We start from the raw sequence: 57,671 nt of genomic DNA on the forward strand, positions 1-57,671 counted from the left end.
TCGAAAGAAACCGGGGTGTTGCTTTTGCACGGAAATAAAAAAATTCTAGGAAACTCAGCTCCTAAAAATCAGATCAGATTTGCACAGTTGTTCTGTTTCAGAGATATAGTGTCTTAATTCAATTAAATTGCCTTGTAATAAAAAAACATTTCATAATATTCCAATATTTGCTTAATCTATAAATAGTTAAACTTGAGTTTTCATCTATGCAGTTCAAAATTATCGCAGCCCAAGATCTAGATCAAAATCAACGTCATCAGATTGCTGAGTTATGTTTTTCTGCTTTTGATGAAGACCCATGGAGCCAATATGTTTTCATGCAAAAAGCGATTCATGTCGTTGGTATATTGGACAATCAAATTGTCTCACATGCCTTATGGACGGACAGAGCTTTTACTATAAATGGTAGTTCCGATGTAAAAACAGCTTATGTAGAGTATGTGACCACTGATTACACGATGAGAGGTCAGGGGCTTGCATCACAATTATTAAAATATTTAGTTGAAGCATTAACGGACTTGGAATATGGACTTACTGCATTACAACCAGAAGATGAAGCGTTTTATAAAAAATTAGGTTGGACTACTTGGTGGGGTGATTTGTACATCAAACAAGATACATCTACTTATCTAACCGATGACTATGAAATTATGCTATATCCTTTGAGTATCCATATGAAAGATCTACTCTCACACAGTTCAGAGGACGATAGTATTTGCGCAGAATGGCGAGAGGGTGAAGTTTGGTAGTTCTAATGATCTAATAAATTCATTTTTTTATTCTGTCTAAAATAGATGTAGCTGTCATTTTTTCATATTACTTAACTTTTTCTACTTTCCTGTTTATTAGACAAGCCTATAATGATTCAGAATCATTCCAAATCTAATAAGGATATAACATGTCTACCGATCAGCAATTTCCAATTCCCAACAATTTAGGTATCGCGGTATATTCAAATAATGCCGAAGCCATTGGTAATACACCTTTAGTACGTATTAACCGATTGATTAAAACAGGTGCAACCGTATTAGCAAAAGTGGAAAGCCGTAACCCTGCATTTTCTGTGAAATGCCGCATCGGAGCGGCACTTATTGCAGATGCGGAAAAGCGTGGTGTATTAAAAGAAGGTATGCATATTGTTGAGCCAACTAGTGGTAATACTGGTATTGCATTGGCATTTGTAGCTGCGGCAAAAGGTTATTCAATTACTCTAACTATGCCTGCCAGTATGAGCCTTGAGCGTAGAAAAGTATTAAAAGCTTTAGGTGCTAATTTGGTATTAACTGAACCCGCAAAAGGAATGAAAGGTGCAGTTGATGAGGCTGTACGATTAGCAACTGAACAGCCAGATCTTTATTTCTTGCCACAACAATTTGAAAACCCAGCAAATCCACAAATTCATGTAGACACAACTGGTCCTGAAATTTGGCAAGCTACAGGTGGGCAAGTCGATATTTTAGTTGCGGGCGTCGGTACTGGCGGCACGATTACAGGTATTTCTCGTTATTTTGAACAGGTTCAAAATAAACCTTTGTATTCAGTAGCAGTTGAACCTGCTGAGTCTCCAATTATTACTCAAACCAAAAATGGTGAAAACATTACACCTGCACCGCATAAAATCCAGGGAATTGGTGCGAACTTTATTCCAAAGAATCTTGATTTGAACCTTGTAGATGAAGTCTTACCCGTGACTAGCGAAGAAGCAATTCAATGGGCGAGAAACTGTGCAACTCAAGAAGGTATTTTAGTGGGTATTTCAAGTGGAGCTGCATTAGCAGCCGCTGCAAAAATTGCAGAGCGTCCTGAAAATGCTGGTAAAACCATCGTTGTTATTCTGCCAGATAGTGGGGAACGTTATCTGTCTTCTGTGTTATTTGAAGGTTTATTTGACGAATAAAATTAACCGCATAAAAAAGCCCATCGATTGATGGGCTTTTGTTTAAGCTTATTTATAAAGCACTTTTTAAATTTTTTTGATGGTGCTTAATAGATCGAGCATATTTTTTCGCTTTGTGACGGGTCCAGAAGCTTCGCTCATATCCTGTAGGCCCAACATTATAATAGGCCGTGGCTTTAAACCAGCTATCTGCGGTTTGATAGTAATGATTTAAAATATAAGCACCACATTGGATATTTGTAGATTCATCATACAAATTACCAGCACAAGTTTGTTGCCAATAGCTTGGAATAATTTGAGTTAAACCAACAGCCCCAGTCGGAGAGCGGGCATTACTATTATAGTTCGACTCTTGTCTGATAACTGCCGCGAGTAAAAGGGGAGGAACATTATATTTGTCAGCACTTTGAATAATCAAAGGAGACAATCGATTCGCTGTACTCGGTGGAACGGAATAAGCTTTTTGTAAACCAGATGATAGCTTATTTGAACGCCAAGTAAATGAGCCACTATTAGGGCCTAAGCTTGTACATCCTGTCATTATGATCATCAAGAAAATTATGAAAAATTTGAGACTAAGGATGTGTAATTGTGATGGTTCAAAACGATTTTGGGTTAAAGATGAGGTAAGCAAAATACAAAACCAATAATGAAGTTTCAAATGAAATAATCGTATTTAGCCGTACTTATCGGATCAATGTTAGTTCTGTTGCTCAACACATCTAAAAAGTAAGAATTTTGTATAATTGAAATGAAAAAACCCCGACATCCTGTCGAGGCTCCTTCGTATTCAGCTTTATGTAGCTAACTCCTGTCAACTACCGCTTCCTGCGTTCTTATTCTTCTTCAATGAGACATCCTGTCTCTCTATGATTCATATATTATGAAATAATACTAAAGCTGAATATCCGCAAATCACCGCAATTTTTGTACGTTTTAACTTACAGATCAACTTACTTAAATACGATGTCGACTAGTTTCTGGGCGATATGAGCACAAATCAATACACTTGGAAAAGCTAATATCCATGCAATAATCCAAGCCGATACCACAATGAAAGGAAATGATGATTTAGTCCCACTAATTTAAAAGTTGAAATACCTGAAACTATAAAAGACATCATTCCAGATAAAATGAAGAGGAATAAAAGCTTCTGTGCTTTCATGGTCTTATCTTCCTTGATAAGCATTTAAGGTCAATGCAAAATTTTCTCCAAATTGTTGAGCAGTTTTAATATCTCCTTCATCAAACCTATCGGCATTACTGCCATGTTCAGCCTGAGCCATTAAGCCTGACCATGAGTCTAGACGATTGGTTGCTTGAGTATACGGAACACCTTGGTGTTGCTCAGGCATAATCGGGTTGCCAACCCATAACATGCCGTGTTGCATACAAAAGGTAAAAAGTGAAATTAGTGTCGATTGTTTATCACCAGCGGGAAGAGAGGAAACGGTAAATCCAGCTGCTAGCTTTCCCTTAAAGTTCTGCTTTTTCCATAATGGACCCGTTGCATCCATGAGTTGTTTTAACTTGGAAGATACACCCCCTAAATACGTAGGAGAGCCCCAAATTAAACCATCATATTGGATAAGAGTCTCTGGGTTCTCGATAAGATCTTCGGCATTGAGTAAATCTACTTCAATATCTTGATGGCTCAAAATACCAGTTTGAATTTGCTGAGCGATAAATTGGGTATGCCCTTGGCGACTATAGTAAATAATGGCAACAGTTTTCATGGATAGTTTCCTTTTTATCTAAATTTGAAATAGTTTTGCAGTGAGATATAAACCACAGCCAAAAACGCTATGGTTCAGCAAACTTTTTAGACAGTTCAGAAAAGGATGCGGGGTTTCTGACGAAGCAAAGCCACTACCCATCGCAGGTTGCATAATAAAAAAAGGAATGAGAACGGTGACTACACCAAACAGAAGTGCTGAGAAAAACTGAGGATGGCTAAGCCAAGTTGAGCCAACAATGAAAAGAAAGCTAAATGCAAAGATCAGCCCAACACTATAATGAGCAATCCAGCCCAATAAATATTCACCCTTAATTTGAGGGCTTTGAGCTATAGATCGATGGATGAGTTTTCCGTGCAATATCCAACCGACCCAGCGACCGAGAAAGGCGAAGTTTAAGGTCGGAATTTTGAATATCTTTAATGTTAACAGCCAGATATCCATAATAATTGTTGCGCCAATGCCGAGACATAAAGCCTGAAAGAACGTTGTGGAGAGATTCATTTTTACACCTTGCTTTTATACGTATGAAACGTGATAAATTTATTGTGCAAGTTCAAGTTCACTTGAAGTCAAGAGGTGATTATGGATATTGGTGAAGTTGCTAAAAAGGCAAAAGTCACAACCGCTACACTACGTTTTTATGAAGAGAAGGGGCTAATTAAGTCGATTGGGCGGCAAGGTTTACGTCGGCAATATGGTAGGCAGGTGCTTGATCAACTGGCACTCATTGCTTTAGGCCGTGCTGCAGGTTTCTCTTTAAATGAGATCGCTACCATGTTTGGGCAAGATGGTAAGCCTGATCTTGATCGGCAAAAACTAAAAGATAAAGCTGAACAACTAGAGCAAATGGCAAAGCGATTACATTTTATTAGTCAAGGATTACAACATGCTGCTGTATGTCCTGCTGAAAATCATATGGAATGCCCAACTTTTCAGAACTTTTTAAAAGCAGCAATTGCTGGAGAATATCAGCCAACGAAACTTTAATTCTTTTGATGAAGTCATTTAGTTTGTGTTTGTATTGAACAGTTGAGTTTGTCATATTTTCGCCATAAAGATTTCATCTTTTTGAAGCAAAAACTTCATATAAGCTTGATTAAATTTGCTTAATTTTTTACCAAATGTATAAAATCATGAGCAAAAAAACTTTAGTCGCATTATTATGCTGCGCCAGTTTAGGATTGTCGGCATGTAACGATGACAACGACCAAGAACAAACCTCACCTACAGAAAACGTTACCGAACCAACTTTAATTTCTTTTGCCAAATTGCCTGTAGAAACCTATGCTGCTGGCCCAGACTCTGGTGCATATGTAAAAGGTGCAAATGGAATTTATCCTCCATTTAAAGGCCAGCCTGTACAAGGTTTTTCGGCTGCATTAAAAAATGAAGATGGTAGCTATATGGCAATGGCCGATAATGGCTTTGGTACACAAGATAATTCAGCAGACTTCTTACTTCGTATTTATAAATTAAAACCTGATTTCAAAACTAAAGCCAAAGGTACAGGGCAAGTTACTGTACAAAGCTTTATCCAACTGCGTGATCCGAATAAATTAATTCCATTTAATATCGTCAATGGTGATACAGCTGAGCGTTTATTAACGGGCGCTGATTTTGATCCAGAGTCAATGCAACGCACTAATGACGGGACTTACTGGATTGGTGATGAGTTTGGGCCTTATTTACTTCATTTTTCAGCAGATGGAGTACTATTGGATGCACCGATTGCTCTGCCAAATCCGTTAAACCCGACTCAAGAGTTACGTTCACCACAAAATCAGTTTAATAAAGCACAAATTAATTTTGTAGAGCCTCTAGTTCAGCAAAGTGGTGGTTTTGAAGGAATGGCGATTTCGCCAGATGGGCAGTATCTTTACCCGCTTATAGAAAAGCCAATTAAATCAATTCGGGAAACGGAAAGACAGTTGCTGATTTCTCAATTCGACATTAAGAAAAAAGCGTATACAGGTAAATATTATTGGTTTCAATTAGACAGCAAGGCAACCAATATTGGTGACTTCCAACTCTTTAATGATAAAGAGGGTATTATTATTGAGCGTGATGCGACTCAGAATAATTTAGGTGGGTATAAAAAATTAATCCGTATTAAATTGAATGAGTCAGGTCAGCTAGTAAGTCGTGAAGATTTAGTCGATTTAATTAAAATTGCTAACCCGAATATGTTGTATGGAACAGCTAGAGCAGGGGATATTGGTACGGGACAAGTTTTTGCCTTCCCGTTTGAAACCATTGAAGATGTGATTATTGAAAATGGCATAACGCTCACGGTACTAAATGACAATAACTTCCCCGGTTCAACAGGACGCAACGCAAAACTGGCTGATGATAACGAGATTATTCAAATTCGTTTGCCAAAAGCTTTGTTCTAATATCTATAAATAAATTATGTTAAGACTACGGCGGATTTTATTCCGTCGTATTTATTCTGAGAATAAAAATTTTGGATAAAGTTTAATCAAATTAATTTCTATATTATTGTTTTCGTATGTTTTATAAACAAGGAAAATGAATGAAATTCATGTTAAAATGATCGGCTTTCATCTTTAGATGTCTCTCCTTCATCTGCTAGCCGAGATTCGCAAGCCATGTCTACCGCTTATACCATGCAAACTGCGCCAAAAGCGCTGTTTGATTACGACAAATATTGGGCGTCGTGTTTTGAACCAGCGCCATTTTTGCCGATGTCACGAGAAGAAATGGACCAACTCGGCTGGGATGCTTGTGACTTTATTTTAGTCTGTGGTGATGCTTATATTGACCACCCATCATTTGTATCGGGTGTGATTGGGCGTGTACTTGAAGCACAAGGTTTCCGTGTCGGAATTATTGCGCAGCCAGATTGGACCAATGTTGAAAGTTTCCGCGTTTTAGGTAAGCCAACGATTGCTTGGGGTGTAACCGCAGGTAATATGGATTCGATGATTAACCGTTATACGGCAGATCGTAAAATCCGTTCTGATGATGCATATTCTCCAAATAATGAGCCAAATAAACGTCCTGACCGTGCTGCAACAGTATATTGCCAGCGCTGTCGTGAAGCTTTCCCAGATGTACCAGTGTTATTAGGTGGTATTGAAGGTAGTTTACGCCGTATTGCACACTACGATTATTGGTCAGATAAAGTCCGTCGATCGATTTTGATGGACTCAAAAGCTGATTTACTCATGTATGGTAATGGTGAGCGTGCCATTATTGATGTGATGCATCGTTTGGCGAAAGGTGAAAAAATCCACGAGATTACAGATGTTCGTGGTACGGCATTTATTATTAATAAACATAACAAAGCATCAAAAGCAAAGTTTGTCGAAGTTGCGAGTAATGATGTAGATACGGTGGGGCGTGTTGACCCAATTATTAATCCATATGTCATGACAGAAGATATTGATGGCTGTGAGGTTGAAAAAGAAAAGGGTAACTCTTTAGCTCAGTACCAAAATTTCCAAAAAGAGATTGTTGCAAATCCGATTGTACGTGAAGGCGACAAACTCGATGACGATACTCAAATCGTTCAATTAAAGCCAGCACCGTCAAAAGCAATTAAACACAAATTACCACCACGAGAGTTAGCAGTAATCCGTTTGCCTTCTTTTGAAGAAGTGGCAAATGATCAAGTGCTTTATGCACATGCAAACCGTATTTTGCACCTTGAAACTAATCCGGGTAATGCTCGTGCGTTGGTTCAACGCCATGGTGAGCGTGATGTGTGGATTAACCCACCTCCAATTCCTCTAACTACTGAGGAAATGGATTATGTGTTTGATTTACCATATGCACGTTTGCCACATCCTACTTATGGTGATGCGCGTTTCCCTGCATTTGATATGATCAAATTCTCAGTCAACATTATGCGTGGCTGTTTTGGTGGTTGTACATTCTGTTCGATTACAGAACATGAAGGTCGTATTATTCAAAACCGTTCGGAAGATTCGATCTTACGTGAGATTGAAAAAATTCGTGATACTGCACCAAACTTCACCGGCATTATTTCAGACTTAGGTGGCCCAACAGCAAACATGTACCGTTTGCACTGTAAAGACCCAGAAATTGAGAAGAACTGTCGTAAACCTTCTTGTGTTTATCCGGGCGTTTGTCAAAACTTACATACCGATCACGCGCCTTTAGTGCAGCTTTACCGTAAAGCACGTGCAATTAAAGGTGTGAAGAAGATTCTGATTGGTTCAGGTTTACGTTATGACCTTGCAGTATTGAACCCTGAATATGTCAAAGAGCTGGTGCAACACCACGTGGGTGGTTATTTAAAAATTGCTCCTGAACATACTGAGCAAGGCCCGTTATCTAAGATGATGAAACCGGGTATTGGTACGTATGATCGCTTCAAACAAATGTTTGATCGTTTCAGTAAAGAAGCAGGAAAAGAGCAGTATCTAATTCCTTACTTTATTGCTGCGCATCCGGGTACTTCAGATTATGACATGATGCACCTTGCTATTTGGTTGAAAAAGAATGGTTTCCGTGCCGATCAGGTACAGACGTTCTATCCATCACCAATGGCAACTGCAACCACCATGTATTATTCAGGCAAAAACCCGCTTGCTAAAGTCGCTCGTTATACTGAAAAAGTTGATATTGTAAAAGGTGAGAAACGCCGTCGTCTGCATAAAGCATTCTTGCGTTACCATGATCCAAACAACTGGCCATTACTTCGTGAAGCCTTAAAAGAAATGGGCCGTGCCGATTTGATTGGTAATTCAAAGCAGCATTTAATTCCGACTTATCAGCCAAAAGGGACTGAAGGGGAATATAAATCTGCCCGTAAGAAAAACTCGTCTACGGCAGGGGATTCGGTTAAACGAAATAACCAGCAAACGAGTAGTCATTCAAATCAGAAGCGTCCACAAAAAGGTCAGGTACTAACGCAACATACAGGTTTGCCTCCTCGTGAAACAGGTGAGAAGAGACCGTTTGGTGGGAAAAGTAAAGCAAAGTCAAAAGCTCACAAATAATGATAAAAAAGGCTCTTAAACAGAGCCTTTTTTGTTTTTCATGAGGTTATTTAAATCGTATAGTGAGATTTTTGCAGATTTAAAGTACAAAAAACGTAACGAATAATGATAAATATCCAAAATCTGACGAGCTGCACTTGATTGTTGTTGACTCTATGATTATAAATAATGTTGAGGGTGGCTAAATTTAAGCCAAGCTTGATAACTACAAGTGAAATTACTAAGTGAACCTTTTAAAAAACGGCTGTGTCGTTATCAATTAAAACAAAGCGTGATCTAGCAAAATCATTATAAAAAACTTAAAGGATTAGACCCATGTACTATTTAATTACGATCTTACTACTCTTTTTGACTGTCATTATGGCGGCGAAGAGCCTCTCAAGAAAACACCAACAAGACAGTGCTTTAAAGCGCCGTGCTGTATTAAGTAGTCATGAGCAAATGACTCTTACTCGTTTACAAACAGTATTTCCTAAATTTACTGTATTAGCTCATGTCTCATTTGATGCTTTATTAACAACTAAATATGCTCACACCCGTCGAAAATATCAAAATATGACGGCTGACTTTGTGGTACTTGATCAAAATTACCAAGTTTTTGTGGTGGTTATGCTTGAAGAAAATGGTTTACGTCGTGCACATCAGCAGTATGAACGCCGTTTATTACAACTTGCTGGTTACCGTGTACTACGCTACAGCAGTGTGCCTGATTATAATGATTTAAGAAGAGATTTATTGACCCCTGAATCAGAGATGGCAACTTTACATGCCACGCCGCAGTTAGAGCGAATCTCAAATGCTTTTGTGAAGTCTTAACAAGTAGACATTATAAAATTTTGATTTTAGGGTTTATTAAAGACGATATGAATAAAATACTGATATTAGAATTTTTTGAACTATAAAAAATGAGCAATATTACTGTAAATATTGCTCATTTTTTTATTGATTAAAACCAATAAGAACTATGGAAGTACCGCAACGACAGTCATTTCTACTAGTACGTCAGGTGCGTAAAGTTTAGACTCCACACAAGTACGAGCAGGTGGATTTTCTTTGCTAATCCATGCATCCCATACAGCATTCATGGCTGCATAGTCTGTTTCAATATCTTTTAGAAAAATCATGACTGAAAGAATATGGCTTTTGTCTGTACCAGCTTCAGCAAGTAAGCGATCAATATTGTCTAAAGTTTGTTGAGTCTGTGCCGTAATGTCTACACTGGTGTCATCAGCGAGTTGGCCTGCTAAATGGACTAAATTACCTGAAATCGCAACTTCGCAGTACCGTGAAGTCACGTGTAAACGCTTTACCGTCATAAAAATGCTCTAAAGTGTATTTATTGAATAGCTTTGATTTTATGAATAGATGCAGGGTTGGTGCAAGCAAGTACAAAGGAATTTAAGTAGATTATTGTGATGAAAAAATCTAAGCCATGTATCAGAAGAGCCCTGTAATATTCGGATTTGGTCGTCACGCCAATCACAGGACGATATGCCTAAAGTAAAGGTTGCTTTGGCATGTTGCAAATACATGGGTAATGAATATGCGCTAATTAGATTACTGTAATTTTTGATCAAAAGGTAACTGTTTTTGTCTAAAACTTGTTCTTTTGAATAAAAAAACATCAATTATAATAATGAAAGTTGGAAGTCGTCAGCTTTGGTCTGTAACTGATAAACACCAATCCCAATAAGACGAAATTGGAAGTTTTCGGGAATATGCATTTCATTTAAAAGTAAGAATAAAACTTGAATCAAATCTTGTTGAGAATGGATTGGAGTTTTAAAACTTTTACTGTGTTGTAAAGTCTGAAAATTTTTAAGTTTGAGTTTAATATTTACACCACGAGCATGGAGTTGTTTTTTCTCTAAACTTTGCCAAACTTTTTCAGCTAAGCCATGCCAATAAGGTTGGCATTGAGTTAGGGTTAAATCACTATCAAATGTGGTTTCTTTCGAAATTTGCTGACGAGCACGTTCAGCTTGAACAGGGCGGTTATCAATACCTTGGGCGTATAAATAAAGCTGTTGCCCATATTTCCCAAAGTGATGAACTAAAACCGCTTCTTCAATTTTTTGCAAGTCACCTAGCGTGTGCAATTCAAGCTGTTGGAGTTTTTCTTGGGTAACTTTGCCCACGCCAGGAATCTTTTTTAGCGGAAGGTCTTGAATAAAAGTAGCGACTTGAGATGGTTTTATTACACATAAACCATTCGGTTTATTCCAGTCAGACGCGACTTTTGCCAAAAATTTATTAGGTGCTACACCAGCCGAGGCGGTCAGTCCTGTTAGTCTAAAAATATCTTCCCGAATATGCATAGCCACTTCGGTTGCACTCGCGATTTGCTTTAAATTCTCAGTGACATCTAAATATGCTTCATCAAGCGATAAAGGTTCAATGAGAAGAGTATATTGCTGAAAGATTGAATGGATTTGAGCCGAGACTGTACGATATTTTTCAAAATTAGGTTCGATAATAACAACTTGAGGGCATAGTTTTCTTGCTTGGCTCATAGACATGGCAGAGCGTAAACCGAACTCACGGGCAGGATAAGAAGCTGCCGCAATTACAGCGCGCGGATGATGAGAAGAGATAACGACAGGAAGATGCTTTAGATCAGGACGCTCTCGCAATTCGACCGATGCATAAAAGGCATCCATATCGATATGAATGATTTTGCGCATATTATTGTGCTTTCACGACGCCTTGTTGCTGTAAAAATTGATGCCACTCTTTGACTGAACCCTCATAAACATTTAAGTCTACTGGCTTTGTCATGCCTTCAATTTTACCTTGATTACTATGCTGCCAAAAGAGCCATTTTCTTTTGTCTTTCAGTTCAGGTTTTCCTTCATAATCTCTAACCCAAAGCGGGGTATTAGGGAAATTTCCTATTAACACAATATGGTAAAAAGTTTTGGAGATATAAAAGATAGGTTGTTTGCCATAATGTTGTTTTAAGCGGTCATGCATAATGCCTATTTCTTTAAGTAATTGTTCTTTGGTGTGTGCATTAATACAGTTGCTGTCATATTCGAGATCGATAACAGGTGGAAGCGCATCGATTTTTTTTGGAACAGTTGCAATAAAATTTTCAGCTTGTGTTTTACCATCACGACATAGACGATAAAAATGATAAGCCCCTACATGAAATCCATGTTCGCGTGCTTTTAACCAGTTTTCTTGAAATTTTGGATCTTTATAATCACCACCTTCAGTCGCTTTTAAATAGACGAACTGGAATTTTTGGGGTGATATTTTTTTCCAGTTAATCTCTTCTTGATGATGAGAAACATCAAAGCCTTGAACTGGATAATCTTGAGCAATTGCTTTTTGTTGATAGAACAGACCGAAGTAAGTGAGAACCCCCATGACACAAGCTAAAACAATACCGATTACGGTGTTGTAGCGTGGTGCAGAAAAGGTTTTTGCCAGCTTGGTCATGCAAAACTCAGTATCAAGATGAAGCTCACATCATAGCGTGATTTACGAAAGAGAAACCATGCTAAAAATGCAACTGCTTACACAGGTGTATTTTTTGGAATTTGCCAAAAGATAAGCGCAGTAATGACGTTAATACAGCCTAAACAGACCAGAGTGACATGAAATGCTGTTGTTACATGGGCTGTACCATAGTAATTGGTAAATACATTAATGAGTGTACCTGCCAATGCAACACCGATACTCATAGACAGCATCATAATCATTGATAGGAAACTATTTCCACTACTTGCATCTTGTTGAGGCAAGTCTTTTAAAGTCAGCGTATTCATTCCAACAAACTGTAATGAGTTTAATGTACCAAACAAGAAAAAGTGTAGGGTCCTAAACCAAGTAGGCGTGTCGACCGTCATAATCGCAAAAGACGCAATACATAGACCGACTAATGTGGTGTTAATTAACAAAAAACGGCGATATCCCATTTTTTGAATAATAGGTCTAACAATTGGTTTAGAAAAAAGTGAACCTAGCACTAGTGGAATCATCATTAAACCCGCAATAAATGGTTCAAATCCAAAAGCCACTTGCAACATGAGTGGTATAACGAAAGGTAAAGCGTTACCACCAAAGCGAGCGAAGAAATTACCTAAAATTCCGATTGCGAAAATTTTATTTTTAAATAATCGACTACGGAATAATGCATTTTGATGAGTATGGGAATGATAGGCATACCAAAGCGTTGCAATTACTCCAACTATTAATAAAGAAATACTGAACCATTTGGAATATTCAGGCGAGGCAAGATGTTCAATACCTAAAGACCAGCCAATCATTGCAACCACCAAGAGCACAAACCCCATAAGATCAAAGGTTTTAACTGTAGGTTCTTTTACATTTGGCATGACCTTTAATGTCATTAATATACCGAGTACACCCATTGGAATATTAATAAGAAAAATCCAGTGCCATGTTGCCACTTCAACTAACCAGCCCCCTAATGTTGGACCTGCGAGAGGGCCAAGTAAACCTGCCAGACTCATGAGGCTCATAGCAGCTAGGAATTGAGTTCGGGGAATAATTTTTAAAAGTGATAAACGACCAACGGGGAGTAATAGTGCTCCTCCCACACCCTGAATGACACGGAAAAATAAAAGTTCATTCAGATTTTGAGACAGCCCACACCCCAAAGACGCTAAAGTAAAAATAATAATTGCTGATAAAAATGTATTTCTAACGCCAAACCGATCGGCTAACCATCCACTTAAAGGAATGCAGGCAGCAACCGACAAAACATAAGCCACCACCACGCTATGCATACGTAATGGGTCTTCATTTAAATGGTGTGCCATTGCAGGAATAGCAGTATTTACAATTGTGGTATCTAATGCCTGCATAAAAAAGCCAATAGACACCAAAAGTACGAGTAAGCGATATTCAGGTTGCAAGGCTTGGTGAGTCGGCGTGGCATTCATAACATTTGAAAGTTAACGTTTTGGTCTAGTTTAAAACAAATTGAAAGTAAAAAAAGTAAGACAATGTTGAGTACCCCTTTACTAAATCTAATTGCTCTTGAAGGCAACGGTGAAAATAGTGAAAACAAAAAAAGCGGAAGAACCGCTTTTTTATTGAGATAGGAGAGTTTACACAACAAATCTCTTTGGCATTTTTAAGTTTCGGATGACGTTGTAAATTTGATCGATTTCTTCACATACAATTAATTTTGCTCGGTGTTGAAGGGGAAGGAAACCTTCTTGCACCGCATGATCTAGCTGGGCAATTAATGGATTATAAAAACCATTTACGTTATATAAAATCATGGGTTTTTGGTGCTGATTGAGTTGGCCCCAAGTCGCAATTTCCAAAATTTCTTCGAATGTTCCTAAACCGCCAGGTAATGCAATAAATGCACTTGCACGCTCTGCCATCATGGCCTTACGCTCATGCATGGTTTCGACCACATGCAATTCGGTTAGTCCTGCATGTGCGACTTCATAATCAAGCATAAATTCAGGAATGACTCCTACAGCTTCTCCACCATGTGCAAGCACACTTTCTGCAACTTGGCCCATTAAACCAATGCTGGCACCGCCGTAGACTAAACCAAAACCTTGTTCAGCTATTCCGCTGGCTAATTCAATTGCCTTTTCTCGATAAATCGGCTTATTTCCTGCTCGTGAGCCACAATATAATGCAATAAGAGGTTGTGTTGTTTTTACAGATGTTATTGGTGAATCGTTTACTGCCATTGTTAATACGCTATTCATTGCTTTATTTTCACCTTATCACGTTCATATTTCTTGTCTACACTAAGCAAAAAATATGACAACTTTATAAGCAGTTTTATAGGAAAGACCCATGTTTTGTATGGGTTTGGTGAATACATATAATGATCAAATAAAAATGATGAATTTATGTTAAATCTTGCCTATACTGAAAATTCGTTTAACAACATATGAACAAATATGGGTAGTGGTTGTAGTCGCTCCGTTTTAATTTCTTGTCCTAAAAAAACATTATTCCCCCTTTGTCTAGGTACGCCTGTTGCGTTGCCCAATAAAGATAAAATCCACCCAGCACAGGAGCAGGATCAATGATCTTTGAATGGATGTCTGATCCGTCTGCTTGGGTAGGCTTAGCTACATTAATTGTTCTTGAAATCGTACTAGGGATCGATAACCTCGTCTTTATTGCTATTTTGGCTGAAAAATTACCGCCAGAACAACGTACTAAGGCACGTATAGTGGGTTTAATACTCGCTTTGGGAATGCGTCTTGTCCTCTTGGCTTCAATTGCTTGGGTTGTGACACTCACCCAACCGCTTTTCCATATTTTTGATCATCCATTCTCTGGTCGTGATTTGATTTTATTATTCGGTGGTGTGTTCTTGTTATTTAAAGGCACCATGGAATTGCATGAGCGAATGGAAGGTAAACAGCTTCATAAAGAAGATAATCCAGTCCATGCCGCGTTCTGGATGGTTATTGTCCAGATTGTTGTGCTTGATGCCGTATTCTCATTAGACAGCGTAATTACTGCGGTGGGTATGGTGAAAGAGCTGTCAATCATGATGGTTGCTGTTGTGATTGCTGTGGGTATCATGTTGTGGGCTTCGAGACCACTCATGGACTTTGTAAATAAGCACCCAACAGTCGTTATTCTGTGTCTTGGCTTCTTAATGATGATTGGTTTCTCTTTGGTGGTGGAAGGTTTTGGTTTCCATATTCCGAAGGGTTACTTATATGCTGCGATTGGTTTCTCGATTTTAGTCGAAATGATCAACCAAACCATGCGCCGTAATCAAGAAAAGCTAGTCACTACTACAGATTTACGTTATCGCACAGCATCTGCAGTTTTACGCATGTTAGGCAGTAAAAATAGCAGTTCTACTTCCGATGCCCAAACGGTTGATAACGAAGATGTATTGGCTACACAAGCTTTTGCCGATGAAGTTTTTGACGAAGAAAATGGTGTTTACCACAGTGTACTTGTACAAGGTGTACTTGGATTATCTGAACGTCCAGTAAAGTCGGTGATGACTCCACGACCTGAACTTGAATGGATTGATTTAGACGACGAACCAGAAGTTTTGAAAGAACGTTTAATGTCGATGACACATTCACGTTTAATTGTTGCTCGTGGTGAACTTGATAATATTGAAGGTATCGCGCTTACGCATAAAGTTCTAAATAACTTTATTGAAACGGGTGTTGTCGATTTCCAAAAGCACTTACGTGAACCAGTTATTGTGCATGAAAATGCTCAAGTGCTTATGGTGATGGAGCAATTACGTCAGGCTCCTTTACAAATGGCCATTGTTCTAAATGAATATGGTTCAATCGAAGGTATTGCGACACCAATTGATATTTTAGAAGCTATTGCAGGTGAGTTCCCTGATGAAGACGAACTAGATGCAGCAGCTGAAAGCTTAGAAGATGGTTCTTTAATACTTGAAGGTTCAACCGATATTCGCCACGTATCTCTTTTACTTGGTCGTGACTTGGTAGATGAAAGTGAACAATATTCTACTTTATCGGGTTATTTGTTATTCCATTTAGGTCGTTTACCTGAAAATGGTGAAACTGTGGAAGCGGATGGTTATCGCTTTGAAGTTGTAACTATGGAAGGCCACAAGATCGAGAAAGTTCATATTGTTTCTATCGAACAAGATGAATCAAAAGATTAATTTTTAATACAATTAAAGAGTTATTTTGCCATACAGCCTCATAAGGTGATTTAGACTCGATTAAGTTTGATTAGGCAAACCTCCTTACTTTTCAAAGATGAAAAGTAACAAAAATCTTTGTTGGTCAGAGGGTACATCCGTGTAACCCCTGACCAACAGGCGACATCCATGTCGCCGTCCATCTAGCCAAAATTTGGTAAATCTTTTTTCTGAGAAACTTAATGACAGAACAAATTTGTCCATGTGGAAAGGGCAGTTATGCAGAATGTTGTGAGCCTTTACATTTAGGCACAGCAAAAGCCCTGACTGCGGAGCAGCTTATGCGTTCCCGTTATAGTGCTTTTGCATTACAACAAATTGATTATATTGTTCAAACCACAGCACTAGGACAGCAATCTGCTCTTGATAAAGAAGCTATTGCAGATTGGAGTAAACAAAATCAATGGTTGAGTTTGGAAGTCATCCAAGCCAAAGAAAAATTGGATAAGACTCATGCACAGGTGGAGTTCAAAGCTCATTATCATGATGGAAAAAGTGCTCAAATCCACCATGAAGTTTCACATTTTGTGTATCACCAGCAGCAATGGTTTTTCCTTGATCCAACGGTCGATATGCAAGTCACTATGAAACAGCCTTGTATCTGCGGTTCAGGAAAAAAATTTAAACAATGCTGTGCACAATTCCTATAAGTTTATCTTAAAATACGCCCACCGTTTGGCCTGAAGGAAAGGGCAATGTTACTCACCGTTATTTATATTATTGCGATTACTGCCGAAGCCATGACTGGAGCATTGTCTGCTGGGCGACGGAGTATGGACTGGTTCGGTGTCGTACTGATTGCCTGTGTAACGGCCTTGGGTGGTGGTTCTGTACGTGATGTATTACTTGGGCACTATCCTTTAACGTGGGTGAAGCATCCTGAATATTTAGTTTTAACGTGTTGTGCTGCCTTTGTTACCATCATTATTGCTAAATGGATGCGCCATTTACATAACATTTTCTTGGTACTTGATGCTTTAGGTTTGATTGGCTTTACCATTATTGGTTGTCAGATTGCCTTACAAATGGGGCATGGCTTTGTCGTTTCAGCCGTAGCAGGTGTTTTGACTGGGGTTTCGGGTGGTATTTTACGTGATATTTTGTGTAACGATGTGCCATTTGTTTTCCGCCGTGAACTCTACGCGAGTATTTCTTTTGTGGCAGTGATCTGTTATTGGGTCTGTCAGGATATAGGATTAAGTCTAGAGTTAACTGTTATTTCGACCCTAATTTTCGGCTTTACTTTACGTTTGATTGCCATTTATTTTGGTTTGGAAATGCCAAAATTTATTTATAAAGATGATGATGCAGAGTCGGCCTCTTCTACCGACGAACATTAATCATTCAGAACTTGATGTGGGCATGATATAACAATTCTATATATGGTCTTGCTCACTTAATCTTTCCAGTAGAGTTAATCCTATGGATCTGGTTTCACGTATACAAAATCTCCCAATCGGCAAATTTCACTACACGCTTTTATGGGTAGTAGGGTTGGGATGGATGTTTGATGCGATGGATACCGGCATTATTGCTTTTATTATGACAACCCTTGTTAAAGACTGGTCATTAACACCAGCTGAAAGCGGTTGGATTGTGAGTATCGGCTTTGTGGGCATGGCTATCGGTGCAGTTTGTTCTGGTGCCTTAGCAGATCGTTTTGGCCGTAAAACGGTATTTGCGATTACGATGGCCATTTATAGTATTGCTACAGCTTTATGTGCTTTTGCTCCTGATCTAAAGTGGCTATTAATTTTTCGGTTTATTGTTGGTCTTGGACTAGGTGGTCAGTTACCTGTAGCAGTCACACTGGTCAGTGAATATGTTCCTGCTCATGTTCGTGGCCGATTTATTGTTCTGCTTGAAAGTTTTTGGGGGCTAGGGTGGCTGGTTGCAGCGCTCATTTCTTATTTTATTATTCCTAAATTTGGCTGGCATATTGCCTTTCTTATGGGCGGCCTACCACTTCTTTATATTTTAGTGATTTGGAAAAAAATCCCTGAGTCGATACCTTACCTGATTAACCGTGGTCGTATTGAGGAAGCGCATGCACTGGTACAAAAACTAGAAGCCGAAGCATGCGTGCAAATAGTTCACCATATTGAAGTCGTACCTGTGGCGATGCGACAAAAAGTTTCATTTAAACAGCTCTGGAGTGGTCAATTTGCTCGTAGAAGTTTAATGCTCTGGCTGATCTGGTTTGGAATTGTGTATTCCTATTATGGGATCTTTACCTGGTTACCAAGTCTATTGGTGAAACAAGGCTACGATGTTGTTAAATCATTTGAATATGTATTGCTTATGATTTTGGCGCAGCTACCGGGCTACTTAGCGGCTGCTTGGTTTGTTGAACGCTTAGGTCGAAAAATTACACTCGCGGCATTTATCGGTTTTTGTGCCTTATCTGCATATTTCTTTGGACAAGCCGACAGCGTAAATAGCATTATGTTTTGGGGTTGTCTGATGTCATTCTTTAATTTGGGTGCATGGGGAGTGTTATATACCTATACACCAGAACAATATCCGGCCAACATTCGTGCCTTTGGTTCGGGTTGGGCATCGGCAATGGGGCGTATTGGTGGCATTGTAGCGCCAATCGTCGTGACTCATATGATGGTCGCTAAAAACGGGTTTAATCACGTTTTTATGATGTTTACTGTTGTTTTACTTGCTGTAGCCTTGGTTATTTTGATATTAGGTGAAGAGACTCAAGGGAAAAGACTAGAGTCGATCGGGCTATAGTTTTGCCTAACTTTATAGCAAGTAACTAAAAATATAGAGAGATAAGACATAATTTGACGCTCAGGTGACAGAGTCCCTCTTGTGTCTGTAACATAGCCCACTTAGCATAATACACACTTAAAATAACGACTGATTTGGAAGATAAGCTGACTATGACCAGCCTTGCGCATCATGCGACAGAAAACCGCTCTGTAGCCGAATTTACTGAACAGGCTTACTTGAATTATGCCATGTACGTCATTATGGACCGTGCATTGCCGCATATCAGTGATGGCTTAAAGCCTGTACAGCGCCGTATTGTCTATGCCATGAGCGAACTAGGCTTAAAAAATAGTGGTAAGCCTAAAAAATCAGCGCGTACAGTGGGTGATGTACTTGGTAAGTATCATCCACATGGTGACTCAGCTTGTTATGAAGCCATGGTATTAATGGCTCAGCCTTTCAGTTATCGTTATCCCTTAATCGAAGGTCAAGGTAACTGGGGAGCACCAGATGATCCTAAGTCATTTGCTGCAATGCGTTATACAGAAGCCAAACTTTCGGCTTATAGTGAGTTGTTGTTAAATGAGTTAGGTCAGGGCACAACTGAATGGCAAGATAACTTTGATGGTTCATTAAAAGAACCGATTACATTGCCAGCGCGTATTCCTAATATTCTACTCAATGGTACAACTGGTATTGCTGTAGGTATGGCAACCGATATTCCACCGCATAATTTACGTGAAGTGATTAAAGGAACGATTGCCTTAATTCGTAACCCACAAACTTCAGATGAAAAATTAGCTGAATATATTCCAGCTCCAGACTTACCAACCAAAGCTGAAATTATTACTCCGCCAGAAGAGTTGCTTAAAATCCAGACAACTGGTCGTGGTAGTTATCGCATGCGTGCGGTTTATACCGTTGAAAAGCATGAAATAGTGATTACAGAGTTACCATATCAAGTATCTGGCTCTAAAGTGATTACTCAAATTGCCGATCAGATGCAGGCTAAAAAGCTACCATTGGTGGTAGATATACGTGATGAGTCTGATCATGAAAACCCAACACGACTGGTGATTGTGCTGCGTTCTAACCGTATTGATGCGGAAGCAGTGATGAGCCATTTATTTGCGACCACCGATTTAGAGTCAAGCTATCGTGTCAATTTGAACATGATTGGTGAAGATGGTCGTCCTCAAGTTAAATCGATTCGCCGTATCTTGCTTGAATGGATCGAAATCCGTAAAAAAACGGTAACTCGCCGTTTGCAATATCATTTAAATCGTATTGAAAAGCGCCTGCATATTTTGGCGGGTTTGTTAATTGCTTATCTTGATATTGATACTGTTATTCGTATTATTCGTGAAGAAGATCAGCCTAAGCCAGTATTGATGGAACATTTCAATATTGATGAAATACAAGCAGAAGCGATTTTAGAGCTGAAATTACGCCATTTGGCAAAGCTTGAAGAGATGGAAATCCGTCACGAACAAGATGAGCTCGCTGCAAAAGCTGCAATTATTCGTGAACAATTGGAAAATCCTGAGTCTTTGAAAAATCTGATTATTGGCGAACTAAAAGAAGACGCGAAAAAGTTTGGTGACGAACGTCGTTCTCCAATTGTTGCACGTGCCGAAGCTGTTCAAATTAAAGAACAAGATTTAATGCCAGCTGAAGCGGTAACAGTCGTTTTATCAGAAGCGGGTTGGGTTCGTGCAGCAAAAGGAGCAGATGTTGATGCTGAAAACCTAAACTATCGTGCAGGGGATCAATATTTAAGCCATGCAGTAGGTAAAACCAATCAACGAGTTTACTTCCTTGATGAAACAGGGCGTAGTTATGCCTTACCAATTAGTAGTTTACCTTCAGCCAGAGGCTTAGGTGATCCATTAAGTTCGAAACTCTCTCCAGCAAGTGGGGTAGCGTTTATTCAGGCTTATTTAGATGATGATGAATCTGAACTAATTGCTGCAAGTTCAGCGGGTTATGGTTTTAAAACTCAAGTTAAACAGTTAGATACAAATGCCAAAGCTGGTAAGACATTCTTAACAGTGCCTGATAAGGCAAAAGCTTTACCGCTTATCTCTGCACAAAACATGACACATTTGGCTGTGCTCAGCTCAGCAGGGCGTTTGTTAATTTTAGATTTGGCAGAATTACCAAATTTAAATAAAGGTAAAGGTAATAAGTTGATACAACTTGAAGCGAAAGAGCAGATTTTATCCATGACAACCTTGAACCTAGATGAAATAATTCAGGTGGTTGCAGGTCAACAACATCTGAAATTAAAAGGTGATGATCTACAAAAATACATGGGTAAACGTGCTTCGAAAGGTCAGCTCTTACCACGTGGATATCAAAAAGCAAATAAACTGTTGATTCAGAGATAAAGCTAGCGTCTGGCAACATAAATACGCTATATATGGCAACAAGTTCAAGCAGTGAACTGAACTTGTTGGTATTGAATAATGATTAAAAGGGCAGCAATTTGGAGTACGTAATTTGTACTCCATGCAAAAAATTTGACAGGGACAAATTGTCAAAACTTCTGTCTCATAATCTTGTTCGAAAGTGTCATGAATGTGCCAATAAGTTTTAAATATGTTCTGGCACCAAGAAGCTAAAGAATAGCTGGGGCATTGAATAACAGTTATTACTAAGGATTACGAATCGGAGATAATGGCATTATGGAAAAGATTTGGTTTGCAGAATACCAAAAGACAGGGATACCAGAAACAGTAGCATTGCCTGCAGAAAATACCTCAATTGTTGATATTTTTGAGCGTAATTTCCAGAAATTTGGTTCTCGTGATGCCTTTATCTTTATGGATAAAGCCATGTCATTTAACGAATTGGAGCTTGCAAGCCGTAAATTCGCGACCTATTTGCAAAATTTGGGGTTAGCAAAAGGAACTCGCGTGGCAGTGATGATGCCAAACGTATTGCAGTATCCTGTAGTGGCTTTGGCGGTTTTCCGTGCTGGTTTAATTTTAGTGAATGTTAACCCACTATATACTGCACGTGAGCTTGAGCATCAGTTAAATGACTCAGGTGCTGAAGTTCTTGTCATTATCGAGAACTTTGCAAGCGTTTACCAAAGTATTTTAGGTAAAACTCCAGTCAAGCATGTTGTGGTTGCTTCTGTTGGAGACATGTTAGGTACACTTAAGGGTACTTTAGTCAATTTTGTTTTGCGTAAAGTGCGTAAACAAATTCCAGCTTGGAACATTCCGGGCCATGTTAAATTTAATAGCGCATTAAATAAAGAAAATCCAAGCAATTACAAACGTCCGAATTTAACTTTAAGCGATACAGCCGTGCTTCAATATACGGGTGGTACAACGGGCGTTTCAAAGGGTGCTGAGCTGACTCACCGTAATTTGGTTGCTAACCTTTTACAGTGTGATGGTATTTTCCAAAGTAAATTTGGTGCAAATGATGGGGCGAAAGGTGACCGTATTGTTTGTGCATTACCGCTTTACCATATTTTTGCATTCATGGTTTGTGCGATGTACGGTATGTACAAAGGACAGGCAAATATCTTAATTCCAAACCCTCGTGATTTACCTGCTGTAATTAATGAATTGCGCAAATATCAACCATCATTTTTCCCAGCAGTAAATACATTATTTAATGCTTTAGTAAATAATGAAGAGTTTAAGCAACTTGACCATAGCAATTTAAAAATGGCGATGGGCGGTGGTATGGCAGTTTTACCTTCTACAGCAGAAGCTTGGAAGAAAATTACGGGTACAACCATTATCGAAGGTTATGGTTTATCAGAAACTTCGCCAGTTGCAACTGCGAATCCACCGACATCGACTGAATTTAGCGGTACGATTGGTATTCCATTACCATTAACCGATGTTGCAATTTTGGATGATGATGGAAAAGAAGTACCTTTAGGTGAACAAGGTGAAATCTCAATCCGTGGTCCTCAGGTCATGAAAGGATATTGGAACCGTCCGGATGAGACCGCTAAAGTGATGACAGCTGATGGTTTCTTCCGTACTGGTGATATCGGTATTATGGACAGCCGCGGATATACAAAAATTGTAGACCGTAAAAAAGATATGATTTTGGTTTCTGGCTTTAACGTTTATCCGAGTGAAATTGAAGAAGTTATTGCCAAACATCCAAAAGTATTGGAAGTTGCCGCAATTGGTGTTCCAGATGAAAAATCAGGTGAAGTGCCAAAACTCTTTATTGTGAAAAAAGATCCAAGTTTAACAACTGAAGAAATTTTGAACTTTGCTAAAGAAAACTTAACAGGCTACAAACGCCCTCGTTATGTTGAGTTTATGGATGAATTACCAAAATCAAATGTAGGTAAAATTTTACGTAAAGATTTACGTAAGCCTGCATAATTCTTGAATAATAAAAAAGCGCCATAGGGCGCTTTTTTATGATTAACGGTTTTTCATAAACCATCGGTCTACATAAGGGCGGCCGATTCCAACCATACCTACAAAAACAAGCATAGTGCCAAGTTGTAAACGTAGGTGAGTTAAATCAAGCTGACCATAACTCAGGTAATTATCTGCGAGGCAATATAAGCTAATTACAATCAGCCAATGCCATAAGGGAAGCCTTTTAATACCTACAGCAATAAAGGCAATCGTTAAAATCACAAAGGTACCCAGTGTCGATTGCCAATTTAAATTTGCACAAATTACACTCAGTAAAAAAGCGACGATAGGTAATACAATTTTAAATATGAGGTCTACCTGAAGCTGATTCTTCTTTTGCTTTTCTAAGACATCAAACAATTCTTTTTGATCAGGTTGTTGCATACATAGCCCTATAAATTAGTGATGACATGCGATTGCATAAAATTTCAGGTAAAAACGATCAGTTATGATAGCATGATCAACAGTATTTTCAGTGATGGATGGCACTATGCACGGCATCAGCAGCATTATCTATATTATTTTAGTGGCATGTTTGCTGCCATACGCATTTACCGTAATTGCAAAATTTAAAGGCGGTTTTCAACCCGTTGATAATCAAAACCCAAGAGATTTTCTTGCTAACACAAAGGGTATCGCTGCTCGGGCAAATGCAGTACAACAAAATAGTTTTGAAAGTTTACCTTTATTTTTAACAGCTATTTTGATGGCTGAATATATGGTCGTTCCTGAATACTTTATTTTGAGATTGGGTTGGGCATATATTATTTTACGTGTCATTTATGGCATCTGTTATTTATGTAATTGGGCAACTTTACGTTCGATTGTCTGGTTTTTATCATTGTTATGTCCAATATTTTTGTTGATCGTGACAATTAAGCTGACTTGAGTGTCATTCTGTCACCATTCATATCAACTTTCGCGTGTGCGCATTGTATAATCGGCATCATTTTGATGATATCCACGTTATAATCGAGTGGATTTTACATCTGACTTCATAACGAAAGAGTATTGATATGAGTTACAGCAATATCCCAGCAGGTAAAGATGCACCAAATGACATCTATGTCATCATTGAAATTCCTGCAAATGCAGCGCCAATTAAATATGAAATTGACAAAGATTCTGATGCATTGTTTGTAGACCGTTTCATGGGCACAGCAATGTTCTATCCAGCAAACTATGGTTATGTACCAAATACTTTGTCTGAAGATGGCGACCCATTAGACGTACTTGTTGTAACTCCACATCCTGTTGCTGCTGGTTCTGTAATTCGTTGCCGTCCAGTTGGTAAATTAAACATGGAAGATGACGGTGGTATCGACGCGAAATTAATCGCAGTTCCACACGAGAAATTATCTCCACTTTATAAAGACGTGAAGGAATATACAGACCTTCCTCCATTGTTGATTAGCCAAGTTGAGCATTTCTTCAGCCACTATAAAGATTTAGAACCAGGAAAATGGGTAAAAATCAGCGGTTGGGAAGGTGCTGACGTTGCTAAAGCTGAAGTATTGAAAGCAATCGAAGCTGCTAAATAAGCTCTGATTTTATGAGCCTAGAGTACCTCAATTGATATTCTAGGCTCAATAAAAAACCTACCTGTGTTACCAGAGGTAGGTTTTTTTATGCTTGATAAATTTGTGAATTAGAATAATTTCACAGGAATATCAAGGAAGATACGCCATTCGTTTGTATCACCGATATAGTTACCATTTTGATAGGCATCACTAGCGCGGTAGTACGAGTTACGAATACGAAGACTTGCATCTTTAGCAAAACCACTTTGAACGGTGTATTTTACTTGGTTAAAGAATTCGCGTTCTTGAGCACTGTCAGTTACATTTTTAACTTTGATGTCCCAACCGTATACAAATGCAGTTGTCCAATTTAAACCAGGTAATACACCTAATTTACCAAAGTCTAGGTTATATTGGATCTGTGCAGATTTTTCATCGTTACCGATGAAGTCAGACAGGTAAGAGTTTGGCAAATAAATACTTTGGCCGCCGTCAGCATTTTCCCCATAGTCATAACCAACGTTACCACTGTTTTGTTGGTAAGCAACCATTACATTATGTGGGCCAGTGTTGTACGCTGTAGAGATTGCCCAAATATTATTCTTACGATTAGATAGGTCATCAGTAGTTTGTGAGTAAGTAAAAGCACCTTCATCAAACTTAGTATGATAACCACTGAAATCATAAGTTAATGAACTATCATTTGCCAATGGTTGTTTATAGTTTACATTTACATAATGACGTTCAAGCTTATCTTTACTATCTAAGCCATAATAAGATGCATTTAAATTGTCATCAAATTTGTACTTAGCTCCCCAAACAATTGCACGATCAAGATGACGTCCATCTGTGTTCACCTGATCAGAATACTGATCTTTAGTGAATTTACCCGCAATCACTTCTAAATTTTTAATTTCATGGCTAGTTAACAAAGTACCAGTAAAATATTCAGGTACTAAACGGGCTGTGTTACTTGCCAAAACAGGTAAGTCGAGTACTTGAGTACCATAGCGTACTGTTGTATTCGAGAAACGTGCTTTAACATTAGCGCCACCACGAGCCCAGTGATCATATGAATCACCAGCACCTTTTGTTGGTACGCCATCATCATTGAGGCCAGTTTCACGTGGAATCATGTTATTGCCAGCGTTTTTGTTTGCGCCGATTTTAAATGAACCATCACCAACAACGCCAACACCGAAACCAACAATACCTTGGGTAAAGCCTGAGTCGATATTTACAATTGCGGTTTGAGCAAATGAACTAGTGTCTTTAACTTGTACAGGTTTGCCTGTCAGGTTTTCAACATAGTTGGTTTTATCACGGCTGATATAACCGGTACGGAAGAGAATAGAACCGTTCGCATCTTCAACAAATCCTTTTGCCTCGCTTTGCTCGCTTGCCTGAGCTGAGGAAATTATTGCCGCAGAAATGAGAACTGCTAATGTAAGTTTTTGTGCATTTAGCATATTTAAAGAACCTCATAAAAACGATAAATCCTGTGCCTTGTTATAATTCAGGGCCTAGGATTTCCATCAATTGTATAAGTAATCTATAAAAAAGATATATTTTTGTTGATTTTATTTTATATATGCTATGCAGAAATTGATTAATGTGGTACTGGATGTTTAGTAAATTTACTCATAATGTTTTATACTTAATGTATTGTTTAAAATAAAAAAAGTAATTTATTTTTTAGTTGATTTTTACCATTTATTTTATATTCAAACTTTAAAAAATAGTTGATTCTTGTGTTCGTTTTTTGCTCTTTTTTGCTGGATATGTTTACTTTTTAACCTTGCTTTAAGTTGATTTTTTCGACGATTCATTTTAAACACTATTTGAAGTGTTACAATGTAACGTTATTTTAAAAGTGCAATATATTAAGAATAGGTGTTATAAAAAGCCAATAATGATTTAGTTGAGCTGATCAAAATTAGTGCAATATTTTGCGTAAATTTTGTGCAGCATCCTTTTTGTTTATATTGTCGCTTAAAAAAGACCCAAAATAGTTCATTGACTTTAACTCACAAATAAATAAAGAAATGAATTAACCAAATATGCTCACTCACAGAACATTACTAGGATCGCCTTCAATAATTTACATACTTTTTATATCTGGTCTTTAAATCTAAATAGAAAATTTACGCACATCAAATGAATACTTCCAACCTCGGTAATAATTTCCGATAAGGGGTTTTTCTATGTTGAACATTTTTAGCTTTGTAATAATTTTATTTTATTGCTTTGTTTTTTATAAATATATTTTTATGAGCGTTAGGCGGTATTTTTATTTTAAAAAGAATTTGATTTCAAAACTGATGCAGCGCAGCGATATCAAATATGGACTTGGCACAGCAATTGCTAAAGCTTAAGTAACAAAATTTGTTTAATTCAATTAAATCGTGCGTTCATTGTGGGGGAGATCAAAATGATGAAATTTGCACTTAAAGCAGTAGCATTCGGCGTACTCACGGCAGGTTCAACCATGGTTATGGCTGAAAATGCTCCATCATCTTTTTACGGCATCACGACAACGGGCAGTGTAGCAGCGACCACAGACTATCGCTTCCGTGGTGTTACCCAATCTTCAAATAACCCTGCCATTCAAGGCGGTTTCACTTTTTCTCATAAATCAGGGGCTTATTTATCGCTTTGGGGCTCAAGTGTTGATTTTGGCGTAACAGGTAACTCAACTGAAACAGATGTGGCTTTGGGTTATACCAATACTTTAAAGTTATCCGATAAGCTTGCACCTACTTATGATGTTGGTGTAATTCATTATGGTTACATTGGTTCGGGTCATAGTTTTGACCGTAATGGTGTCGGTTACGATGGCAAAAATGGATTAGATTTTAATGAAGTTTACGGTAAATTAACGTTTGCTGATTCTTTACTTAAAGGTGATGCACTCAGTGTGGGCGTCAACTATTCAAATGACTATTGGGCGAACTCTAAACAGTTCTGGTATTTTAACGTTGGTTATTCTGCACCAATTGCAAACACTGGATTTACTGGACTTGCATCAGTTGGCTATAACAAATTTAAAAATAAAGAAGCTTTAGCTGTAGTGGCTGGTGGTCCTGGAACAGACGACAGCTATATCGATTACAAAGTTGGTATCAACCGTAATATTTTAGGTGTTTTGGCTGAGTTAGACGTAGTGGGTACAGATGTCAGTACTTCTGGTATGACTGATGCTCAGAAAAAACTTTACGACGCTGGCTTAGTATTTAGTTTAACTAAAACTTTCTAAGTTTATGCTGTAAAAAAGCGGGTTATTTACCCGCTTTTTTTATTAGTTTTCTATTTCAGAAAGTAGTTGTTTTAAATGGTTAAGCTCAGTATTTGTGGCCTTCGATAAAGGTTTACGTGGTGAGCCTGCAGAGACACCTTTTAGTTTTAAGCCTGCTTTAATCGTTTTGGGTAAACCACCATTTACAATAAAACGTAGTAAAGGAAGTTGTTGGTAAAATAACTTTTGTGCCTGACTTAAATCACTATTTTTTACATATTCAATGAGCTGTTGAGGTCGTTGGCCTAATAAGTTCGGTGCTGCTGTACACCAACCGCTTGCTCCTGCACATAAAGCTTCTAAAGCTAGAGGGTTACAGCCGTTATAAAATGGAAGTTCACCTTTTGAGAGTTCCTGAATTTTATGCATGCGCTGAATATCACCGCTACTTTCTTTCACCATCGTAATATTTGCAATGTTATTAAACATACGCACAATTAACTCTGGAGACATATCAACACCACTGGTTGCTGGGTTGTTATAAATCATAATTGGTAGTGTGGTCGCTTGAGCAATTGCTTGATAATATTCAAAAATCTCTTGATCAGTTAGCTTCCAATAAGATATAGGAATGACCATAAGTGCATCTGCACCATAGCTTTGTGCGACTTGTGCTTTTTTGATGGCTTGATCAGTGGTGAGTTCTGAAATTCCAATAATGACAGGTAAGCGTTTATTAATGCTTTCAATAGAAGTTTTCGCGACTAAACACCACTCATCCCATTCAAGATAAGCGCTTTCACCTGTACTACCTAAAGGTGCAATCGCATCGCAGCCATTTTCAATAAGCAAGTCGAGCATTTGTTTTAAAACAGGAATGTTAATGGTGTTGTCATCAGAAAATGGCGTAACAGGGTAGCCAATAATGCCGTGTAGTTTCATGGTCGAAATCTCTTTTTAAATACAATCAGAATGTTTTTTCAAAGCTTTACGTGCGTAGTAAGCAAAGTTCACTTTGTTACGTTTATCGGTCGATACCCAGTTATGTGCTTCTGTGGCTAAATCGTGTGGGATCGGCTGAATTTGCCCAGCAGACATGGCTAGTAGTTGCAGTTGAGCTGCGCGTTCAATTAAAAGAGCCAAGTTGCAGGCTTCTTCAATGGTTTTTCCTGTAATCAGTTGACCGTGGTGAGACAACAAAACAGCGCGGTTTTTACCAAGAGCAGAGGAAATCAAAATACCTTCTTCATTGCCCACAGGAACACCCGGCCAATGGCCTACAAATGAGCAATCTTCGTAAAGTGCACAGACATCCATTTGAGAAATCATGAGCGGAATTTGAAGCATGGAAAGAGCCGCGACATGCGTAGGATGTGTATGGATAATGCAGTTCACCTCTGGGTGTTCTTTATAAATCCATGTGTGAAAACGGTTGGCTGGGTTTGCCATTCCTTCTTGATTGATTGGCTCTAAATCTTGGTTCACTTCAAGTAAGTTTGAAGCAGTAATTTCATCAAAACCTAAACCGAAACGTTGGGTAATAAAGGTTTCTTTATTTTCACTACGGCATGTAATTTGACCTGCCAAACCAGCATCATGGCCATGGTCAAATAAAATACGACAAGTGAGTGCAAGCTTTTGGCGGTCAGTTAAATCTAAATCGCTAATCCACTTTTGCATGTCTTGCTGTGCATGTTGCATCAGGTCTTGTTTATTTACAGAAGCAGTCTTCATCTCTTCTCCAGTCCAAGTTGACCAAATTAAGTAGGTGAAGGCAGAATAGAAAACAACTGGATGAATCAATACATCCAGTTTTCATAAGTTATATGGTCCAGATGGGGCGAATATGCTAAGACCTTGGCAAGTACATTTTCGTATCGATGAAAGAGAAGAAAAAACGGTTTTCCTAAAACTGACTAACTTGATTAGTCAGGAAATTTTAAGTGGCCGTTTAGGGCAGGGGACTATGTTGCCGGGGTCTCGTAGCTTGTCAAAAGAACTAGGAATTAATCGGAAAACCGTGCAGGCAGTTTATGAAGAACTAGAGGCACAAGGATGGTTGGTGACTCGTCCCCGAAAAGGCACATTTGTGGCAGATATTTTGCCTGAAAGTTCAATTGAGATAGAGCTAGCCTTTGAGCAAATAGAACAAGAGAAATCTCTAATTCAAAGCACTGCTGTCTATCCACATAACGATGGTGTGCCAGATCCACGACTTATTCCCTACGAACTATTTTCACGCGCCTATCGCCATGCACTGATTAAAATTACGCAAAACCAGTATATGGGCTATGGTGACCCGCGAGGAATGATTGAGTTAAGACAAGCCTTACGACAAATGCTATCGATGGAACGTTTTATGAATGTTGCCGAAGATGAGATTTGTATTGTACGTGGTAGCCAAATGGGAATTTTTCTTGCATCTCGTGCATTACCTAATCGGCAGGGTGTTATTATCGTTGAAGAGCTTTACTACCCATCTGCTGTTAAAGCATTTCAGTCAAATGGTTTTCAGGTCGTTTCTGTCAAACTAGATGAACAAGGTATTGTTATTGAAGATCTAGAACGAATTTTAAAAGAACACTCGGTTGCTGCCATTTATACAACTCCGCATCATCAATATCCCACCACTGTCACGATGCCAATGAATCGCCGTCTTCAACTCTTAGAGCTTTCAAAAAAATGGGGCTTTTATATTATTGAAGATGACTATGACCATGAATTCCATTATGACAGCCGACCTATGCCGCCCTTAGCAAGTTTGCCTCATTCTGAATTGGTTATTCATGTGGGTTCATTGTCTAAAGTTTTTGCACCCGGTATTCGTTTGGGTTACATCGTGGCATCTTCACCAATCATTCAATCCATTACTGAAGATATTTTATTGATTGATCGGCAAGGCAATAACATTACGGAACTTGCTTTAGCAGATTTAATGCAGCGAGGTGAAATAAAACGGCACATTCGCAAAATGAAAAAAATATATCAGCTACGTCGAGACCATGCCTTAGCTGAGTTTCAGCGAATTTTTGCAGAGAGTGTTCATATACAACGACCCGCGGGGGGAATGGCATTATGGGCGAAATTCCAGAAACCATTTACTCAAGATCAGCTTATAAAGATAAAAGAACTTAACATTGATTCAGAGCATAAGTTTAAACAAATAGGGTCTTCTAATTGTTGTATTCGCTTGGGTTTTGCCGCTTTATCAGAGAAAGAAATCACTGCTTTAATCGAGAAGCTAAATGAGATTCTTAATAAAAGAACAGTGAACTCATAATCTGTTATTTCATTTTAAGAAAGCTCACTCTAATTGGTCTTTATACTTTTGAATTTCTGAGACAAAGCTAAGCAGGAACGGTGTGATTTGTGACTTATATTCTTCAGTATGTAGCATTTCAAAAATTTGTTCGGGAGATTTACTGAGAAGAGAGAAGCGTAAAAATAAATCTTCAAAAAAGTTGCTGCTCACTGTCGAGAGTACTCTTCTTAAAGAAACTAGCATGTCGTCACCGCGACTAGATGCATGAACTAGAACAATGGGCTTGTCTATAATTTCGGTACGGGAAACCATCCAATCAATTGCATTTTTAAGACCGCCCGGAATACAACGAATATATTCAGGACTTGAAATGATAATGCCATCTGCGTCAGAAACAGACCTGATGAATTCTTCCACTATGACAGGTGTTTTTTCTCCCTCATCATCTGGAGAAAAGATAGGCAGATTATTAATTTGATCGAAAACTGAAAACTCAATACTGGACGGTGCGATATCTTTCATTGCTTTTAATAGCGCGGTATTTGTAGATGCTTTTCTTGTACTACCTGAGATAGCCAAAATTTTCATAGAGTCCTCTTTGCCTTCTTATATAGGCAGTAATAACTTCTTTAATTAAGACATTGTATAGACAGCGGACTCATCATCCGCTGTTTTATTTTTAAGAGTGATTCCCTCGATAGGAGAGTGCTTCTGTGAGATGAGGACTTTGGATCATCTCACTTTGAGCCAAATCGGCAATGGTCCGCGCTACTCGTAAAACACGATGATAAGCACGAGCCGATAAATTTAAACGTTGCTGAGCCATTTCAATCATTCGCTGTGATGTTTCATCTAAGACAGCGAATTGTTCTAATTGTTTCGGTGAAAGCGCTTGATTTAAACAATTTTGTCTTTGTATTTGTTGTTCATAAGCAGAAATCACACGTTGTCGCACAGTTGTAGAATCTTCTGCAGGTGTTAGGTCTTGCAGTTCCTGAGCTTTTAAAGGTGGCACATCAATATGTAAATCGATGCGGTCTAATAATGGCCCCGATATACGGTTCTGATAACGTTTAATACTCTCGGGTGAGCATTGACAACGGCTGTCTTGATTAAATGCATAACCACATGGGCAGGGGTTCATGGCTGCAATCAGTTGGAAGTTGGCAGGATAGGTAATTTGCCGCGCTGCTCGTGAAATAATAATTTCTTTTGACTCAAGTGGCTGGCGTAAAACTTCTAATACTTTACGATCAAACTCGGGCAATTCATCTAAGAATAGAACACCTAAATGCGATAAGGTAATTTCACCCGGTTTAGGATGTGAGCCGCCCCCAACTAGTGCAATTGCGGATGCAGTATGATGTGGTGCACGAAAAGGACGCTGTCCAAAAGTATGTGGCGTATTTGAAATAGAATAAATACTTGCAACTTCAAGTGTTTCTTGAGTAGATAGTGGCGGTAAAATTGAAGGAAGGCGTGAGGCGAGTAAAGTCTTACCTGTACCAGGTGGTCCTTTAAAGAGCAAGGAGTGCCCTCCCGCAGCAGCAATTTCTAGTGCACGGCGCGGGCGTAGCTGACCTTTTACATCTGCAAGATCAAATTTATACGGCAAGTTATTTGAACGGGATGATGATTGCACCTGAGATAGCTTGGTATTACCTAAAAAGTGTTCACAAACTTCTTTTAAATGACTAATGGGATAACACTCAAGATTTGGTAAATGACTAATATCCTGACTATTATCTTGGGGTAAAACAATTTTATGCTGGGCTTGCTGGCATGCCATTGCCAAAGTTAAAGCGCCTGAAACTGGTCTTACATGACCATCTAGGGCTAACTCTCCAATAAATTCAAAGTCTTCAGTGCAGTTCTCTGGAAGCTGACCTGAGGCAATTAATATCCCTAATGCAATCGGTAAATCTAAACGTGAACCATCTTTGGGCAAATCTGCGGGAGCAAGATTAATAGTCAGCCGTTTAGTCGGAAACTGAAATCCACTATTAATAATGGCTGAGCGGACCCTGTCCTTACTCTCCCTGACTGCTGCTTCAGCAAGCCCTACAATCGTTAGAGAAGGTAAGCCTTGACTCACGTGCACCTCTACTTCAATGAGAGGCGCATGCAAGCCTAAAAGTCCCCGAGTATAAATTTTAGAAAAAGACATCTTATTGTTCCATTATGGTGCTTCATTTTTAATCGTTGTAAAGTATAAGTGCGCTACGTTGGTGCTTATTTTTTATTCTTTAAAGTTTCTTCTAACAGACTTACTTGTTTTTGTAGCTCTTCTAAACGTTGGTTGGCTAAATGAAGGGCGGTTTTCTGTCTTTCGATTTCTTGTTTCGATACGAGGTCTAATTTCTCGACAGTTTCATTTAATAATGCACGTAAATTTTTTTCTAAATCTTTTTTAGGCTCGTCAATTTGTTCCAAAATGGCCTGTAATAGAGTTTCTAACATGGGATATCCAAACTGTTGTATTCACTTTACTTGTCAGTTTAACACTGCTTGAAGCTCGGATATAGGCTTCTTGGCTTTCCGATATTGCATAACAATAAATTGAAATAAAAACAGGACTGCAAATTCATTTTATTTTTAGTAGCTCATCTACATCTTGATAACTAAATAGGTTATAAAGAAAGCTCATGCAAAAGATTCATCTCCTCCAACCTTTGAAATATTGGCATGAAAATTGAACATAAAACCTTACTGGTGAAAAGAAGCCGAAGGAAACAAACATGAAGCTTGTAACTGCAATTGTAAAACCGTTTAAATTGGATGATGTGCGAGAAGCACTCTCTGACATTGGTGTACAAGGGATTACCGTAACTGAAGTTAAAGGTTTTGGTCGTCAAAAAGGGCATACAGAACTTTACCGCGGCGCGGAGTATGTGGTTGATTTCTTACCTAAAGTAAAAATCGAAATTGCGATTAGCGATGAAATGGTCGACGCAGTAATTGAGTCAATTACTCGTGTGGCAAGTACTGGGAAAATCGGCGACGGTAAGATTTTTGTGACTAATCTGGAACAAGTCATCCGTATCCGTACGGGTGAAACAGGACCAGATGCTGTCTAAATTGGCACAAAGCTTGCTGAGCAATAAATAGCTCGCAAATGAGGTTGGGGGACACGAATGAAAAAAATGCTTATGGCGCTGAGTCTAACAGGCGCACTTTTGGGTGGTACTGCCGCTTGGGCAGAAGAGACTGTAACAACACCGACATCTGAGGTTACAGCAACATCAACATCTGCAGCTCCTGCAACAACTGCAGCAGCACCAGCCGCCGCAGCAACTCCGGCAGCTCCAGCACCTACACCAAAACTCGATACAGGCGATACATCTTGGATTTTAGTTTCAACAGCTTTGGTTCTGTTGATGACGATTCCTGGCTTGGCATTGTTCTACGGCGGTATGGTCCGTAAGAAAAACGTCTTAAGTACCATGATGTTCAGCCTTTCTGCTGCAATTTTGGTAAGTTTAATTTGGGTGATTGCTGGTTATTCACTCGCGTTCTCTGGCACAGGTGCATACTTTGGTGACTTGTCTAAAGCGATGCTCAACGGCGTAGGCTTTAATGCACTAAGTGGAACAATTCCTGAAAGCTTGTTTGTTATTTTCCAAATGACTTTTGCCATCATTACTGTCGCAATTTTGAGTGGTTCGATTGCTGACCGTATGAAATATTCAGCTTTCATGGCCTTTATTACTATTTGGGTACTTGTAGTTTATGCGCCAATTACTCACTGGGTGTGGGCAACAGATGGTTGGTTATTTAAAGCAGGCGCCTTAGATTTTGCTGGTGGTACAGTTGTACATATCAACTCTGGTGTTGCAGGTTTAGTCGCAGCTTACATGCTTGGTAAACGTATTGGCCTTGGCCGTGAATCTATGGCACCGCATAACCTAACTTTAACTGTAATCGGTGCAAGCTTACTTTGGGTGGGTTGGTTCGGTTTCAACGGTGGTAGTGCTTTAGGCGCTGGTGCTCGTGCAAGTATGGCAATTTTAGTGACTCAAGTTGCTGCCGCTGCTGCTGCGTTCTCTTGGTTAGTTGTAGAACGTATGATTCGTGGTAAAGCTTCTGTATTAGGTGGTGCATCTGGTGCTGTGGCTGGTTTGGTTGTGATTACACCAGCAGCAGGTTTCGTCGGTGTAGGCGGAGCTCTAGTGATGGGCTTAATCGGTGGTGTTGTTTGCTTCTGGGGTATTACAGCACTTAAACGCTTACTTAAAGCAGATGATGCATTGGATGCCTTTGGTTTACATGCAGTAGGTGGTATTGTCGGCGCGATTTTAACTGGCGTGTTCTACAGTGATGAAATCATCAAAGCAGCTAGTGTAACTTTAGCTCCAACATTTGCTGGTCAATTGTGGGTACAAGTTGAAGGTGTACTTGCAACTATGGTTTATAGCGGTATTGTTACCTTCATTATTCTTAAAGTGATTGACGTGGTGATTGGTCTGCGTGTTAATGCCGATGATGAACGTATGGGTCTGGATTTAAGCCAACATGGCGAACGCATTGAATAATACATAATATATATGCTGTATTAAAAACAGTCTTGAGCTGTGATCAAAGCGATGCTTTGATCTGGCTCAAGGCTGTTTTTTTGTCTCATAGAATGCTGGTTCAGTAAGCGTAGAAATTTTGCTACACTAGGTCAAAGTAATTGACCCTATTAAGTCCGCTATGCATTGTCCATTTTGCAACGCCGCAGATAGTAAAGTCATCGATTCTCGGCTAGCCGCAGAAGGCTGTCAGATTCGTCGACGTCGTGAGTGTGTAGTTTGCGGTGAACGGTTTACCACTTTTGAAAGCTATGAAGTGGTGATGCCCCGTGTGATCAAATCGAATGGAAAAAATGAACCGTTCGATGAAGCGAAGCTACGTCGTTCGCTTATGCATGCTTTACAAAAGCGTCCAGTGACACAAGAGCAGATCGAAACGGTTCTAAGCGATATTCAATTGCAGATTCGCCGTTTAGGTGAGCGTGATGTTAAGTCTAGAACAATTGGTGAAATTGTCATGCAATCTTTATTTGCACTTGACCACGTTGCCTATGTTCGTTTTGCTTCGGTTTATCAGGACTTTCAGGATGTTGAAGCATTTCGTCGTCAAATTGAGCAAATGCAACAACGTGAGCAATAATCATTTGAGATGTATATGTCTGAGTTGAAACAAGATCAGTACTGGATGCAGCAAGCGATTGAACTTGCTAAACGAGGACTTTATTCGACAAAACCAAATCCAAATGTTGGGTGCGTGATTGTCAAAGATAATCAGGTCATTGGTGAAGGCTTTCATCCAAAAGCTGGTCAACCCCATGCTGAAGTTTTTGCATTACGTGAAGCTGGTGAGCAAGCACAAGGTGCAACCGCTTATGTAACACTTGAACCATGTGCTCATTATGGACGAACACCTCCGTGTGCTGAGGCACTCGTGAAGGCGCAGGTTAAAAAAGTGGTTGTGGCATGTCCCGATCCAAACCCGCTTGTTGCGGGTAAAGGGGTTCAGATTTTAAAAAATGCTGGTATTGAAGTAGAAATCGGTATTTGTGAAGATTCAGCAGCCAAACTTAATCAAGGCTTTTTAAAAGCGATGTCTACGGGCATGCCATATGTACGTTTAAAAGTTGCCTCTAGCTTAGATGGGCGTACTGCAATGGCATCTGGTGAGTCAAAGTGGATTACGGGTTCTGCTGCTCGGCAAGATGTGCAGCATTGGCGCGCGATTTCAGGTGCCGTGATTACAGGTATTGATACTGTGATTGCTGATGACTGTCAGCTTAATGTACGCTCGCTCAATAATATTGATATCGAGACAGTTGCTCAACCAAAACGGGTAATTCTAGATCGGAGAGGGCGCTTACCGCTCACCGCTAAAATTTTAGAAAATCCTGAAACTGTCATGGTGATGGGGCCATATCGTCAGGAACTCGCTGACTTAGGCGTGATACAATTAGAAATTCAGCCTTTAAAAACACTACTACAGACCTTATCTAAGCAATACCAAATTTATGATGTGTTGGTTGAAGCTGGCGCAACTTTATCTACCGCCTTTTTACAAGAAGGTTTGGTGGATGAAATGATCAGTTATGTTGCCCCGACTTTATTGGGGCAAAGTGCCAGAGCCATGTTCAATGCAGAATTTGAATATATGGTGCAGCAACTTCGTTTTAAACTTCTTGATGTAGTACAACTTGATCAAGATATACGCTTAAGGTTAATCCCTACGCAAGAGAAAGTATGAATTCAGAGCCTTCGGTTTACCACAAACGTCGCCATGCAGCCCGCACGACCGACGAATATCTTTTTCATCAGCTTGTACCCTACTTGGGCAACAAGCGCCGATTGCTCCACTTGATTTTAGAAGCCCTAGAAATTACAGGGACGCTGAACAGCAAGAAAAAGAATCCTCCGATTTTTGCCGACTTTTTTGCGGGTAGTGGTGTGGTATCTCGTTTGGCACGTCAAAATGGTTACCGTGTCATTGCGAATGACTGGGAACCTTATAGCCATGCCCTAAATCATGCGATTTTAGCCTGTGTCGATGCGCCTGCTTTTAAAGAGCTTGGCGGATATCAAAAAGCCATCGATTATTTAAATAGATTGCCTGAGGTTAAGGGTTGGGTTACACATAACCTTTGTCCTCGTAACGATGATGTATACGATCCAACCCGTGACCGTTTGTTCTTTAAACGCCGTAATGGTATGCGTATCGATGCGATTCGCCAGCAAATCGCAACCTGGCAGGCACAAGGTGCAATTAATGATGTAGAGATGAGTGCTTTACTTGCACCATTGCTCTATTCAGCTAGCTTTGTGAGCAATACAAGCGGCGTATTTAAAAGCTTTCACCAAGGGTGGGGCGGACGTACACAAACGGCTTTAGAGCGTATTGAATCATTACTTTGGTTAACACCGAGCCGTTTCTGTGAGATTGGTGATCGTAAACGTCCAGCCGCTGAAATGTGGTGTGTAGATTCACAACATTTAGCAAATCAGATGAGTGGTTTTGAAGTAGATGTTGCTTATCTTGACCCACCATATAACCAGCATGCTTATAGTAGTAATTACCACGTTTTAAATGCATTAACTTTATGGGATCAGGTTGATTTACCTTCACCAGATACCAAAGGTTATAAAAGCGGTATTGATCGTGCGTGGCGTAAAGAGCGTCCAAGTCCATATAACTCTTCTAAACATGCAAAAGATGCGTATGAAAAATTACTTTCAACCATCAATGCACGTTATATTCTGACCAGCTATTCGACTGATGGTAACATTGAGCCAAAAGATTTACTTATGGCCAATCTGGAGCGCGGAAAAGTCACTTTACTGACTCAAGATGTTCCACGTTATCGCGTAAGTAAACAACGTCAGTCAGAACGTGCACGCGTGCTCGAGTTTATTGTGATTACAGATACACATGCCAAACCAGGACCACCGTTACGTCAATTGTTAGGCCAGCTTTACCACTTTGCCGAGCTAGGTGGTGTAGATACTTCAGGTAATAGTACGCAACTTGCACTTTGGTAAGCGCTGCAACTTAAGCAGTGTGAAAGATTTGGAGATTGAGCCATGTTTACAGGCATTATTGAAAGTTTAGGTAAAGTAGAAAGCCTGCAAAGTGTAGGTGGCGATGTGCGTTTACGTATTCAAACCGATTTGGATATGTCGGATGTACATTTGGGTGACTCAATTGCAACCAATGGAATCTGTCTCACCGTCATTGAGTGGGGTGATAACTGGTATGCGGCTGATGTGTCTCGCGAAAGTTTAAACCGTACCACTTTGGGTAACTGGAAAGTTGGTCAACGTGTCAATGTTGAAAAAGCGATGCTACCAACAACTCGTTTTGGTGGTCATATTGTAAGTGGTCACGTTGATGGTGTAGGTGAAATTACCGTAGTGCGTGAAGATGCTCGTTCCGTCTATTATGAAGTGACAGCACCTGTAGAACTTGCTAAATATTTAGCAGAGAAAGGCTCTGTAACTGTAGATGGTATTAGTTTAACCATTAACCATTTGCGCGGTAATATTTTAAGTTTGAACTTAATTCCCCATACAGCAGAACGTACTAATATTGGGACATGGCAAGTAGGTAGCAAAGTTAACCTTGAGGTCGATGTATTAGCGCGTTATATCGAGCGTTTATTGCTAGGTGATAAAGCTGCTGAACAGAAAACTGAGTCAAATATTAGTATGGCTTTTTTAGCTGAAAATGGTTTTTTAAAATAAATTTTAAATCGCCAAAATAAAAAACCGGACATATGTTCCGGTTTTTTTTATTTTAAAAAATTAATGCTTGGTGAGAGTAACCGAATGTGTGCCAACCCAGGGTTTATTATGCTGGGTGCGTGTAATTGAAAATTGACCTTTTTCTGACGCTCGTGTCAGCAAAATAGAAAGTGAATTAAAGTCGTTATGACTCATATAAAGTTCTTGTGCTGAAAATGTCCATTGCTCACCCTGATTAAGCTGCTCAAGTTGCGTTGAAATCTGATGTGGAATGTCCATTTTTACTCTCTTTAATTTTGATGAATAACCATGCATTATTCTAATAATTATTTGAACTAAAAGAATATTATGCATGACTATTTTGTGACAATTAAATGTCATTTTGATGACAAAGAGCGTTTTTAAAATTTTACTTTTCTATTTTTTCATCAGAAAACTTAGAATTATTTAATATGTATTCAATTTCTTCTTGAGCTGCCGCCTCTAGTTTGGCACGGAAAGCCGTTACAGAATGTTCAATTAAATTTTCAGCTTCAAGTTCTAAACGAATTCGTAAACTTTCAAGCTCCGATAAGATTTGATCATCGGTAATGCTAAGTTTTACACCAGAAGAATAGTCTACAGCAGGTGTTTCAGGGTTTTTTTGATAACGTGCAGTTTGTTCAGCAACTTCCTGTTCTAAATGACTGCAGAAAGCTTGTAGAGCTTGGGTCTGCTCATCAAACTTACGAACTTCATCGGCTTGCAATTCAGCAGCATAAGCCGCTTCAACTGCACGCTTATCTGCAAGAGATTTTTCTAAAGCAAGCTGACGGCGAATGCGTGCTTGTTCGATTAACTCTGCTTTGAGGTCTGCATAAGCTTGTTCAATGTTTTTCTGCGACTCTAGCTGTGCTTTCTCGTCATTGAGTACCCAAAGTTGAATAGGCGTCTGAGGCTCTAATAAATCGCAAATACGTGCCAAATCCTGTTGATAGGCATGACGGACAGCTTCAGGCGCATTTAACCATCTTTTTTTAAAATCTTGCCCGACATTTAATGCCACCACAGTTCTCCTTTACTCAACAGTCTCAACATTTTAGCGCGTTATAATTTAAAGGTTCGAGGTTCTATACCCAAACGACGATACATTTTAAATTTTTCTCGGCCAATTTGCTTGGCTGCTTCATTATTTTCAACAATTTCTATAATGTGGCTAAAATGATTCACTTGTTCAAGTGCATGATTGTTAAAATTAAATGCTAACCAGCCTTGTTCAGTAGGTTGTTTAGCCGAAATACATACTGCTGCGCCTGCCTGATCAATACCATGGGCAATGAAGCTGGCCGGATCAAAGCTCCAGAGTTTTTCATCAAGTGTTTGTTGTAACTGCACATCTGTGCAGTACCACCAGATTTGTGAGTGCTTCAGTAGAATCTTTCGGCACAAACGGCAAGCACTATCGACTTGCCGTTCTTCACTCGTTTCAAACAAATAAAAGCTAACTTTAGCCATTCGTATTTACACGGTTGGCTAAGAATTGCATAAGTAACGGTACTGGACGACCAGTTGCACCTTTTGCTGCACCTGATAACCAAGCTGTACCGGCTACATCTAAGTGAGCCCAGCGATAATCACGTGTGAAACGTTCAAGGAAGCAGGCCGCTGTAATCGCACCGCCATGTGGACCACCAATGTTAGCGATATCTGCAAAAGGTGAGTCTAGTAGTTCTTGATAGTCATCAATCACTGGCATACGCCATACTCGGTCGAATGACTGCTCACCCGCTTGTTGAAGCTCAATTGCTAAAGCATCGTCAGGAGAGAATAAGCCGCTTAACACTTTACCTAGTGCAACTACACAAGCACCAGTTAAAGTTGCGATATCAATGACTACTGCCGGATTGAAACGTTTGATATACGTTAACGTATCGCAAAGAACCAGACGACCTTCTGCGTCGGTGTTTAAAATTTCAACCGTTTGACCACTCATGGTCGTTACGATATCGCCCGGACGAGTTGCTTTACCTGAAGGCATATTTTCTGCTGCAGCAATCGCGCCCACCACATGGATTGGAAGGCGTGCTTCACATAATGCGCGGATTGTACCAAGCACAGAAGCTGCACCACACATATCGAATTTCATTTCATCCATGCCAAGGCCTGGTTTTAAAGAAATACCACCTGTATCAAAAGTAACGCCTTTACCTACAAGTACAACAGGGGCTTGTTCAAGGTTTGCTTGGTATTCAAGAGTGACAATACGACCCGGACGTTCAGATCCTTTACTTACAGCTAGGAATGCATACATGCCTAAATCAGCCATTTGCTGCTCATTTAAGACAGTCACTTTAAGTAAGTCTGGGAATTCTGCAGCTAAAGCTAATGCCTGTTCAGCTAAATATTCAGGGAAACAGATATTACCTGGACGGTTTCCTAAGTCACGAGCATAAGACTGACCAGATTGTACGGCATGCACCAAGGCAAGTTGGCTTTCATCAAGATTGGTTTGTGAACTAATTAAATCAACTTGTTGTAACACAAATTCATTTTTTTTCGATTTAAACTCATCATAACCATAAGCTGCTTGAGTTAAGCTTAATGCAAATAAATAATGATATTCGACAGGTAACGCAGCAATATCAATTGCGATATGCTTAAATTTATTTTGTGTCGATTTGATAATGGTTTGTGCCAATTTTGCTAACTTAACTGCTTGAAGTTCAGCTGCTTTTCCTAAACCAAGTAATTGGGTATGAGCTTGATGAGTAAGCTGACCAAACAATGGCAATGTTTCGTTGAAGTTAGCTTTAAATTGAGTCGCTGTAAGAATATTTTCTATGTTATTGATTTGATATGTGTTGAGGTTGGTTTGTAGCTGTTCTGAATCAACTAAAACCCACAAAGATTCATTAGATGTTTGTTCAGGGAAAGTTGTATAAGTTGTAAATTTCATGGCTGCCGTGATTGCCTATAGAAAGTTATGTTGGATTAAAACATTGAAACACTTTCAAGCATAGCGTTGCAATGTGCGGTTTTATATTTTTAACATTCGGGTAAACTAGCGTTCGTCCCGTTTAGCCTTTTGGAAGTATTAATTTGATTATTCGGCGTTATCTCGTCAAGCAAGTTGTCTCTACCTCATTGGTGGTCATTGCATTATTGACCTTAATCATGATGGGTGGTCGTCTGATCAAATACTTTGGTGTGGCGGCGCAGGGGCGTTTAGATGCTAGTATTTTATTTAGCATCGTAGGATATCGTTTACCCGAATTCCTTACCCTTATTTTACCACTAGGTTTTTTTATTGGCTTAATGCTGGTGTTCGGTCGCTTATATGTTGACCATGAAATGGCCGTACTCAATGGTAGTGGAGTAAGTCGTCATCAGTTAGCACGCTTACTCATTCCAATGACACTGGTTTACATGGTTTGTCAGTCTGTGCTCATGTTATGGATGACGCCGTGGGGACTACGTGAATTTGAAAAACTAACGACAACCCAAGCTGTACGGACGGGTTTTGATTTGGTTCGGCCAAGAGAGTTTATTTCTTCAGGGCCTTATACGATTTATGCAGGCTCACTGTCGGAAGACCGTAAAAACCTCAAGGATATTTTCTTTTATCAACGCGCTACTAAAGAAGATAAGCCAGATGTCATGATTTTGGCAAAAGAGGCAACACGTGTTGAGATGGCTAATGATACAGCCAATGTTGTCGATCTGGTTCAAGGTCGCCGTTATGAAATATATCCGGGACAACCGAAATATACGCAAGCAGAGTTCCAGTCTTATCGTCTGCGTTTAGAAAATGATAAGGATGTTAAGTTTGAGAGTAGTGATGTAGGAGCGCTTCCAACCTCTAAACTATTGGATAAAAGTAATGATCCTGTCATTAGAAGTGAGTTGGGTTGGCGTTTATTTGGTCCGTTTACCATCATTGTTGCTCTCATGATGTCAGTTGCATTGTCTGAGGTAAATCCACGACAGGGGCGTTATTATCGTCTTATTCCATCTATTTTTATTTTCGCGAGTCTGATTGTACTTATGATTGCGATTAAGACTCGTATCAGTAGAGGAGAGCTGGACATTTGGGCTTATCCAGCAGCTTTATTGGTTTATGCAATTGCAGCTGCCTTATTTTCACGTAAACAGAAATTAGGGCCGAAAATCAAGAAACAGATCAAGCGGGTGAAATTATAATGTTAGCACGTCGAATAGTCGCCAAATATGTGACGAAAACCACTGCGCTTGCAATGTTTGGTACCACCATTGTTTTATCTGTTTTGCAGGTCTTGTTTACTTATTTGGGTGAGTTAGGTGAGTTAAAGCCTGACTATAATGCATGGCAAGCTTTCATCTATGTGTTATGGGGTGCCCCTCGCTATCTATATGAGATTTTACCTATTTCGGCCTTAATTGGGGCTGTGATTGGATTAGGAGCTTTAGCATCCAATAGCGAGCTGATTGTGATGCGCTCAGTTGGTATTAGCTTGTGGCGTATTGTAGGTTGGGTGATGCGCTCAGCTTTGTTGCTTATTATTTTATCTTTTGCACTCAGTGAGTGGGTTGTTCCCTATACAAATGAGCAAGCGCAAAGTGTCAAAAGTCACCGTTCAGCAGCTGCTTTAGGTGAAGTGAAAGGTTATTGGTCAAGAGAAGGGCAGCGTTTTATCTATATTGACTATGCAAACTCGCAAGGAAATTTAAGAGACATTCAAGTTGTAGACTTTGACAAAGATTACCGTTTGCAATCTCTAATTAATGCAGAGCAAGGTAAGTTTATCAAAGATGGTCAATGGTCTTTACAGAAAGCTAGCCAGACAGACATTCTTACAGATGGTAATTCAATACAAAACAATCATGAACAGCAGTCTTTAGGATTGGCTTTACAACCTAAATACGTACACATGGTGACTTTAGATCCTGAAGACTTATCTCCAAGTCAGTTGGTTAGCTTCATGCGTTATATGGATGAATATAGCCAAGTCCCTAAAACTTACCAATTAGCTTTTTGGCAAAAAGTTGCCTCTCCATTTTCTCTCATTACCTTAGTGTTAGTCGCTTGTTCTTTTATTTTTGGGCCACTACGTCAACAGTCAATGGGTTTCAGATTGGTGATCGCACTCTTTATTGGTTTGGGTTTTTATTACTTACAAGATTTCTTGGGTTACGCAAGTTTGGTATACGCACCTTCACCTGCTTGGTTTGTACTTATACCTATTGCTTTGTTATTCGGTGCAGGTAGTTATTTACTTTACCGCGCCCGTTAATTCAAAAGAATATGAATGGCTTTCTCAATGATAGGCATTGGTGAAAGCTATAGGAAAAATTAGAGTCTTCGCCGAAAATTCGGTAAGATATTGCGATGAAATTGTAGACAAAAGAGAAATTGATTATGACGGATGCAACTGCTGGCAAGATCCCTCACGTTCTGGTCATTATGGATGGTGTTGGACACCGTGAAGCGATTGAAGATAATGCTTTTCTTGCAGCAAAAACCCCGAATTTAACTGCAATGAAAGCAAAGCATCCAAATAGTCTCATTTCTGGTTCTGGTGAAGATGTAGGTTTGCCTGATGGACAAATGGGTAACTCTGAAGTTGGCCATATGAACCTTGGTGCTGGCCGTGTGTTGTATCAAGATTTTACCCGTATTACTAAAGATATTCGTACTGGCGATTTTTTCAAACATGAAGTATTGATTGACGCTGTTGAAAAAGCTAAAGCTGCTGGTGGTGCAGTTCATATTATGGGCTTGCTCTCAGAAGGTGGTGTTCATTCACACGAAGATCATATTGTGGCGATGTGTGAGCTTGCATTAAAACGTGGTGCAAAAGTTTATCTTCATGCATTCCTTGATGGTCGTGATACTCCTCCACGTAGTGCTCAACCTTCATTAGAAAAATTAGATGCTCTATTTGCTCAATATCCGGGTCAAGGTCGTATAGCAACTATGATTGGCCGTTACTTTGCAATGGATCGTGACAACCGTTGGGACCGTGTAGAACAGGCTTACCGTTTATTGACTGAAGGTGAAGCACTTCGTACTGCACAAACGGCAGTAGAAGGTTTAGAGCTTGCATATGCTGCAAATGAAAATGACGAGTTTGTAAAAGCAACTCGTATTGGTGATGTAGCTAAAGTTCAAGATGGCGATAGCGTTGTTTTCATGAACTTCCGTGCTGACCGTGCTCGTGAAATTACTCGTGCGTTTGTTGAAAAAGACTTCGCTGGTTTTGAGCGTAAAGTTGTGCCGAACCTTTCTAAATTTGTCATGTTGACGCGTTATCAGGCCAGCATTGATGCGCCTGTGGCATATATGCCTGAAGAGTTGAAAAACTCACTTGGTGAATATTTATCTTCTCTTGGCAAAACGCAATTACGTATTGCTGAAACTGAAAAATATGCTCATGTAACGTTCTTCTTTAGTGGTGGCCGTGAAGATGAATATCCAGGTGAGAAGCGTATTCTCATTCCATCACCAAACGTTGCAACATATGACCTAAAGCCGGAAATGAGTGCTTATGAAGTAACTGATGAGCTCGTTAAGGCAATTAACTCAGGTGAGTATGATTTATTGGTTGTGAACTTTGCCAATGGTGATATGGTAGGTCATACAGGCGTATTTGATGCTGCGGTTAAAGCTGTTGAAGCAGTTGATACATGTTTAGGTCGTGTATACGAAGCTGTGATGGCGAAAAAAGGCCACATGCTGATTACTGCTGACCATGGTAATGTCGAGCAAATGCAGGACTATGAAAGTGGTCAGGTTCATACTCAACATACAACAGAGCTTGTACCATTTATTTATGTTGGTCCAACTCAAGCGACAATTGCAGAAGGTGGTGTACTTGCAGATGTTGCACCGACCATCCTTAATCTAATGCAGATTCCAGTTCCTGCTGAAATGCAAGGTCGTAATCTGATTACATTATCTGCATAAGCGATAGGTGACTAAATGCTGCAACACAAAATATATAAAGCTTTTTTTGGTAGTGTATTGATGTGTTGCAGCTACCTCGCTCTTGCTGCTCCTGTTGTAAAAGAAAAATTATCGCCGCAGCATGCTGATCCGGCAGAATCAGAAGAAAGTTATGCAGAAGTCCCTATTGAGTCGATTCAGCAGTTTGTACAAATTTATGGAATTGTTCGGGATAACTATGTCGATGAAAAGTCGGACGATGCTTTATTTTTACAAGCAATTAAAGGATTAGTCAGCGGTTTAGATCGTTATTCACGCTATTTGTCTCCTGAAGAATACCGTCAACTCATTCAATATACCGAAGGTGATCTAGCCTCGGTTGATTTTGCATTAAGTCCAGAAGCACATATTCATAAATGGATGATTCGCGACCTTAAGACAGGTTCAGATTCATATAAACTTGGCTTAAGAAATGGCCAGACAATTCTAAAAATTGATAATCAAGAACTTAAGAACCTGACGCAAGATCAAATATCTGGTTTGCTGTATGGTTCAATAGGATCAACACTTCAAGTACAGACCGAGGAGTCAAATACTCCAATCAGTTTAGTTCGTAATAAAAAGATTGAAACTGACATCGAACCTGTCATGTTACACAATCAGGTATTGGTACTAAAAATTAGAGTGTTCCAGCAAGATACTGCTAATGAAATTAAGCGTTTGATTGAAGAAAATAGTTCTTCGCGTTTAAAAGCAGTATTAATTGATTTACGAAATAACCCAGGCGGGTTGCTATCTGCTGCTGTTGAGTCAGCCGATTTATTTTTAAATCATGGCATTATTGTTTCTACAAAAAGTCGTTCAGAAGGTAATCAGCAATTTCAGGCTTTACCGGGCAATGATTTTCAAAATATAAAGGTCGGTATTTTAATTAATCATCGATCCGCATCAGCAGCAGAAGTTTTTACTGCAGCAATGAAAGAGCATCAGCGGGCTTGGGTCATTGGCGAAAAAAGTTATGGAAAAGGCGTTGTACAAAAGCTTTTCCCTCTGCCTAGTGGGGCAGCTTTGCAAATGACGGTCTCACACTACTACACACCAAATGGTAATATGATTGAAGGGCAAGGTATTCAACCTAATCAGACCTATCCCTTACCGCCAGAAATGAAAGAAGATGTTTATTTGGAGCGTGTTGCTGATTTACTTCTAAAAAGGAAGTAAGCTTTATACTTCCTGTTCAGTCTCTGTGTCTAAGCCAAATTTTTTCAAACGATAACGTAAAGAACGAAACGTCATTCCTAGTTTTTTCGCTGCTAAAGTTCTGTTCCAATGGGTCATATTGAGTGCATTGAGCAGAATGTCTTTTTCAATATTCTCTAAATAACTCTCCAATCCTTCAGTTGGCAATTTTTTTACAACTTGAGGCGTTGTCACGTTATTTTGTATAGTCTGAGACACCAATGGTACTGAGCTAGAGATATTTGCTCTTAATGGTGCTGGATGTAAGTGTGGTACATCAATTTGAGTATCGTCACTTAGAGTGATTGCTCGCTCAATCATGTTTCTTAATTCACGAACATTGCCAGGAAAGTGTTGCTGTAAGAGATAAGTCTCGGCTGCATCGCTTAATTGTTTGGGTGGTGTTTCCCACTCCATACAAATTTTCTGAATAAAGTGATTTGCAAGTAAAAGGACATCTTCGCCACGTTCTCGTAGCGGTGGTAACATCAAATCCATAACATGGATACGGAAGAATAAATCCTGACGGAATTTGCCTTGTCTAACCAATAAATCCAAGTCTTGATGACTCGCACTAATGACACGGAAATCAACATCAATTTCCTGATCGGAACCGAGAGGACGAATCTTTTTTTCCTGTACTGCACGCAGTAATTTGACTTGCATACTGAGTGGTAATTCGGCAATTTCATCTAAAAATAAACTACCGCCGTGAGCCGATAAAATCAGACCCTGTTTATCTTGAGTTGCCCCAGTAAAACTGCCTTTTTTATGTCCAAACAGCTCACTTTCCATGAGTTCAGTTGGAATGGCACCGCAGTTAATTGCAATAAAAGGACCTTCACTACGGTTACTCAACCGATGAACTAGGTTGGCAACTACTTCTTTACCTGTTCCTGACTCACCCGTAACAAATACAGGTGCTTGAGAGCGAGCAATTTTTTTAATTGCAATGCGTAATTGTTGAATAGGTAGAGAACGGCCGATTAATAATTTATTTTCTAGCGCTGTTTCTGCAAAGTCTTGATCTGTTTGTTGCCGATTGAGCGCCTTTTGCAATAACTGATCTAGATGGACTTGGTTAATAGGTTTATTCACAAAATCAAAAGCACCTGCTTTTAATGCAGCAATTGCAATATCCATATTGCCGTATGCAGTTAAAACTGCAATTGGGGTGTTGGGGTAGTTTTGAGAGACATGTTTGACTAAGTCTAACCCGCTACCATCAGGTAGATTTAAATCGGTTAAGCATGCGTCGTAATGAAACTGAGTGAAGAGTTGTTTGGCCTGTTCAACCCGATAAGCAAGATGTGTTTTAATCCCCATTCGTGCAAGTGTCATTTGCATTAAAAGGCACAAATCTTCTTCATCGTCTACAAGCAAAACCAGTGGTTGCTGTTCTGCCATTTCCCCAAAAACCTAATAAAAAAATCAATATATTATTGGGCACTCTATTCTGAAGCATGCCCCTTGTTTTTGCTCTACATAAGTGAGCTTTGCATGGTTTGCCTCACAGAAACTATGAGACAAGTATAATCCTAAACCAGTTCCATTAATTTCGGTACTAAAAAATGGTTTAAATAGTTGAGATATATCACGTTTTGAGACACCTTCACCGTAATCGATCACATCAATATAAATTTTATTTGCTTGTGAATGAATATTGATCGTGACATTAGGTGAATCAGGTGCATTATGCCGTAAAGCATTTCGCACCAAATTAATCATAACTTGTCGTAATTGTTTTTCGTCAAATAAAAATTTTAGATAATTATCAGATATTTCGAGTCTGATAGAGTGCTTAACGTCTGATAAATCTTCTTCGAATAAACTTGTTATAAAATGACTTAAGTCAATCTGAATAGGATGAGTTCTTTCACTACGTGCAAGCCCCAAAGTATCTTGAACAATACTGTCAATACGTTTGGCTTGTTTACCAATCATATGTCGCAAAGTATTTTGTTGTTCTGGGTCGCTATCTTTAAGTAGCTCATTTGCTTGTACAATTGCAGCCAAAGGATTGCGGATTTCATGTGCAATACTTGCTGAAAGTTGTCCTAAAGCAGCAAGTTTGAGCTGTTGTGCTTGCTGATTAATTTGCTGGGCATCTTGTAAAATGAGCAGTGTCAGTGCTTGTTGTGGGACCAAAAGGTGCTGCACTTTAATATTAATGGAATAAGTCGATAGGCGAGACTCAAAAATAAATCGGTCACCTTCTTGTAAGTCACCAAACTTAAGAATCTCATATAAGTCGGTATGCCACTTGGCTAAAGGATATTTTTCGTTGGCAAATTGGGGTGGAATACCGAGTAGTGAGCAAGCAGCTGGATTGCTGAGCACAATGTTGTAGTCTTCATCTAAGACTAAATAGCCTTCTTCAATTTGTTCTAAAATATAACGGTTAATATTTTGAAGTTGATAAAGTTCAACTGACTGGTGAAAGGTCAAAGCTTCAAGTAATTTAAAGCGCTGAACCGCAATTTGACCAATCCCATGAACGACAAAAAATAAGAAAGCGAGTAAGGCACTATTCCCGATCGTGTTTAGATTGTTGTAGTCGAACAAACTACCCACGAAGCGTTGGTAAATAACTGCAATGATCGCAAGCAAGGTAATGATTAAAGACATTCTTGCGCTGAGCAAAATTGCCGAGGTAAAGATTGCAATTACATAAAGTAGACTAAGTTGTAAATTTGGTTCACCAACAGAAAAAGTCAGTAGACTCAAACAAATAACATCGACAATAAAAAATAAAGCAAGCTGGCGTGTTGCCTGAGCTGCGATAAATTTAAAGCCTAACAATTGAACAAGGCTGACAATTGAGTAGCCTAGTAGGGTGTAAAAATATAAAGATGGTTGCTGCAAACTATTGTCAGTTTGAGCATTGGTTGAAACCAAAATAATAGTCAGGCTAACCGCAATAATAAGACGGTATAAACCATACCAAGTGCCCAAACGAAAAATCGTATGGGACAGGGATGAATTTAAAGGAGAGTGCATGTAAGTCTGATTATGGTTTAATCAGACCGTAGCGAATCGCAAGATGTGTAAGTTTTACATCGCTATCAATTGCTAACTTTTCAAAAATACGATAACGGTAAGTATTTACAGTTTTCACGCTCACAAAAAGTTTATCGGCAATTTCTTGTGCGCTAATACAGTTGACAACCATCATGGCAACTTGCATTTCACGTTCTGATAACGAATCAAAAGGGGATTGTTGGGTGTCGGATAAATATGAGCTTGCTAGTTGTTCGGCAATATCAGCACTAAAATATTTACCACCTTGCATCACTTTATTAATTGCACGAACCATCTCGGCAATTGGTGCACCCTTAGTGATATAACCTTTTGCACCGGCTTTTAGCAATAAAGACGGGTAGGGTTCTTCGGCAAGGCCGCTCACAGCAATGACTTTCGTCTCTGGAGCTGTTTGTAATAAACGACGAGTTGTTTCTACGCCACCGATGCCCGGCATGTTGACATCAAGTAGTACGACTTGCGGATGTTGTTGGCGAACGATAGCAATTGCTTCTTCCCCAGATTCGGCTTGTCCAATTACCTCAACATCTGCATGATCTTCTAACATACGGCAAATACCCGTACGTACCAGTTCATGGTCATCGACAACTAAAACTGTAATCAAGAAGACCTCCTTTCTTTCAAAAAACAAGTTTTTTGTTACATAAAGCAAAATAAGCTTGCAATGGAATGACAAAATTAGCAATCCTATTCTTCTATAGTGAGCGAATAGTTGTGCACAATTGTGTCGGTAAACCTTTATACCTTATATCTCAAATGTAAGGCATAATGATAGTAAGCGCAAATGTGTGTCACCCTGAGTCGAGTATTGTGCCGTGAAAAATTCTAAAAAGTCTTTAATGCATGTGCTAAGCATGTCTATTTTGCTTAGTTTGAGTTCAACAAGCTTTGCAGAACTCGTCAATAACCCGTCCTCAGGGAGTACTGGTACTGCAAGTTTAAATTGGTCGGCAGCGGATGCTAGTCAACTTTTAAATGATGAAGATGATGAACCAACTCCGCAAGGTTCAACATCTGTAACTACAACTTTGCGTGGCAGTAATGCACCGAAAGTTATTAGCTCTACACCTAGAGTTGCTCCAATTCGCGATACTGGGGGTTTTAATGCCCAGCCGAGCGTAAGTGCACGTGCTGCACTTGTCATGGATGCGCAAACAGGTGAGGTTCTTTATAGTAAAAATACCAATGCATCGGTACCGATTGCGTCTATTACCAAATTAATGACAGCAGTTGTAACGGCAGATGCGCGTTTAAACATGTCAGAAGAAATTACACTTGAGCAAATTGATTTTGCTGGTGCAAATGGTAAAAACTCAAGCTCAACCTTACGTGTTGGCGACAAGATGAACCGTGCAGAAGTTCTTCTGTTTGCTCTAATGAAATCTGAAAACCCAGCGGCAGCAGCTTTAGCGCGTACTTATCCGGGTGGTCGTCCTGCATTCGTAGCAGCGATGAATGCTAAAGCACGTTCTTTGGGTATGAGTGCAACTCATTATTATGAATCAACTGGTTTAGACCCACGCAATGTTTCTTCTGCGCGTGACTTGGGGATTTTGGCGAGTACAGCATCTCAGTATGGTTTAATCCGTCAATTCTCAACTACACCGACTTATGATTTTAACTTGGGTTATCGCGTGTTGAAATCTAACAATACTAATGCGCTAGTGCGTAATGGTGGTTGGAATATCAACTTGTCTAAAACTGGTTATATCAATGAAGCCGGTCGCTGTGTCGTGATGCATACCACTGTAAACTCACGTCCGGCAGTAATTGTATTGCTTGGTGAGCCAAGTACACAGGCACGTAATAACGATGCAACTAACTTATTGGGTTGGTTGAGTAATTTGCCAAAACGTATTTAATTTAAATATTTAAAAAACGCTTCTTTTAAGAAGCGTTTTTTTATGGCTTTTAAAAAAGCATAAAAAAACGGCTGTATTAAACAGCCGTTTCTTATAAAAACTCAGATCTTACATATTAGATAAAATCGAATCTTTTACTTGGTCCATTGTTGCATCAATTGACAACATTACTGCATCAGCACATTGTTTGATTGCAGTGTCAGGATCTTTCAAGCCATTACCAGTTACTGTACATACGATGACAGAACCTTCAGCAATTTTACCCGCTTTAATGTCACGGATTGCACCGCCGATAGAAGCAGCAGACGCTGGCTCAACAAATACACCTTCATACATAGAAAGTAAGCGTTGAGCTTCTAAAATCTCGCTGTCTTGAAGTTCATCAAACCAGCCTTTAGAGTCACGTACTACAGCTTTTGCATGGTTCCAGCTTTGCGGGTTACCAATACGAATTGCAGTTGCAACTGTTTCAGGACTTTCAACTGGAGCACCACGTAAGAATGGAGCTGCACCAGAAGCTTGGTAACCTACCATTGTCGGTAAGCCTTCTGGTTTAGGGCCAGTGAATTGATCGGTCGCAGCATCATAAACAACTTGTTCGAACTGATCAGCAGGTTGGTTTGCTACAGCTTCTGTATAACCCATCCAGTGAGCGGTAATGTTACCTGCATTACCTACTGGCAAGCAGTGATAGTCAGGTGCACGGCCTAAAGCTTCAACGATTTCATAAGCAATGGTTTTTTGACCTTGCAAACGGTAAGGGTTGATTGAGTTTACAATCGTTACAGGAGCTTGATCAGCCACTTCTTTTACTAGACGCATACCATCATCGAAGTTACCACGAATTTGCATAGTGATCGCACCATACATCATCGCTTGCGCCATTTTACCCATCGCAATTTTGCCTTCCGGAATCAAAACAAATGCTTTGATACCAGCGCGAGCAGCGTATGCAGCAGCAGCAGCAGAAGTGTTACCAGTAGATGCACAGATAATCGCTTTAGAGCCTTCTTCAACCGCTTTGGTTACAGCCATGGTCATACCACGGTCTTTAAATGAACCAGTTGGGTTTAAGCCCTCATATTTCACATAAATTTCAACATCTTTGCCAATAATACGTGGAATATTCTCAAGTTTAATGAGTGGGGTGTTGCCCTCACCCAAAGAGATAGCACGAGTAGTTGCCGAAACTGGCAAACGGTCACGATAACGATCTACAAGACCAGTATAACGATTGGCATTAGACATGATGGTGTTCCAATTAGAGGTGAAGCGGGAGAGGGAATCTTTCCCTCAACCTGATTAACTATCGAGCGATTCTAAACGAATTCTTACGATTTCGCCACGAATAGCAGGTAATGCTTGAATTTGCGCAAGAGCGTCATCCATTTTTGATTCAACGATTGGATCGGTCAAAATCACGATTGGAATAAGGTCTTTTAAGCGGGATTGTTGCATGATGGCATCAATGCTGATTCCAGCACGGCTTAAGATGGTCGTTACATCTGCAAGTACACCAGTTTGATCTTCAGCATTTAAGCGGATGTAATAACCTGTAGTCATTTCTTCGCGGCTTAAAATTGGCACATTTGTTAATGCTTCAAAAGCCAGCTGAGGAATTGTTCCTGCACCGTCTTCGGTATAAGAGATGTCACGCACAATATCAATTACGTCGGCAACAACCGCAGAAGCTGTTGGGCCAGCACCAGCACCAGCGCCGTAATAAAGCGTTGGACCTACTGCATTTGCTTGAACTAACACAGCATTTTTAACGCCGTTTACGTTTGCAATAAGCTGCTCATCTGGAATAAGTGTTGGGTGAACACGTAGCTCAATCCCTTTTTCAGCACGGCGTGCAATTCCTAGGTGTTTAATGCGGAAACCAAGCTCTTCGGCATATTTCACATCTTGCGCAGTGATTTTGCTGATACCTTCGGTATAGACCTTATCAAACTGAAGAGGAATACCAAACGCACAAGACGCTAAAATTGTAAGCTTGTGCGCAGCATCAATACCTTCAACGTCAAAAGTTGGGTCTGCTTCTGCATAACCGAGTTCTTGAGCTTCTTTTAATACATCATCAAATGCACGACCTTTCTCGCGCATTTCAGTCAGAATAAAGTTGCCTGTACCATTAATAATGCCTGCTAGCCATTCAATATGGTTTGCAGCAAGGCCTTCACGAATCACTTTAATAATTGGAATACCGCCAGCTACTGCTGCTTCATAAGCAATTTGTACAGCATTGTCTTCAGCTGCTTTAAATAGTTCATTGCCATGTTCAGCGAGTAAGGCTTTATTTGCAGTCACGACTTGTTTGCCGTGTTTGATCGCTTCCATAATGACTTCGTAAGCGGGGTGGATCCCACCCATCACTTCTACAACCACATCAACGTCTGGTTGACGAACGATGTCAAGTAAGTCTGCGCTTTGTTTAATCCCTTCTAATTCAAGATCTGGACGAGGGCGGCGTGTTCCAACGTGGGTAATTTGAATTTCTCGACCGGTGCGACGTTTAATTTCAGCGGCATTTTCTTGTAGTAGTTTAAGGGCTCCTCCACCTACGGTTCCTAAACCGAGTATTGCCAGGCGAACTGGTTTCACGTCACACTCCATATCATCATTTAATCATTTAGTTGAAGCTAGATCATAGCTAAAAAAAACGCCAGACTCTAGCGCTTTTCATGCTTGTTCAATCAATTAGAGTGAGATGTTCGGAAAAGCTGATTAGATCAGTCTTTAAACATTGGTGGAAAAAGTATTAATTATTGAAAAAACAAAGCGCTGCAATATGAGCAGCGCTTTGTTGAAGGGATGGCTGATTAATCATTCATCAGCTTGGCGAATATTATTTATTCAATTTTTTAATCAATTCATCTGGTGTTAAGTAGCCACCCAAGTACTCGCCATCAACATTGTAGATTGCAGGAGTACCATTCACGCCCATGTTTAAACCAAGTTGATATTGTTCGCGGACAGGGTTTTTACATTGAGCTGGCGGAATGCTAACGCCCTGTACAGCTTGGTTAAATGCAGCTTTACGGTCTGCACTACACCAAACGGCTTCCATAGTTGGCATAAATTGTTCACCACGTGGCCAAGCAATGTAACGAACCTCAATGCCTTTTTCATTAATCTCGGCTAAATGCTCATGTAATTTGTGGCAATAAGGACAGCTTGCATCGGTAAACACATAAATCACATGTTTAGCCTTACCACCTTTCGCTGGGTAAACAATCAAATCTTCATTTTTTAAAGCAGCAAGATGCTTTTTATTTTCTGAAGCTTGCAGGTTATCACCAATATTATGCAGCTCTTTGCCACCTAAACGGATGACATCACCCTGAATCAGGTATTTGCCATCACTGGTTGTATAAATTGATGTCATGCCTTCGAGATTTACCCAATATAAATTAGGAACTTCTGTCGGCTTGATATCTAAAATTTTGGCGTTGATATTTGCGTTCTTAAATTGTTTTTGCAAAGTTTCAATTAAACGCTGTTTAGCATTGCGTTCAATGATGGTTGACGCTTCCCCAGTAGCAGGTGCGGTCGCTGTGAGCGCATCTTCTTTTTGTGGTTTGTTTTCTTTAGAACAAGCACTGAACAGCAAGCTAGAAGCCAAAGCACAGGCAAGAAAAAGTTGAGATCGGGTAAAAGACATAGATAACCCTTATTTCATCAGTATTTATAGTCAGAAGCTGCTAAGCATAACAAAAAATCTAGTGTGTATTGTTAAAACTTTCTTAACCTTTGTGAACGAAATCAAACGATTGTTTGATGAATTTCAAATCATTCGCTTAAAAAATTTTAACCTCTAGGATGATGTTTTTCATGTAATTGTTGCATTCTCACTTGTGCCACATGGGTATAGATTTGGGTGGTAGATAAGTCGCTATGACCCAATAACATTTGTACTACGCGTAAGTCAGCACCGTGATTAAGTAGGTGTGTTGCAAAGGCGTGGCGTAAGGTATGAGGCGATAGTTCAGCTTGAATATTGGCTTGCAAAGCGTAACGTTTAATCGCATACCAAAAATTCTGACGGCTCATGATTCCGCCATGTTGAGTTAAAAATAAATAGTCAGTCGAGCTTTTGTAAAGTTGAGGGCGTGCATCGCTTAAGTAGCGCTCTACCCAATCACAAGCATATTGGCCTAAAGGTACCAAACGTTCTTTATTGCCTTTACCCGTAATACGTAAATAGCCTTGTTTTAAATTGATTAGCTCCAAGCGTAGGTTGATTAGCTCAGAAACGCGTAAACCACATGCATAAAGTACTTCAAACATCGCTCGGTCACGTAACCCCAAAGCTGTTGTAATGTCTGGCGCTTGAATAAGTGCCTCTACATCTTCTTCTGATAAATCTTTGGGTAAAGCTCGGCCAATTTTGGGTGAGTGATGTGTCGCTACCGGGTTATCGCTTCGTAATTTTTGTTCACGTAAAAATTTGTAAAACTGGCGTAGGGCAGATAAGCAGCGTGCGATTGAGCGTGGGCTTTTTCCTATTTTGGTAAGTTCAATTAAGACATCAGAAATGTCATCACTCGACCATTTCGGCAAGCTATTTTTTTTATGAAGTTCAGCACATTGAATCAGGTCAGATAAATAAGCATTACGAGTATGTTGACTCACTGTTTGTGCAACCAAATAGTCACGAAAACCTTGTAAAAAGCTCAAATGTTCAGGAATTTGAACAGGGCTTGGAATACGCGGTTTTTTACTTATCATAAACAATATCCTCTAAACCACTGTACTTTAAAAGAAACTTTAAGATTTGTCGATTAAAGTGGGTGAGAATTGAAATTTAACCTTATTTGGTAATTATTCTCATTTATATGTATACTAGAAAAAAAGGTTTTAGGATCGGATGCGGTGCGTTTATCAGCGTTGAAAGTGAAGCAAGCGGCTACCATCACCAAAGTAGATCGGATGACACAAATGTCC

54 protein-coding genes and 2 pseudogenes (1 of these 56 running past the window's edge) are annotated in these 57,671 nt (G+C 39.5%); 29 read left to right on the forward strand and 27 right to left on the reverse strand.

Annotated elements, in window-relative coordinates; translation table 11 throughout:
- The first annotated feature begins 206 nt into the window (after positions 1–206).
- Both B554_RS0103350 and cysK read left to right on the forward strand, forming a co-directional pair.
- Positions 207–749, forward strand: coding sequence for a GNAT family N-acetyltransferase (locus B554_RS0103350; protein WP_019456975.1), 543 nt, complete (start codon positions 207–209; stop codon positions 747–749).
- 149 nt (positions 750–898) lie between these two features.
- Positions 899–1,897, forward strand: coding sequence for a cysteine synthase A (cysK, locus tag B554_RS0103355; protein ID WP_019456976.1), 999 nt, complete (start codon positions 899–901; stop codon positions 1,895–1,897).
- 52 nt (positions 1,898–1,949) lie between these two features.
- Here the strand turns inward: cysK and B554_RS0103360 are convergent, their stop codons facing one another.
- The 4 genes and pseudogenes from B554_RS0103360 to B554_RS0103375 form a co-directional block, all read right to left on the reverse strand.
- Complete coding sequence (locus B554_RS0103360; protein WP_081400286.1) at positions 1,950–2,558, reverse strand: lytic transglycosylase domain-containing protein; 609 nt, start codon at positions 2,556–2,558, stop codon at positions 1,950–1,952.
- A 292-nt stretch (positions 2,559–2,850) separates the two neighbouring features.
- Positions 2,851–3,062 (reverse strand): annotated as a pseudogene (locus tag B554_RS0103365) (DUF2798 domain-containing protein).
- A 4-nt stretch (positions 3,063–3,066) separates the two neighbouring features.
- The gene (locus B554_RS0103370) at positions 3,067–3,633 is read right to left on the reverse strand and encodes a flavodoxin family protein (RefSeq protein WP_019456978.1); all 567 of its coding nucleotides are present in this window, start codon (positions 3,631–3,633) and stop codon (positions 3,067–3,069) included.
- An 18-nt stretch (positions 3,634–3,651) separates the two neighbouring features.
- The gene (locus B554_RS0103375) at positions 3,652–4,137 is read right to left on the reverse strand and encodes a DUF2938 domain-containing protein (protein WP_019456979.1); all 486 of its coding nucleotides are present in this window, start codon (positions 4,135–4,137) and stop codon (positions 3,652–3,654) included.
- An 81-nt stretch (positions 4,138–4,218) separates the two neighbouring features.
- On the opposite strand from B554_RS0103375, the gene B554_RS0103380 reads away from it, so the two are divergent.
- From B554_RS0103380 to B554_RS0103395, 4 genes are all read left to right on the forward strand, one after another.
- On the forward strand, positions 4,219–4,623 hold the full coding sequence (locus B554_RS0103380) for a helix-turn-helix domain-containing protein (RefSeq protein ID WP_019456980.1): 405 nt from the start codon (positions 4,219–4,221) through the stop codon (positions 4,621–4,623).
- A 146-nt stretch (positions 4,624–4,769) separates the two neighbouring features.
- Positions 4,770–6,029, forward strand: coding sequence for an esterase-like activity of phytase family protein (locus tag B554_RS0103385; protein WP_019456981.1), 1,260 nt, complete (start codon positions 4,770–4,772; stop codon positions 6,027–6,029).
- 216 nt (positions 6,030–6,245) lie between these two features.
- A complete protein-coding gene (locus tag B554_RS0103390) occupies positions 6,246–8,624 on the forward strand; it encodes a YgiQ family radical SAM protein (RefSeq protein ID WP_019456982.1) in 2,379 nt (792 codons plus the stop codon).
- A 315-nt stretch (positions 8,625–8,939) separates the two neighbouring features.
- Positions 8,940–9,440: a DUF2726 domain-containing protein gene (locus B554_RS0103395; protein WP_004699315.1), complete on the forward strand. Its 501-nt coding sequence runs from the start codon at positions 8,940–8,942 to the stop codon at positions 9,438–9,440.
- A gap of 146 nt (positions 9,441–9,586) precedes the next feature.
- Here B554_RS0103395 and B554_RS0103400 read toward each other — a convergent pair whose 3' ends face one another.
- Entirely contained in the window at positions 9,587–9,940 is a 354-nt protein-coding gene (locus B554_RS0103400; RefSeq protein WP_004699313.1) for a RidA family protein, read from the reverse strand.
- A gap of 191 nt (positions 9,941–10,131) precedes the next feature.
- On the opposite strand from B554_RS0103400, the pseudogene B554_RS19075 reads away from it, so the two are divergent.
- Positions 10,132–10,194: pseudogene (locus B554_RS19075) on the forward strand (hypothetical protein); the annotation flags it as partial.
- A gap of 58 nt (positions 10,195–10,252) precedes the next feature.
- Here B554_RS19075 and dinB read toward each other — a convergent pair.
- From dinB to B554_RS0103420, 4 genes are all read right to left on the reverse strand, one after another.
- Entirely contained in the window at positions 10,253–11,308 is a 1,056-nt protein-coding gene (gene dinB, locus B554_RS0103405) for a DNA polymerase IV (protein ID WP_019456983.1), read from the reverse strand.
- Position 11,309: 1 nt separating this feature from the next.
- Complete coding sequence (locus B554_RS0103410) at positions 11,310–12,068, reverse strand: GH25 family lysozyme (RefSeq protein ID WP_019456984.1); 759 nt, start codon at positions 12,066–12,068, stop codon at positions 11,310–11,312.
- Positions 12,069–12,145: 77 nt separating this feature from the next.
- The gene (gene mdtD, locus B554_RS0103415) at positions 12,146–13,537 is read right to left on the reverse strand and encodes a multidrug transporter subunit MdtD (RefSeq protein WP_019456985.1); all 1,392 of its coding nucleotides are present in this window, start codon (positions 13,535–13,537) and stop codon (positions 12,146–12,148) included.
- A 168-nt stretch (positions 13,538–13,705) separates the two neighbouring features.
- Positions 13,706–14,329, reverse strand: coding sequence for a TIGR00730 family Rossman fold protein (locus tag B554_RS0103420; protein WP_004699303.1), 624 nt, complete (start codon positions 14,327–14,329; stop codon positions 13,706–13,708).
- A 326-nt stretch (positions 14,330–14,655) separates the two neighbouring features.
- On the opposite strand from B554_RS0103420, the gene B554_RS0103425 reads away from it, so the two are divergent.
- The 6 genes from B554_RS0103425 to B554_RS0103450 all read left to right on the forward strand — a co-directional run bounded on the left by B554_RS0103425 (position 14,656) and on the right by B554_RS0103450 (position 23,378).
- Complete coding sequence (locus B554_RS0103425; protein ID WP_019456986.1) at positions 14,656–16,248, forward strand: TerC family protein; 1,593 nt, start codon at positions 14,656–14,658, stop codon at positions 16,246–16,248.
- A 221-nt stretch (positions 16,249–16,469) separates the two neighbouring features.
- Positions 16,470–16,937, forward strand: coding sequence for a YchJ family protein (locus B554_RS0103430; protein ID WP_019456987.1), 468 nt, complete (start codon positions 16,470–16,472; stop codon positions 16,935–16,937).
- Between the two features lie 45 nt (positions 16,938–16,982).
- A complete protein-coding gene (locus B554_RS0103435) occupies positions 16,983–17,627 on the forward strand; it encodes a trimeric intracellular cation channel family protein (RefSeq protein ID WP_004699296.1) in 645 nt (214 codons plus the stop codon).
- Positions 17,628–17,709: 82 nt separating this feature from the next.
- Positions 17,710–19,029 (forward strand): MFS transporter, encoded by a 1,320-nt coding sequence (locus tag B554_RS0103440; RefSeq protein ID WP_019456988.1) that lies wholly within the window; start codon positions 17,710–17,712, stop codon positions 19,027–19,029.
- A gap of 152 nt (positions 19,030–19,181) precedes the next feature.
- Complete coding sequence (gene parC / locus B554_RS0103445; protein ID WP_019456989.1) at positions 19,182–21,401, forward strand: DNA topoisomerase IV subunit A; 2,220 nt, start codon at positions 19,182–19,184, stop codon at positions 21,399–21,401.
- Between the two features lie 297 nt (positions 21,402–21,698).
- Positions 21,699–23,378: a long-chain-fatty-acid--CoA ligase gene (locus tag B554_RS0103450; protein WP_004699291.1), complete on the forward strand. Its 1,680-nt coding sequence runs from the start codon at positions 21,699–21,701 to the stop codon at positions 23,376–23,378.
- A gap of 42 nt (positions 23,379–23,420) precedes the next feature.
- On the opposite strand, the gene B554_RS0103455 is transcribed toward B554_RS0103450, so the two are convergent.
- Complete coding sequence (locus B554_RS0103455; protein WP_004699289.1) at positions 23,421–23,804, reverse strand: hypothetical protein; 384 nt, start codon at positions 23,802–23,804, stop codon at positions 23,421–23,423.
- A 106-nt stretch (positions 23,805–23,910) separates the two neighbouring features.
- Between B554_RS0103455 and B554_RS0103460 the strand changes: the two genes are divergently transcribed.
- Positions 23,911–24,309, forward strand: coding sequence for an MAPEG family protein (locus tag B554_RS0103460; RefSeq protein ID WP_004699287.1), 399 nt, complete (start codon positions 23,911–23,913; stop codon positions 24,307–24,309).
- 127 nt (positions 24,310–24,436) lie between these two features.
- Positions 24,437–24,961 (forward strand): inorganic diphosphatase, encoded by a 525-nt coding sequence (gene ppa, locus B554_RS0103465; RefSeq protein WP_002121243.1) that lies wholly within the window; start codon positions 24,437–24,439, stop codon positions 24,959–24,961.
- A gap of 107 nt (positions 24,962–25,068) precedes the next feature.
- Here ppa and B554_RS0103470 read toward each other — a convergent pair whose 3' ends face one another.
- On the reverse strand, positions 25,069–26,409 hold the full coding sequence (locus B554_RS0103470) for an OprD family outer membrane porin (protein ID WP_019456990.1): 1,341 nt from the start codon (positions 26,407–26,409) through the stop codon (positions 25,069–25,071).
- Positions 26,410–27,371: 962 nt separating this feature from the next.
- Here B554_RS0103470 and B554_RS0103475 point away from each other — a divergent pair.
- Entirely contained in the window at positions 27,372–28,196 is an 825-nt protein-coding gene (locus tag B554_RS0103475) for a TorF family putative porin (RefSeq protein ID WP_004699283.1), read from the forward strand.
- Positions 28,197–28,238: 42 nt separating this feature from the next.
- On the opposite strand, the gene B554_RS0103480 is transcribed toward B554_RS0103475, so the two are convergent.
- Complete coding sequence (locus tag B554_RS0103480) at positions 28,239–29,117, reverse strand: dihydrodipicolinate synthase family protein (protein WP_019456991.1); 879 nt, start codon at positions 29,115–29,117, stop codon at positions 28,239–28,241.
- A 15-nt stretch (positions 29,118–29,132) separates the two neighbouring features.
- A complete protein-coding gene (locus B554_RS0103485) occupies positions 29,133–29,909 on the reverse strand; it encodes an aldolase (protein WP_019456992.1) in 777 nt (258 codons plus the stop codon).
- A 112-nt stretch (positions 29,910–30,021) separates the two neighbouring features.
- Here B554_RS0103485 and B554_RS0103490 point away from each other — a divergent pair, with 112 nt between their 5' ends.
- Positions 30,022–31,455, forward strand: a complete 1,434-nt coding sequence (locus B554_RS0103490) for a PLP-dependent aminotransferase family protein (protein ID WP_019456993.1) — start codon at positions 30,022–30,024, stop codon at positions 31,453–31,455.
- 24 nt (positions 31,456–31,479) lie between these two features.
- Here B554_RS0103490 and B554_RS0103495 read toward each other — a convergent pair whose 3' ends face one another.
- The 3 genes from B554_RS0103495 to B554_RS0103505 form a co-directional block, all read right to left on the reverse strand.
- On the reverse strand, positions 31,480–32,025 hold the full coding sequence (locus B554_RS0103495) for an NADPH-dependent FMN reductase (protein ID WP_019456994.1): 546 nt from the start codon (positions 32,023–32,025) through the stop codon (positions 31,480–31,482).
- Between the two features lie 91 nt (positions 32,026–32,116).
- The gene (locus tag B554_RS0103500; protein WP_019456995.1) at positions 32,117–33,604 is read right to left on the reverse strand and encodes a YifB family Mg chelatase-like AAA ATPase; all 1,488 of its coding nucleotides are present in this window, start codon (positions 33,602–33,604) and stop codon (positions 32,117–32,119) included.
- A 65-nt stretch (positions 33,605–33,669) separates the two neighbouring features.
- Positions 33,670–33,897: an accessory factor UbiK family protein gene (locus tag B554_RS0103505; protein ID WP_002048939.1), complete on the reverse strand. Its 228-nt coding sequence runs from the start codon at positions 33,895–33,897 to the stop codon at positions 33,670–33,672.
- 278 nt (positions 33,898–34,175) lie between these two features.
- On the opposite strand from B554_RS0103505, the gene glnK reads away from it, so the two are divergent.
- The 6 genes from glnK to B554_RS0103535 all read left to right on the forward strand — a co-directional run bounded on the left by glnK (position 34,176) and on the right by B554_RS0103535 (position 39,680).
- On the forward strand, positions 34,176–34,514 hold the full coding sequence (gene glnK / locus B554_RS0103510) for a P-II family nitrogen regulator (RefSeq protein WP_000780326.1): 339 nt from the start codon (positions 34,176–34,178) through the stop codon (positions 34,512–34,514).
- Between the two features lie 57 nt (positions 34,515–34,571).
- Positions 34,572–35,969 (forward strand): ammonium transporter, encoded by a 1,398-nt coding sequence (locus tag B554_RS0103515; protein WP_019456996.1) that lies wholly within the window; start codon positions 34,572–34,574, stop codon positions 35,967–35,969.
- A 160-nt stretch (positions 35,970–36,129) separates the two neighbouring features.
- A complete protein-coding gene (gene nrdR / locus B554_RS0103520; RefSeq protein ID WP_004699275.1) occupies positions 36,130–36,588 on the forward strand; it encodes a transcriptional regulator NrdR in 459 nt (152 codons plus the stop codon).
- A gap of 15 nt (positions 36,589–36,603) precedes the next feature.
- Complete coding sequence (gene ribD, locus B554_RS0103525) at positions 36,604–37,689, forward strand: bifunctional diaminohydroxyphosphoribosylaminopyrimidine deaminase/5-amino-6-(5-phosphoribosylamino)uracil reductase RibD (protein WP_019456997.1); 1,086 nt, start codon at positions 36,604–36,606, stop codon at positions 37,687–37,689.
- Positions 37,686–38,978 (forward strand): DNA adenine methylase, encoded by a 1,293-nt coding sequence (locus B554_RS0103530; RefSeq protein WP_004699273.1) that lies wholly within the window; start codon positions 37,686–37,688, stop codon positions 38,976–38,978. Before ribD ends, B554_RS0103530 begins: the two co-directional genes overlap by 4 nt.
- A gap of 42 nt (positions 38,979–39,020) precedes the next feature.
- Entirely contained in the window at positions 39,021–39,680 is a 660-nt protein-coding gene (locus B554_RS0103535) for a riboflavin synthase (RefSeq protein WP_004699272.1), read from the forward strand.
- Between the two features lie 60 nt (positions 39,681–39,740).
- On the opposite strand, the gene B554_RS0103540 is transcribed toward B554_RS0103535, so the two are convergent.
- The 4 genes from B554_RS0103540 to B554_RS0103555 form a co-directional block, all read right to left on the reverse strand.
- Complete coding sequence (locus tag B554_RS0103540) at positions 39,741–39,959, reverse strand: hypothetical protein (protein ID WP_004699271.1); 219 nt, start codon at positions 39,957–39,959, stop codon at positions 39,741–39,743.
- Positions 39,960–40,089: 130 nt separating this feature from the next.
- Positions 40,090–40,728, reverse strand: coding sequence for a hypothetical protein (locus B554_RS0103545; protein WP_019456998.1), 639 nt, complete (start codon positions 40,726–40,728; stop codon positions 40,090–40,092).
- Between the two features lie 38 nt (positions 40,729–40,766).
- Complete coding sequence (locus tag B554_RS0103550; RefSeq protein WP_019456999.1) at positions 40,767–41,174, reverse strand: DNA polymerase III subunit chi; 408 nt, start codon at positions 41,172–41,174, stop codon at positions 40,767–40,769.
- On the reverse strand, positions 41,167–42,615 hold the full coding sequence (locus tag B554_RS0103555; protein WP_019457000.1) for a leucyl aminopeptidase: 1,449 nt from the start codon (positions 42,613–42,615) through the stop codon (positions 41,167–41,169). Before B554_RS0103555 ends, B554_RS0103550 begins: the two co-directional genes overlap by 8 nt.
- A gap of 143 nt (positions 42,616–42,758) precedes the next feature.
- Between B554_RS0103555 and lptF the strand changes: the two genes are divergently transcribed.
- From lptF to B554_RS0103575, 4 genes are all read left to right on the forward strand, one after another.
- The gene (gene lptF, locus B554_RS0103560; RefSeq protein ID WP_004699267.1) at positions 42,759–43,859 is read left to right on the forward strand and encodes an LPS export ABC transporter permease LptF; all 1,101 of its coding nucleotides are present in this window, start codon (positions 42,759–42,761) and stop codon (positions 43,857–43,859) included.
- On the forward strand, positions 43,859–44,929 hold the full coding sequence (gene lptG, locus B554_RS0103565) for an LPS export ABC transporter permease LptG (RefSeq protein ID WP_019457001.1): 1,071 nt from the start codon (positions 43,859–43,861) through the stop codon (positions 44,927–44,929). Before lptF ends, lptG begins: the two co-directional genes overlap by 1 nt.
- Before the next feature lie 125 nt (positions 44,930–45,054).
- Positions 45,055–46,602 (forward strand): 2,3-bisphosphoglycerate-independent phosphoglycerate mutase, encoded by a 1,548-nt coding sequence (gpmI, locus tag B554_RS0103570; protein ID WP_004699264.1) that lies wholly within the window; start codon positions 45,055–45,057, stop codon positions 46,600–46,602.
- A gap of 15 nt (positions 46,603–46,617) precedes the next feature.
- Positions 46,618–47,802 carry a S41 family peptidase gene (locus tag B554_RS0103575; RefSeq protein ID WP_019457002.1) on the forward strand — a complete coding sequence of 395 codons (1,185 nt, stop codon included), beginning with the start codon at positions 46,618–46,620 and terminating at the stop codon, positions 47,800–47,802.
- Between the two features lie 3 nt (positions 47,803–47,805).
- Here the strand turns inward: B554_RS0103575 and B554_RS0103580 are convergent, their stop codons facing one another.
- The 3 genes from B554_RS0103580 to B554_RS0103590 are packed head-to-tail and all read right to left on the reverse strand — an operon-like array spanning position 47,806 to position 51,466.
- The gene (locus B554_RS0103580) at positions 47,806–49,227 is read right to left on the reverse strand and encodes a sigma-54-dependent transcriptional regulator (protein ID WP_019457003.1); all 1,422 of its coding nucleotides are present in this window, start codon (positions 49,225–49,227) and stop codon (positions 47,806–47,808) included.
- A 24-nt stretch (positions 49,228–49,251) separates the two neighbouring features.
- Positions 49,252–50,820, reverse strand: a complete 1,569-nt coding sequence (locus tag B554_RS0103585; protein WP_019457004.1) for a sensor histidine kinase — start codon at positions 50,818–50,820, stop codon at positions 49,252–49,254.
- Between the two features lie 10 nt (positions 50,821–50,830).
- Positions 50,831–51,466 (reverse strand): response regulator, encoded by a 636-nt coding sequence (locus B554_RS0103590; protein ID WP_019457005.1) that lies wholly within the window; start codon positions 51,464–51,466, stop codon positions 50,831–50,833.
- 211 nt (positions 51,467–51,677) lie between these two features.
- On the opposite strand from B554_RS0103590, the gene pbpG reads away from it, so the two are divergent.
- Positions 51,678–52,724 (forward strand): D-alanyl-D-alanine endopeptidase PBP7/8, encoded by a 1,047-nt coding sequence (gene pbpG, locus B554_RS0103595; RefSeq protein WP_134263468.1) that lies wholly within the window; start codon positions 51,678–51,680, stop codon positions 52,722–52,724.
- A 108-nt stretch (positions 52,725–52,832) separates the two neighbouring features.
- On the opposite strand, the gene thrC is transcribed toward pbpG, so the two are convergent.
- The 4 genes from thrC to xerD form a co-directional block, all read right to left on the reverse strand.
- Positions 52,833–53,972: a threonine synthase gene (thrC, locus tag B554_RS0103600; RefSeq protein ID WP_019457006.1), complete on the reverse strand. Its 1,140-nt coding sequence runs from the start codon at positions 53,970–53,972 to the stop codon at positions 52,833–52,835.
- Positions 53,973–54,026: 54 nt separating this feature from the next.
- Positions 54,027–55,328 carry a homoserine dehydrogenase gene (locus B554_RS0103605; protein ID WP_025465069.1) on the reverse strand — a complete coding sequence of 434 codons (1,302 nt, stop codon included), beginning with the start codon at positions 55,326–55,328 and terminating at the stop codon, positions 54,027–54,029.
- Positions 55,329–55,572: 244 nt separating this feature from the next.
- Positions 55,573–56,388 carry a DsbC family protein gene (locus B554_RS0103610; protein WP_019457008.1) on the reverse strand — a complete coding sequence of 272 codons (816 nt, stop codon included), beginning with the start codon at positions 56,386–56,388 and terminating at the stop codon, positions 55,573–55,575.
- A gap of 146 nt (positions 56,389–56,534) precedes the next feature.
- On the reverse strand, positions 56,535–57,455 hold the full coding sequence (gene xerD / locus B554_RS0103615) for a site-specific tyrosine recombinase XerD (RefSeq protein ID WP_019457009.1): 921 nt from the start codon (positions 57,453–57,455) through the stop codon (positions 56,535–56,537).
- Between the two features lie 144 nt (positions 57,456–57,599).
- On the opposite strand from xerD, the gene B554_RS0103620 reads away from it, so the two are divergent.
- Positions 57,600–57,671: the 5' end (the start) of a FeoA family protein gene (locus tag B554_RS0103620; protein WP_019457010.1), read on the forward strand. 189 nt of this gene lie beyond the right edge of the window; only the first 72 of its 261 coding nucleotides appear in the window; its start codon is at positions 57,600–57,602; its stop codon lies off the right edge, out of view.

The sequence above is a fragment of the Acinetobacter sp. GG2 genome (assembly GCF_000292385.1).
Taxonomy (GTDB): Bacteria; Pseudomonadota; Gammaproteobacteria; order Pseudomonadales; family Moraxellaceae; genus Acinetobacter; species Acinetobacter seifertii.

What these genes read in the sequence shown, in the direction of transcription:
- B554_RS0103385 (WP_019456981.1), top strand. Translation starts at nt 4,770, where the DNA reads ATGAGCAAAAAAACTTTAGTCGCATTATTATGCTGCGCCAGTTTAGGA.
- B554_RS0103575 (WP_019457002.1), top strand. Translation starts at nt 46,618, where the DNA reads ATGCTGCAACACAAAATATATAAAGCTTTTTTTGGTAGTGTATTGATG.
- B554_RS0103535 (WP_004699272.1), top strand. Translation starts at nt 39,021, where the DNA reads ATGTTTACAGGCATTATTGAAAGTTTAGGTAAAGTAGAAAGCCTGCAA.
- cysK (WP_019456976.1), top strand. Translation starts at nt 899, where the DNA reads ATGTCTACCGATCAGCAATTTCCAATTCCCAACAATTTAGGTATCGCG.
- B554_RS0103440 (WP_019456988.1), top strand. Translation starts at nt 17,710, where the DNA reads ATGGATCTGGTTTCACGTATACAAAATCTCCCAATCGGCAAATTTCAC.
- B554_RS0103550 (WP_019456999.1), bottom strand. Translation starts at nt 41,174, where the DNA reads ATGGCTAAAGTTAGCTTTTATTTGTTTGAAACGAGTGAAGAACGGCAA.
- B554_RS0103610 (WP_019457008.1), bottom strand. Translation starts at nt 56,388, where the DNA reads ATGTCTTTTACCCGATCTCAACTTTTTCTTGCCTGTGCTTTGGCTTCT.
- B554_RS0103430 (WP_019456987.1), top strand. Translation starts at nt 16,470, where the DNA reads ATGACAGAACAAATTTGTCCATGTGGAAAGGGCAGTTATGCAGAATGT.
- B554_RS0103475 (WP_004699283.1), top strand. Translation starts at nt 27,372, where the DNA reads ATGATGAAATTTGCACTTAAAGCAGTAGCATTCGGCGTACTCACGGCA.
- B554_RS0103505 (WP_002048939.1), bottom strand. Translation starts at nt 33,897, where the DNA reads ATGTTAGAAACTCTATTACAGGCCATTTTGGAACAAATTGACGAGCCT.
- B554_RS0103350 (WP_019456975.1), top strand. Translation starts at nt 207, where the DNA reads ATGCAGTTCAAAATTATCGCAGCCCAAGATCTAGATCAAAATCAACGT.
- xerD (WP_019457009.1), bottom strand. Translation starts at nt 57,455, where the DNA reads ATGATAAGTAAAAAACCGCGTATTCCAAGCCCTGTTCAAATTCCTGAA.
- B554_RS0103580 (WP_019457003.1), bottom strand. Translation starts at nt 49,227, where the DNA reads ATGGCAGAACAGCAACCACTGGTTTTGCTTGTAGACGATGAAGAAGAT.
- B554_RS0103410 (WP_019456984.1), bottom strand. Translation starts at nt 12,068, where the DNA reads ATGACCAAGCTGGCAAAAACCTTTTCTGCACCACGCTACAACACCGTA.
- B554_RS0103470 (WP_019456990.1), bottom strand. Translation starts at nt 26,409, where the DNA reads ATGCTAAATGCACAAAAACTTACATTAGCAGTTCTCATTTCTGCGGCA.
- B554_RS0103460 (WP_004699287.1), top strand. Translation starts at nt 23,911, where the DNA reads ATGCACGGCATCAGCAGCATTATCTATATTATTTTAGTGGCATGTTTG.
- B554_RS0103455 (WP_004699289.1), bottom strand. Translation starts at nt 23,804, where the DNA reads ATGCAACAACCTGATCAAAAAGAATTGTTTGATGTCTTAGAAAAGCAA.
- ppa (WP_002121243.1), top strand. Translation starts at nt 24,437, where the DNA reads ATGAGTTACAGCAATATCCCAGCAGGTAAAGATGCACCAAATGACATC.
- B554_RS0103490 (WP_019456993.1), top strand. Translation starts at nt 30,022, where the DNA reads ATGCTAAGACCTTGGCAAGTACATTTTCGTATCGATGAAAGAGAAGAA.
- B554_RS0103530 (WP_004699273.1), top strand. Translation starts at nt 37,686, where the DNA reads ATGAATTCAGAGCCTTCGGTTTACCACAAACGTCGCCATGCAGCCCGC.
- B554_RS0103425 (WP_019456986.1), top strand. Translation starts at nt 14,656, where the DNA reads ATGATCTTTGAATGGATGTCTGATCCGTCTGCTTGGGTAGGCTTAGCT.
- dinB (WP_019456983.1), bottom strand. Translation starts at nt 11,308, where the DNA reads ATGCGCAAAATCATTCATATCGATATGGATGCCTTTTATGCATCGGTC.
- lptG (WP_019457001.1), top strand. Translation starts at nt 43,859, where the DNA reads ATGTTAGCACGTCGAATAGTCGCCAAATATGTGACGAAAACCACTGCG.
- B554_RS0103390 (WP_019456982.1), top strand. Translation starts at nt 6,246, where the DNA reads ATGTCTACCGCTTATACCATGCAAACTGCGCCAAAAGCGCTGTTTGAT.
- parC (WP_019456989.1), top strand. Translation starts at nt 19,182, where the DNA reads ATGACCAGCCTTGCGCATCATGCGACAGAAAACCGCTCTGTAGCCGAA.
- thrC (WP_019457006.1), bottom strand. Translation starts at nt 53,972, where the DNA reads ATGTCTAATGCCAATCGTTATACTGGTCTTGTAGATCGTTATCGTGAC.
- B554_RS0103480 (WP_019456991.1), bottom strand. Translation starts at nt 29,117, where the DNA reads ATGAAACTACACGGCATTATTGGCTACCCTGTTACGCCATTTTCTGAT.
- B554_RS0103500 (WP_019456995.1), bottom strand. Translation starts at nt 33,604, where the DNA reads ATGTCTTTTTCTAAAATTTATACTCGGGGACTTTTAGGCTTGCATGCG.
- B554_RS0103400 (WP_004699313.1), bottom strand. Translation starts at nt 9,940, where the DNA reads ATGACGGTAAAGCGTTTACACGTGACTTCACGGTACTGCGAAGTTGCG.
- B554_RS0103495 (WP_019456994.1), bottom strand. Translation starts at nt 32,025, where the DNA reads ATGAAAATTTTGGCTATCTCAGGTAGTACAAGAAAAGCATCTACAAAT.
- B554_RS0103370 (WP_019456978.1), bottom strand. Translation starts at nt 3,633, where the DNA reads ATGAAAACTGTTGCCATTATTTACTATAGTCGCCAAGGGCATACCCAA.
- B554_RS0103540 (WP_004699271.1), bottom strand. Translation starts at nt 39,959, where the DNA reads ATGGACATTCCACATCAGATTTCAACGCAACTTGAGCAGCTTAATCAG.
- B554_RS0103435 (WP_004699296.1), top strand. Translation starts at nt 16,983, where the DNA reads ATGTTACTCACCGTTATTTATATTATTGCGATTACTGCCGAAGCCATG.
- B554_RS0103515 (WP_019456996.1), top strand. Translation starts at nt 34,572, where the DNA reads ATGAAAAAAATGCTTATGGCGCTGAGTCTAACAGGCGCACTTTTGGGT.
- B554_RS0103450 (WP_004699291.1), top strand. Translation starts at nt 21,699, where the DNA reads ATGGAAAAGATTTGGTTTGCAGAATACCAAAAGACAGGGATACCAGAA.
- B554_RS0103420 (WP_004699303.1), bottom strand. Translation starts at nt 14,329, where the DNA reads ATGAATAGCGTATTAACAATGGCAGTAAACGATTCACCAATAACATCT.
- B554_RS0103485 (WP_019456992.1), bottom strand. Translation starts at nt 29,909, where the DNA reads ATGAAGACTGCTTCTGTAAATAAACAAGACCTGATGCAACATGCACAG.
- glnK (WP_000780326.1), top strand. Translation starts at nt 34,176, where the DNA reads ATGAAGCTTGTAACTGCAATTGTAAAACCGTTTAAATTGGATGATGTG.
- B554_RS0103375 (WP_019456979.1), bottom strand. Translation starts at nt 4,137, where the DNA reads ATGAATCTCTCCACAACGTTCTTTCAGGCTTTATGTCTCGGCATTGGC.
- B554_RS0103395 (WP_004699315.1), top strand. Translation starts at nt 8,940, where the DNA reads ATGTACTATTTAATTACGATCTTACTACTCTTTTTGACTGTCATTATG.
- ribD (WP_019456997.1), top strand. Translation starts at nt 36,604, where the DNA reads ATGTCTGAGTTGAAACAAGATCAGTACTGGATGCAGCAAGCGATTGAA.
- gpmI (WP_004699264.1), top strand. Translation starts at nt 45,055, where the DNA reads ATGACGGATGCAACTGCTGGCAAGATCCCTCACGTTCTGGTCATTATG.
- mdtD (WP_019456985.1), bottom strand. Translation starts at nt 13,537, where the DNA reads ATGAATGCCACGCCGACTCACCAAGCCTTGCAACCTGAATATCGCTTA.
- B554_RS0103585 (WP_019457004.1), bottom strand. Translation starts at nt 50,820, where the DNA reads ATGCACTCTCCTTTAAATTCATCCCTGTCCCATACGATTTTTCGTTTG.
- nrdR (WP_004699275.1), top strand. Translation starts at nt 36,130, where the DNA reads ATGCATTGTCCATTTTGCAACGCCGCAGATAGTAAAGTCATCGATTCT.
- B554_RS0103555 (WP_019457000.1), bottom strand. Translation starts at nt 42,615, where the DNA reads ATGAAATTTACAACTTATACAACTTTCCCTGAACAAACATCTAATGAA.
- B554_RS0103380 (WP_019456980.1), top strand. Translation starts at nt 4,219, where the DNA reads ATGGATATTGGTGAAGTTGCTAAAAAGGCAAAAGTCACAACCGCTACA.